The sequence below is a fragment of the Sphaerotilus sulfidivorans genome, assembly GCF_013426975.1.
GTDB lineage: Bacteria > Pseudomonadota > Gammaproteobacteria > Burkholderiales > Burkholderiaceae_C > Sphaerotilus > Sphaerotilus sulfidivorans.
Map to the genome: position 1 here is coordinate 55,463 of NZ_JACCPY010000013.1, position 45,584 is coordinate 101,046.

The 45,584-nt window shown below is 70.4% G+C and carries 47 protein-coding genes and 1 tRNA gene (1 of these 48 cut by a window edge); 14 read left to right on the plus strand and 34 right to left on the minus strand.

Going from position 1 to position 45,584, the window contains the following annotated elements; genetic code table 11:
• Together HZU84_RS10130 and HZU84_RS10135 are read right to left on the minus strand one after the other, a co-directional pair.
• Window positions 1-853, minus strand: partial view of an O-linked N-acetylglucosamine transferase family protein gene (locus tag HZU84_RS10130; RefSeq protein WP_180692885.1) — the start only. The gene continues 1,406 nt to the left of window position 1, outside the view; only the first 853 of its 2,259 coding nucleotides appear in the window; the start codon lies at window positions 851-853; its stop codon lies beyond the left edge, outside the window.
• A 45-nt stretch (window positions 854-898) separates the two neighbouring features.
• A complete protein-coding gene (locus tag HZU84_RS10135) occupies window positions 899-1,294 on the minus strand; it encodes a DUF2917 domain-containing protein (protein WP_149504509.1) in 396 nt (131 codons plus the stop codon).
• A gap of 92 nt (window positions 1,295-1,386) precedes the next feature.
• Between HZU84_RS10135 and HZU84_RS10140 the strand changes: the two genes are divergently transcribed.
• Together HZU84_RS10140 and HZU84_RS10145 are read left to right on the plus strand one after the other, a co-directional pair.
• A complete protein-coding gene (locus tag HZU84_RS10140; RefSeq protein WP_149504508.1) occupies window positions 1,387-2,379 on the plus strand; it encodes a LysR family transcriptional regulator in 993 nt (330 codons plus the stop codon).
• A 110-nt stretch (window positions 2,380-2,489) separates the two neighbouring features.
• The gene (locus HZU84_RS10145; protein WP_149504507.1) at window positions 2,490-3,176 is read left to right on the plus strand and encodes a glutathione S-transferase family protein; all 687 of its coding nucleotides are present in this window, start codon (window positions 2,490-2,492) and stop codon (window positions 3,174-3,176) included.
• Between the two features lie 9 nt (window positions 3,177-3,185).
• On the opposite strand, the gene HZU84_RS20950 is transcribed toward HZU84_RS10145, so the two are convergent.
• Together HZU84_RS20950 and HZU84_RS10155 are read right to left on the minus strand one after the other, a co-directional pair.
• Window positions 3,186-4,613 (minus strand): methyl-accepting chemotaxis protein, encoded by a 1,428-nt coding sequence (locus tag HZU84_RS20950; protein ID WP_149504506.1) that lies wholly within the window; start codon window positions 4,611-4,613, stop codon window positions 3,186-3,188.
• A 141-nt stretch (window positions 4,614-4,754) separates the two neighbouring features.
• Window positions 4,755-4,831: transfer RNA gene (locus HZU84_RS10155), tRNA-Met, on the minus strand.
• A gap of 177 nt (window positions 4,832-5,008) precedes the next feature.
• Between HZU84_RS10155 and ureG the strand changes: the two genes are divergently transcribed.
• Entirely contained in the window at window positions 5,009-5,656 is a 648-nt protein-coding gene (gene ureG, locus HZU84_RS10160) for an urease accessory protein UreG (protein ID WP_149504505.1), read from the plus strand.
• Here the strand turns inward: ureG and HZU84_RS10165 are convergent.
• The 3 genes from HZU84_RS10165 to HZU84_RS10175 form a co-directional block, all read right to left on the minus strand.
• Window positions 5,625-5,855, minus strand: coding sequence for a (2Fe-2S)-binding protein (locus HZU84_RS10165; RefSeq protein WP_149504504.1), 231 nt, complete (start codon window positions 5,853-5,855; stop codon window positions 5,625-5,627). The genes ureG and HZU84_RS10165 overlap by 32 nt on opposite strands.
• 92 nt (window positions 5,856-5,947) lie before the next feature.
• Window positions 5,948-6,430, minus strand: coding sequence for a bacterioferritin (gene bfr / locus HZU84_RS10170; RefSeq protein ID WP_149504503.1), 483 nt, complete (start codon window positions 6,428-6,430; stop codon window positions 5,948-5,950).
• A gap of 104 nt (window positions 6,431-6,534) precedes the next feature.
• Window positions 6,535-7,476: a LysR family transcriptional regulator gene (locus tag HZU84_RS10175; RefSeq protein WP_149504502.1), complete on the minus strand. Its 942-nt coding sequence runs from the start codon at window positions 7,474-7,476 to the stop codon at window positions 6,535-6,537.
• A gap of 135 nt (window positions 7,477-7,611) precedes the next feature.
• Between HZU84_RS10175 and lysA the strand changes: the two genes are divergently transcribed.
• Window positions 7,612-8,856 carry a diaminopimelate decarboxylase gene (lysA, locus tag HZU84_RS10180; RefSeq protein ID WP_149504501.1) on the plus strand — a complete coding sequence of 415 codons (1,245 nt, stop codon included), beginning with the start codon at window positions 7,612-7,614 and terminating at the stop codon, window positions 8,854-8,856.
• A 1-nt stretch (window position 8,857) separates the two neighbouring features.
• Here lysA and HZU84_RS10185 read toward each other — a convergent pair whose 3' ends face one another.
• The 4 genes from HZU84_RS10185 to HZU84_RS10200 are packed head-to-tail and all read right to left on the minus strand — an operon-like array spanning window position 8,858 to window position 11,928.
• Window positions 8,858-9,898 (minus strand): S49 family peptidase, encoded by a 1,041-nt coding sequence (locus tag HZU84_RS10185; protein ID WP_149504500.1) that lies wholly within the window; start codon window positions 9,896-9,898, stop codon window positions 8,858-8,860.
• Complete coding sequence (locus HZU84_RS10190) at window positions 9,895-10,278, minus strand: Rieske (2Fe-2S) protein (RefSeq protein WP_149504499.1); 384 nt, start codon at window positions 10,276-10,278, stop codon at window positions 9,895-9,897. The genes HZU84_RS10185 and HZU84_RS10190 overlap by 4 nt, the downstream gene beginning before the upstream one ends.
• On the minus strand, window positions 10,271-10,945 hold the full coding sequence (locus HZU84_RS10195) for an HAD family hydrolase (RefSeq protein ID WP_149504498.1): 675 nt from the start codon (window positions 10,943-10,945) through the stop codon (window positions 10,271-10,273). Before HZU84_RS10195 ends, HZU84_RS10190 begins: the two co-directional genes overlap by 8 nt.
• Entirely contained in the window at window positions 10,942-11,928 is a 987-nt protein-coding gene (locus tag HZU84_RS10200; protein WP_149505334.1) for an RluA family pseudouridine synthase, read from the minus strand. The genes HZU84_RS10195 and HZU84_RS10200 overlap by 4 nt, the downstream gene beginning before the upstream one ends.
• Window positions 11,929-12,696: 768 nt before the next feature.
• On the opposite strand from HZU84_RS10200, the gene HZU84_RS10205 reads away from it, so the two are divergent.
• From HZU84_RS10205 to HZU84_RS10215, 3 genes are all read left to right on the plus strand, one after another.
• Window positions 12,697-15,555, plus strand: coding sequence for an Rne/Rng family ribonuclease (locus HZU84_RS10205; protein ID WP_219340915.1), 2,859 nt, complete (start codon window positions 12,697-12,699; stop codon window positions 15,553-15,555).
• Between the two features lie 174 nt (window positions 15,556-15,729).
• On the plus strand, window positions 15,730-17,652 hold the full coding sequence (locus tag HZU84_RS10210; protein ID WP_244954320.1) for a bifunctional chorismate-binding protein/class IV aminotransferase: 1,923 nt from the start codon (window positions 15,730-15,732) through the stop codon (window positions 17,650-17,652).
• Between the two features lie 84 nt (window positions 17,653-17,736).
• Window positions 17,737-18,354, plus strand: a complete 618-nt coding sequence (locus tag HZU84_RS10215) for a hypothetical protein (RefSeq protein ID WP_149504496.1) — start codon at window positions 17,737-17,739, stop codon at window positions 18,352-18,354.
• A gap of 25 nt (window positions 18,355-18,379) precedes the next feature.
• Here the strand turns inward: HZU84_RS10215 and nagZ are convergent, their stop codons facing one another.
• From nagZ to HZU84_RS10325, 22 genes are all read right to left on the minus strand, one after another.
• On the minus strand, window positions 18,380-19,555 hold the full coding sequence (gene nagZ, locus HZU84_RS10220; protein WP_149504495.1) for a beta-N-acetylhexosaminidase: 1,176 nt from the start codon (window positions 19,553-19,555) through the stop codon (window positions 18,380-18,382).
• 9 nt (window positions 19,556-19,564) lie between these two features.
• Window positions 19,565-19,963 carry a holo-ACP synthase gene (acpS, locus tag HZU84_RS10225; RefSeq protein WP_149504494.1) on the minus strand — a complete coding sequence of 133 codons (399 nt, stop codon included), beginning with the start codon at window positions 19,961-19,963 and terminating at the stop codon, window positions 19,565-19,567.
• 2 nt (window positions 19,964-19,965) lie between these two features.
• The gene (locus HZU84_RS10230; RefSeq protein WP_149504493.1) at window positions 19,966-20,754 is read right to left on the minus strand and encodes a pyridoxine 5'-phosphate synthase; all 789 of its coding nucleotides are present in this window, start codon (window positions 20,752-20,754) and stop codon (window positions 19,966-19,968) included.
• Window positions 20,751-21,569, minus strand: coding sequence for a DNA repair protein RecO (gene recO, locus HZU84_RS10235; protein ID WP_149504492.1), 819 nt, complete (start codon window positions 21,567-21,569; stop codon window positions 20,751-20,753). The genes HZU84_RS10230 and recO overlap by 4 nt, the downstream gene beginning before the upstream one ends.
• A 4-nt stretch (window positions 21,570-21,573) precedes the next feature.
• Window positions 21,574-22,509, minus strand: a complete 936-nt coding sequence (gene era / locus HZU84_RS10240) for a GTPase Era (RefSeq protein WP_149505332.1) — start codon at window positions 22,507-22,509, stop codon at window positions 21,574-21,576.
• A gap of 89 nt (window positions 22,510-22,598) precedes the next feature.
• Window positions 22,599-23,282 carry a ribonuclease III gene (gene rnc, locus HZU84_RS10245; protein ID WP_149504491.1) on the minus strand — a complete coding sequence of 228 codons (684 nt, stop codon included), beginning with the start codon at window positions 23,280-23,282 and terminating at the stop codon, window positions 22,599-22,601.
• 13 nt (window positions 23,283-23,295) lie between these two features.
• Window positions 23,296-23,664, minus strand: a complete 369-nt coding sequence (locus tag HZU84_RS10250; protein WP_149504490.1) for a DUF4845 domain-containing protein — start codon at window positions 23,662-23,664, stop codon at window positions 23,296-23,298.
• An 88-nt stretch (window positions 23,665-23,752) separates the two neighbouring features.
• On the minus strand, window positions 23,753-24,721 hold the full coding sequence (lepB, locus tag HZU84_RS10255) for a signal peptidase I (RefSeq protein ID WP_149504489.1): 969 nt from the start codon (window positions 24,719-24,721) through the stop codon (window positions 23,753-23,755).
• A 48-nt stretch (window positions 24,722-24,769) separates the two neighbouring features.
• Complete coding sequence (gene lepA / locus HZU84_RS10260; protein ID WP_149504488.1) at window positions 24,770-26,578, minus strand: translation elongation factor 4; 1,809 nt, start codon at window positions 26,576-26,578, stop codon at window positions 24,770-24,772.
• Between the two features lie 199 nt (window positions 26,579-26,777).
• Entirely contained in the window at window positions 26,778-28,331 is a 1,554-nt protein-coding gene (locus HZU84_RS10265) for a DegQ family serine endoprotease (protein WP_375139032.1), read from the minus strand.
• Window positions 28,332-28,354: 23 nt separating this feature from the next.
• Window positions 28,355-29,446 carry a MucB/RseB C-terminal domain-containing protein gene (locus HZU84_RS10270; protein WP_180692886.1) on the minus strand — a complete coding sequence of 364 codons (1,092 nt, stop codon included), beginning with the start codon at window positions 29,444-29,446 and terminating at the stop codon, window positions 28,355-28,357.
• Window positions 29,447-29,468: 22 nt separating this feature from the next.
• Window positions 29,469-30,134 carry a sigma-E factor negative regulatory protein gene (locus HZU84_RS10275; protein WP_149504486.1) on the minus strand — a complete coding sequence of 222 codons (666 nt, stop codon included), beginning with the start codon at window positions 30,132-30,134 and terminating at the stop codon, window positions 29,469-29,471.
• Window positions 30,135-30,161: 27 nt separating this feature from the next.
• The gene (rpoE, locus tag HZU84_RS10280) at window positions 30,162-30,770 is read right to left on the minus strand and encodes an RNA polymerase sigma factor RpoE (RefSeq protein WP_037481758.1); all 609 of its coding nucleotides are present in this window, start codon (window positions 30,768-30,770) and stop codon (window positions 30,162-30,164) included.
• Window positions 30,767-31,279, minus strand: coding sequence for a hypothetical protein (locus HZU84_RS10285; protein WP_149504485.1), 513 nt, complete (start codon window positions 31,277-31,279; stop codon window positions 30,767-30,769). Before HZU84_RS10285 ends, rpoE begins: the two co-directional genes overlap by 4 nt.
• A gap of 33 nt (window positions 31,280-31,312) precedes the next feature.
• Entirely contained in the window at window positions 31,313-32,557 is a 1,245-nt protein-coding gene (fabF, locus tag HZU84_RS10290; RefSeq protein WP_149504484.1) for a beta-ketoacyl-ACP synthase II, read from the minus strand.
• Window positions 32,558-32,600: 43 nt separating this feature from the next.
• Window positions 32,601-32,837, minus strand: a complete 237-nt coding sequence (gene acpP / locus HZU84_RS10295; RefSeq protein ID WP_037481750.1) for an acyl carrier protein — start codon at window positions 32,835-32,837, stop codon at window positions 32,601-32,603.
• Window positions 32,838-32,953: 116 nt separating this feature from the next.
• Window positions 32,954-33,700, minus strand: coding sequence for a 3-oxoacyl-ACP reductase FabG (gene fabG / locus HZU84_RS10300; RefSeq protein WP_149504483.1), 747 nt, complete (start codon window positions 33,698-33,700; stop codon window positions 32,954-32,956).
• Complete coding sequence (gene fabD, locus HZU84_RS10305) at window positions 33,697-34,635, minus strand: ACP S-malonyltransferase (protein WP_149504482.1); 939 nt, start codon at window positions 34,633-34,635, stop codon at window positions 33,697-33,699. Before fabD ends, fabG begins: the two co-directional genes overlap by 4 nt.
• 52 nt (window positions 34,636-34,687) lie before the next feature.
• Window positions 34,688-35,680 (minus strand): beta-ketoacyl-ACP synthase III, encoded by a 993-nt coding sequence (locus HZU84_RS10310; RefSeq protein ID WP_149504481.1) that lies wholly within the window; start codon window positions 35,678-35,680, stop codon window positions 34,688-34,690.
• Window positions 35,677-36,771 carry a phosphate acyltransferase PlsX gene (gene plsX / locus HZU84_RS10315; RefSeq protein ID WP_256365855.1) on the minus strand — a complete coding sequence of 365 codons (1,095 nt, stop codon included), beginning with the start codon at window positions 36,769-36,771 and terminating at the stop codon, window positions 35,677-35,679. Before plsX ends, HZU84_RS10310 begins: the two co-directional genes overlap by 4 nt.
• A gap of 53 nt (window positions 36,772-36,824) precedes the next feature.
• A complete protein-coding gene (gene rpmF, locus HZU84_RS10320; protein WP_149504480.1) occupies window positions 36,825-37,007 on the minus strand; it encodes a 50S ribosomal protein L32 in 183 nt (60 codons plus the stop codon).
• 128 nt (window positions 37,008-37,135) lie between these two features.
• Entirely contained in the window at window positions 37,136-37,762 is a 627-nt protein-coding gene (locus HZU84_RS10325) for a YceD family protein (protein WP_149504479.1), read from the minus strand.
• A gap of 58 nt (window positions 37,763-37,820) precedes the next feature.
• Here HZU84_RS10325 and HZU84_RS10330 point away from each other — a divergent pair, with 58 nt between their 5' ends.
• Window positions 37,821-38,465 carry a Maf family nucleotide pyrophosphatase gene (locus HZU84_RS10330; protein WP_244954319.1) on the plus strand — a complete coding sequence of 215 codons (645 nt, stop codon included), beginning with the start codon at window positions 37,821-37,823 and terminating at the stop codon, window positions 38,463-38,465.
• A complete protein-coding gene (locus HZU84_RS10335) occupies window positions 38,462-39,256 on the plus strand; it encodes an SAM-dependent methyltransferase (protein ID WP_149504478.1) in 795 nt (264 codons plus the stop codon). The genes HZU84_RS10330 and HZU84_RS10335 overlap by 4 nt, the downstream gene beginning before the upstream one ends.
• Window positions 39,257-39,273: 17 nt before the next feature.
• Here the strand turns inward: HZU84_RS10335 and HZU84_RS10340 are convergent, their stop codons facing one another.
• Complete coding sequence (locus HZU84_RS10340) at window positions 39,274-40,782, minus strand: DEAD/DEAH box helicase (RefSeq protein WP_149504477.1); 1,509 nt, start codon at window positions 40,780-40,782, stop codon at window positions 39,274-39,276.
• A gap of 311 nt (window positions 40,783-41,093) precedes the next feature.
• Between HZU84_RS10340 and HZU84_RS10345 the strand changes: the two genes are divergently transcribed.
• The 5 genes from HZU84_RS10345 to HZU84_RS10365 all read left to right on the plus strand — a co-directional run.
• Entirely contained in the window at window positions 41,094-42,551 is a 1,458-nt protein-coding gene (locus HZU84_RS10345; RefSeq protein ID WP_244954317.1) for a mannose-1-phosphate guanylyltransferase/mannose-6-phosphate isomerase, read from the plus strand.
• A 12-nt stretch (window positions 42,552-42,563) separates the two neighbouring features.
• A complete protein-coding gene (gene rfbB / locus HZU84_RS10350; protein WP_149504476.1) occupies window positions 42,564-43,628 on the plus strand; it encodes a dTDP-glucose 4,6-dehydratase in 1,065 nt (354 codons plus the stop codon).
• 17 nt (window positions 43,629-43,645) lie between these two features.
• Window positions 43,646-44,557: a dTDP-4-dehydrorhamnose reductase gene (gene rfbD, locus HZU84_RS10355; RefSeq protein ID WP_149504475.1), complete on the plus strand. Its 912-nt coding sequence runs from the start codon at window positions 43,646-43,648 to the stop codon at window positions 44,555-44,557.
• Between the two features lies 1 nt (window position 44,558).
• Window positions 44,559-45,446 carry a glucose-1-phosphate thymidylyltransferase RfbA gene (gene rfbA, locus HZU84_RS10360; protein WP_149504474.1) on the plus strand — a complete coding sequence of 296 codons (888 nt, stop codon included), beginning with the start codon at window positions 44,559-44,561 and terminating at the stop codon, window positions 45,444-45,446.
• A gap of 22 nt (window positions 45,447-45,468) precedes the next feature.
• Window positions 45,469-45,584 (plus strand): dTDP-4-dehydrorhamnose 3,5-epimerase family protein (locus HZU84_RS10365; RefSeq protein ID WP_180692887.1); only part of this gene is annotated, 116 nt, incomplete at its 3' end.

A 45,584-nucleotide genomic window follows, 5' to 3' on the forward strand; every position in this document is an offset into this window, starting at 1 on the left:
CGGTGGCGGCGGCGCTGGCCGCCTGCAGCGCGGCGCCGCTGTCGCGGGGATGTTCGGCCAGCCGGGTGCGGTGGCACCAGGCGGCCTCGGCGGTATCGCCCTGCAGGGTCAGCGCCTGCCCGAGCTGCTGCAGCGCCGCATGGCGGGTCGGCGCGTCGACGCCGGTCCTGGCCAGCGCGGCCGAGGCTTCGCGTGCCGCTTCCTGGGGGCGCTGCAGCTGCTGCCAGGCCGCAGCCCGCGCCAGATGCCAGTGGGCGGTGCGGGGCTGAGGTGCCGGGTCGAGCTGATCGAGCAGGTCGAGCGCCTCGGCCGGACGGCCTGCTTCGATCAGCTGGCGTGCCCGGGTCAGGCCGGTGCCGGTGCCGGGGCCGGGGTTGGGGCTTGCCTCGCGTGTCTTCGACAGCAGCTCCGCGCGGGGTGTGCTGCGGGGCGTCTGCGCTGCCAGCTCGCCGAGCAGCTGCGGCAGGGGTTCATGCCGGTTGACCGCGATCTGCGTTGCCGGTGCTGTCCGGCCAGGAGTCGGTCGCTCGTAGATCAGGAGCGTCGGGTCCGGCCGGGTGCGCAGCAGCGCGGCGGCGCGGTCGAGCGGGGCGGGCGAAGGCGAGGGGGTCGGGACGGAGGCAGCCGGCGCGGCAGGGCGCTGCGGCGACTCCGCACGCCGGGCGGCCGGCTCGGCGGGCAGGCGCGAGGCCAGGGCGTCGAGCAGGGCCTGCTGCGGCAGGGTGCGGCGCGGCAGCGGTTCGAGCACGGATCCGGGCAGCGTGCCCGGCCGATGGCGTTCGTCCGGAGCGTGATCCGACGACGGGGTGCGCCGGACGGGCGGCAGCGCGGGCAGGGGACCGAGAGCATCCATGGACCGGGCCGCGCGGGCGGCGCGGGATGGGGGATGCGCTCGAGTCTAGGGAGCCCGTCCGTGACGCATCACCGGATAAGGCCGGGCCCGGTCCGCCATCTTGCGCGCGCCGCGCGCCGCCTGCTCCAGCAGCAGCGCGAAGGTCTCGGCCAGCAGCGCCAGGGCCTGCAGCGGATCGAGCGGGCTTTCCGCGCGGCTGGCGACGAAGGTCAGGCGTGCTGCCTGGCCGGCCTGCCAGGGCTCGACCACCAGCCGGTCGCCTTCATGCAGCGGCAGCAGCTCGCCCGGCATCAGCACATGGTCGTGCGGGTCGCCGTCGCGGGTGATCCAGACCGGTGCATCGGCGGCGGCCAGCCAGCCGTCGCGGCTCACGCGGGCGCGGCAGGCGGTGGCGACATGCTCGATTTCCATTTCTTCCTCCCAGGTGGCCGGTCCCTGCATCAGGACCTTCTCGGGTTGACATTGACGACAGTGTCCTGCTTGCACGGCCGGAGCTGGATGAAATCGGAGGCGTCGATTGATAACATGGCGTCATGAATCGAATGCCTCGTCGCCCGCTGCCGCTCGACTGCCTGCGCACCTTCGAGGCGGTGGCGCGCCTGCTGAGCTTCAGCGCCGCGGCCGAGGAGCTCAACCTGACGCAGCCGGCGATCAGCCGTCAGATCAAGGGTCTGGAAGAGGAGCTGGGCGCGCCGCTGTTCACCCGCGCGACTCGCCGCGTCGAGCTGACCGGAGCCGGCCAGATGCTGCTGCGTGCGGTCGAGCCGGCGCTGGTGCGCATCGATGCCAGCGTGCGCCAGATCCGGCTGAGCCGCAGCCGCGCGATGGTGAGCGTCACCACCTTTCCGTCCTTCGCCTCGCTGTGGCTGATGCCGCGGCTGCCCGACTTCGAGCGCGATCATCCGCTGGCCGACATCCGCATCGCCGCGACCGACCGGATGATCGAGACGGATGACGCCGAACTCGATGTCGCGCTGCGTCACTGCGATGCCAGCAAGGCGCCCGACGGCGCGATCCGGCTGTTCGGCGAGCTGCTGACGCCGGTGATCGGCGCGCGCCTGGCCGACGCGATCGAGCGCGGCAGCGCGCCGCCGCTGCGCCGCCCCGCCGATCTGGTCGATCACACCCTGCTCGAGATGGATGACGGCCTGCCGGGCTCGCTGGCGACCTGCTGGCCGGTGTGGCTGTCCGCACAGGGCCTGGGGCAGCTGGCGCCGCGGCGCTGGATCAGCGTCAACTACACGCATCAGCAGGTGCAGGCGGCGCTGGCGGGCCAGGGCGTGGCGCTGGCGCGGCTGGCGATGGTGCATGACGTGGTCGAGCGGGGCGATCTGGTCGAGCCCTTCGGCCAGACCGGGCGGCTGTGGGCCTCGCCCGGCTACTGGCTGGTGCGGCTGGGCGGGCCCGATGCCCGCCAGCGACCCGAGGTGCAGTCCTTCAGCGACTGGGTGCTGGCACAGGCGGCGCTGACGCGCCAGGCCATCGGCGATGTGGCCGATCCCGAGGCGGAGACGCTGCCCGACTGATGTCGGGCAGGCATCGCCTCGATGCGCCTTCCTCATGCCACGCCCGGCGCCGCGCCGCTAGCATGGGCGACCCGGGCGCCGCAGGGTGCGCTTCGGACCTGGAGATCAACATGAAGCTCTACATCGGCAACAAGAACTATTCGTCCTGGTCGATGCGCCCGTGGGTGCTGATGAAGCAGTGCGGCATCGACTTCGAGGAAGTGATGGTGCGCTTCGACAGCTTCGACGCCGGCTCGGCCTTCAAGACCGCGCTGCAGGGCGTCTCGCCCACCGGCAAGGTGCCGGTGCTGGTCGACGATGACGGCCTGGCGATCTGGGACACGCTGGCGATCGCCGAATTCCTGGCCGAGCGCCATCCGGAGAAGGCCCTGTGGCCGCGCAATGCCCGCCGGCGCGCGCTGGCCCGCTCGATGTGTGCCGAGATGCATTCGGGCTTCGGCGCGCTGCGTTCGCACTGTCCGCAGAACATCGAGGCGCATCTGCCGGAGGTCGGTGCGCGCCTGATGGCCGAGCGGGCGGATGTGTGCGCCGATCTGGCCCGTCTGATCGCGCTGTGGGAACAGGCGCTGGAGCTGAGCGGCGGCCCCTTCCTGTTCGGCGCCTTCTCGATTCCGGATGCCTATTTCGCGCCGGTGGCGGGACGCATCCGCACCTATGGCCTGTCGGTCAGCGCGCCGGTGGCGGCCTGGATCGAGCGGCTGTGGGCCGCGCCCGGCGTGGCCGCCTGGGTGGCCGACGCGCTGGCCGAGCAGGACTTTCTCGACTTCGAGGAGCCCTACCGCAGCGGGCGCGGCTGAGGTCGAAGGTCAGGCTGCCATCATCCGGCCGCCGCGCGCCTCGTCGCCGAGGCGGAAGACCTCGACCGCATCGAGCAGCTGGCGCGCCTCCTGGCTCAGGCTGGTGGCGGCCGCCGCGCTTTCCTCGACCAGCGCGGCGTTCTGCTGCGTCATGCTGTCGAGCTCGTGCACCGCGCCATGCATCATGCCGATGCCGCTGCTCTGCTCGTCGGATGCGGCGCTGATCTGCTCGATCATCTGGCTGACGCGCTGCACGCTGGCGACGATCTCGTCCATCGTGCGGCCGGCCTGGCTGACCAGTCGGGTGCCGTCGCCGACCTTGTCGACGCTGCTGCCGATGAGCTGGCGGATCTCGGTGGCCGCGGTGGCGCTGCGCTGCGCCAGGCTGCGCACCTCGCCGGCGACCACCGCGAAGCCGCGGCCCTGCTCGCCGGCCCGCGCGGCCTCGACCGCCGCATTCAGCGCCAGGATGTTGGTTTGGAAGGCAATGCCGTTGATGACGCCGATGATGTCGGCGATCTTGCGCGAGCTGGCCTCGATCTCCTGCATCGTCGACACCACCTCGGTGACGACCTGGCCCCCGCGCGAGGCGACCTCGGCGGCGGAGCGCGCCAGCGTGCTGGCCTCGCGTGCGGCGGTTGCGGTGTGCTGCACCGTGCCGGTGAGCTGCTCCATGGAGCTGGCGGTGTTCTGCAGGTGGCTAGCGGTCTTCTCGGTGCGCATCGACAGGTCGGTGTTGCCGCTGGCGATCTCGCGCGAGGCCGAGTCGACCTGGACCGCGCTGCTGCGCACCTGGCGGATCGACTGCGCGATGCGCTGCAGGGCCTCGATCAGCCGGGCGGTCGTCGGGTCGCTGGCTGGGGCGCGATGGGCCACCGCCAGATCGATGTGGCCGCTCTGGTCGAGCAGCATCTCGGTGATCTCGACCAGACGCTCGGCGGTCCGGAAGTCGGCGCGTGCACGCTGTGCCAGCAGGATCAGGATGCCGGTCTCGGCCACCACGAACAGCGCATGCTCGATCACCGTGCCCAGGCTGGGCTCGGTGAAGCACACCGGTCCCCAGCCCCACTGCTGCATGTAGTTGAAGCTCAGGTGATGCACCGCAATGGCGGCGGCGCCGACCACGATCGGCAGCCAGTGCCGGTAGACCATCGTGACGGCCAGGAAGGCAAAGACGGCGAAGTGCGCTTCGGTCTGCCCACGTGCCGCATGGATCAGCAGCGCGACCATCGCCATGCCCAGCGTCGGCAGCGCGACCCGGCTGCCCAGCCGGCCCTGCGAGGCCAGCGCTGTGCCGACGGCCAGCGCCATCAGCACGCCGCCGATGCCCAGCACCAGCAGCAGCGAGTCATGGATCGTGGCGTAGATCAGGGCTCCGGCCATCACGACGGCGGTCGCGATCAGCATCGGGCGGTCATTCGGGTGCAGCGTGGGCATGGACGGACAGGGCAGGTGGGAGGATGCTGCACTGTAGAAAAGACCGCACGCGGCCGATCCCGTCAACAGCAGCCTGCGCTCCGGTCTTCTGCGTCGACAATGAAAAAACCCCTGATGCACGGGCATCAGGGGCTTCTTGTTTGGTGGCGCTTCACGGACTCGAACCGCGGACCTGTGGATTATGATTCCATCGCTCTAACCGACTGAGCTAAAGCGCCGACAGACTTGAATTATGACGAGGACTTGCACGTCGCGCAAGTGTTTCGGGAGAATTTTTTTCATCAGGCAGCCCCGGCTGGCTGACAGGGCCCGTGTCTTGCATGAGGCTGCCCGTCCGGCGACAGCCGGATCGGCCTGATCCCAGACTTCCCAAGATCTTCATTGTCATCCCCACCATGAGCAGTTCCCTCCATTCCATTCCCGGTCGCACCAAGAAGCTCCCGCCGCTGCGGGTCGGCGTCGGCGGGCCGGTCGGCTCCGGCAAGACCACGCTGGTCGAGATGCTGTGCAAGACGATGCGCGAGCGCTGGGACCTCGTCGTCGTCACCAACGACATCTACACCAAGGAAGACCAGCGCCTGCTGACGGTGGCGGGGGCGCTGGATCCGGAGCGCATCATGGGCGTCGAGACCGGGGGCTGTCCGCACACCGCGATCCGCGAGGACGCCTCGATCAACCTCGAGGCGGTGGACCGGATGCTGGAGAAGTTCCCGGATGCCGACATCGTCTTCATCGAGTCCGGTGGCGACAACCTGGCCGCGACCTTCAGCCCCGAACTGTCGGACCTGACGATCTATGTGATCGATGTGGCCGCAGGCGAGAAAATTCCGCGCAAGGGCGGACCGGGCATCACCAAGAGCGATCTGTTCGTGATCAACAAGACCGATCTGGCGCCCCATGTTGGAGCGAATCTGGAGATCATGCGCACCGATACGGTGTGCATGCGGCCGACGAAGCCGTTTGTCATGACCAACCTCAAGACCCGAGAGGGTCTGGCGGAGGTCATCGGCTTCATCGAGCGGAAAGGCCTGCTGGCGCCATGAGCGCCGTCAGCGCGGCGGTGGAGCAGCCGCCGCGCGCCGTCACGGCGCCGTCGAACACCTCGCGAGCGCAGTCGTGGCAGCGTCCGCACCCGGTCGAGACGCCGGTCTCGTCCTGCAGCAGATCGAAGCTGAGGGTTCCCGACTGGACCGCGGTGCGGATGTCGCGGTCGGACACACGGTGGCAGAGGCAGATGATCATGCCTCCATGCTACTGACAATGAGAATGTTTCTCAATATTTGTCGCGATACCCCCGCCAAGTCCGGGGGTGTCGGCGGCAATCCGTGATCGGATCAGCTGCCGGATCCGGTGCCGGCCTGGGTCTGCAGCCAGTTCTGCTCGCCCATCTGCTGGATCAGGCCCTGTTCGGTCTCGATGTGGTCGATGTGCTCTTCGGTGTCGTCGAGGATCTCGAGCAGCACGTCGCGCGACACATAGTCGCGCACGCTCTCGCAGTGGGCGATGGCTTCCTTCAGCAGCGGGTGCGAGCCCATCTCGATCTTCAGGTCGCACTCCAGCACCTCGGCGGCGGTCTCGCCGATGTAGAGCTTGCCCAGATCCTGCAGGTTCGGCAGGCCCTCGAGCATCAGGATGCGCTCGATCAGCTTGTCGGCGTGCTTCATCTCCTCGATCGACTCCTCGTACTCATGCTTGGCCATCCTGGCCAGGCCCCAGTTCTTCAGCATGCGGGCATGCAGGAAGTACTGGTTGATCGCGGTCAGCTCGTTGCGCAGCTGGGCGTTGAGATACTCGATGACCTTGGCGTCGCCCTTCATGGCTCTCTCCTTGTTCCAAAGTCGGCGATTCTGGCGACATTCGCCGAGGCTGTCCCGCGTGAATGAGGGTAGCCCCGCCGGTCTGTTCTGACCGGAAATGAGGATCAGTCCCGATCCTCCGTCTGATCCGCGGCCGGGTCGAGGCGACCGAGCAGCTCGCGGGCAGCCGTGTGCAGCGCCTGCCGGCAGTCCTCGAGCAGCGGATGCAGGCCGCGCAGCGCCGGCAGCACCAGACCGACATGGAAGGGCACCGACACGGTCAGTGCGCGCACATGCAGGTCCGGCCCGGCCCGGTCGAGTGCGCTCAAGGGATTGACGATCGCCACGCCCAGCCCCTGGCGCACCAGCGCGCAGACCGCCGCGGCGCTGCCGGTGTCGAGCGCCAGCAGCCGCTGCACGCCCTGCGCGGCGAACAGCGCATCGACCTGCTGCCGGTAGGGATCGGTCGGCGCGAAGCTGATGAAGGTCTCTCCGGCCAGATCGGCAGGCGCGATGCGCCGTCGCTCCAGCAGGCGGTGGCCGGCGGGCAGCACCACCACCTCGTCGGCGCTCAGCAGCGGTTCGAGCAGGGTCTGCGCCGGGGCATCGCGGCGCTCGACCAGCCCGAGGTCATGGCGCTGGTCCGACAGCGCCTGCTCGAGCTGCGGCGACTCCAGCGGCGTGACCGACAGCCCGGCCAGCGGCTGCCGGGCCAGGAAATGGCGGGTCGCCGCCGGCAGCAGTGCCTCGGCCAGCGCGGGCAGGCAGGCCAGCTCCAGCCGCCCCTCGGCGAAGTCGCGCAGCGACAGCGCACGGGCCTGGATGCGCTCCAGGCCGATGAAGGAGCGCGCCACCTCCTGCTGCAGCGCCAGCGCGCGCGGTGTCGGTCGCAGCCGCCCGCGCACCCGCTCGAACAGCACCATGCCCAGCACCTGCTCGAGCCGCGCGATGTCGCGGCTGACGGTGGGCTGCGAGGTGTGCAGGCGCTCGGCCGCGCGGGTCAGATGGCCGGTGCGCATCACGGCGTCGAAGACTTCGATCAGGCGGTGGCTGAGCGGTGCAGGCATGTCGTCCAGCATAGCGTCGTGGCCGCTTCATATCCGAAGTGAATGGCCAACCGACAAGAAAGCACTGGATTGAATCGGTCGGCCGCCTCAGCATCGCGCGTTCCGATGCCTTTGTGCGCCTGGCGCCTGATTCCGATGAGCTTTGACCTGCCCCTGTCCTCGGCGCTGCTGCGCCAGATCGCCGATGAGCATGGCACCCCGGTGTGGGTCTACGACGCGGCGATGATCCGCCGCCGCATCGACGACCTGCGCGCCTTCGACACCGTGCGCTTCGCGCAGAAGGCCAATTCCAACACCCATGTGCTGCGCCTGATGCGCGAGCAGGGCGTGATGGTGGACGCGGTCTCGCTGGGCGAGATCGAGCGCGCGCTGCGCGCCGGCTTCCAGCCGGGCTGCACGCCGGGGAGACCGTCGGAGATCGTCTTCACCGCCGACCTGTTCGACCGCGCGACGCTGGCGCGGGTGGTGGAGCTGGGCGTGCCGGTCAACGCCGGCTCGGTCGACATGCTGCGCCAGCTCGGCGCGGTGGCCGCGGGCCACCCGGTCTGGCTGCGCATCAATCCCGGCTTCGGCCACGGCCACAGCAACAAGACCAACACCGGCGGCGAGCACAGCAAGCACGGCATCTGGCATGCCGACCTGCCGCTGGCGCTGGAGGCGATCCGCACGCACGGCCTGCGCCTGGTGGGCCTGCACATGCACATCGGCTCGGGCGTCGACTACGGCCATCTCGAGCAGGTCTGCGAGGCGATGGTCGATCTGGTGGTGCGCAGCGGCGCGGACCTGGAGGCGATCTCGGCCGGCGGCGGCCTGTCGGTGCCCTACCGCGACGGCGAGCCGCGCATCGACACCGCGCACTACTTCGGCCTGTGGGACGCGGCGCGTCAGCGCATCGCCGCGCACCTGGGCCACGCGGTCCACCTCGAGCTGGAGCCGGGCCGCTACCTGGTGGCCGAATCCGGCCTGCTGCTGGCCGAGGTGCGCGCGACCAAGGCGATGGGCGCGAACCGCTTCGTGCTGGTGGACGCCGGCTTCAACGACCTGATGCGGCCGTCGATGTACGGCAGCCATCACGCGATCAGCGTGCTGGACGCGCCGGCGGACGCGCCCCGCCTGCCCTGCGTCGTCGCCGGTCCGCTGTGCGAATCGGGCGACGTCTTCACGCAGGGCGAGGGCGGCGTGGTGCTGACCCGCGCTCTGCCGGCGGTGCAGGTCGGCGACCTGATGGTGTTCCACAACGGCGGCGCCTACGGCGCGTCGATGTCGAGCAACTACAACAGCCGCCCGCTGATTCCCGAGGTGCTGGTCGACGCCGGCCAGGCCCGGCTGATCCGCCGCCGCCAGACGGTGGCCGAGCTGCTGGCGCTGGAAGACTGCTGAGTCAGCGCAGGGCCGGCAGCCCGCCCAGGGCGCGCACCGCGCCCTCGCCGATGGCCGCGCCGAAGCGCTTGGCCAGCCGCTCGGCGACGTTCTCCTTGGGCGTGTAGTCGATGATTGCCTCGGCCTTGATGACATCGCGGGCCACATGGTCGAGATTGCCCAGGCCGTCGGCCAGGCCCATCTTCACTGCCTCCTCGCCGTTCCAGAACAGGCCGGAGAAGGTCTCGGGCGTTTCCTTCAGGCGCTCGCCCCGGCCCTCGCGCACCGTGTCGATGAACTGGCGGTGGATCTGGTCGAGCATGGCCTGCGCGTAGCCGCGCTGCTTCTCGCTCAGCGGCGAGTAGGGATCGAGCATGCCCTTGTTCTCGCCGGCGGTCAGCAGCCGGCGCTCGACGCCGACCTTCTCCAGCACCTTGTCGAAGCCGAAGCCGTCCATCAGCACGCCGATCGAGCCGACGATCGAGGCCTTGTCGACATAGATCTCGTCGGCCGCGACCGCGATGTAGTAGGCGCCGGAGGCGGCGCTTTCCTCGACCACCGCATAGACCTTCTTGTTGTGCAGCGCCTTCAGGCGCTTGACCTCGTCGTAGACGATGCCGGCCTGCACCGGGCTGCCGCCGGGCGAGTTGATGCGGATGATGACGCCCTGCGCGCCGGCATCCTCGAAGGCGCTCTTCAGGCCGGACAGCAGCACCTCGGCGCTGGCCTCGCCCCCGGCGGCGATCTCGCCGCGCAGCTCCACCAGCGCGCTGTGCGGCCCGGACGGCGCGCTGCTGGTGGTGGTGTCCTGGTGAATGGTCCAGGCGGCGAAGACGCCCAGCGCCAGCCAGCCGAAGCGGAAGAACAGGTTCCAGCGCCGGCTGCTGCGGCGGTCGCGCACATAGTCGCGCGCGAACTGCTCCATCACATGGTCGAAGCTGCCCCGCCCGATCGGCATCGGTGGTGGTGCGGCCGGCGTGTCGGCTGCCTGTGCGACAGGGTCGGGGAGGGGGGCTGCGTTCGGGGCGGGCGCGGGGGCGGAGGCGTCGTCTTGCGGGCTCATGGACAGGCGGGCTTCAGTGTGTCCGAAGGATACCAATACACCTGACCGTCGCGCTCCTCGACGCGGATGGCCTTGAGGCGGCGGCCTCGGCAGGGTCCGCCCACGCACAGGCCGCTGGTCGGCTCGTAGGCCGCGCCATGGATCGAGCACAGGATCCAGCGGCCCTCGTCATCGAGGAAACGGCCGGGCTGCCAGTCCATCTCGGCCGGCACATGCGCGCACTGGTTCAGGTAGGCCACCGGCTGGCCGTCGAAGCGCAGCACGAAGCCGCGCGCCGGCCGGCCGTATTCCAGCAGATCGAAGACATGGGCCAGGCCGCGCTCGATCAGCGCGTCGGAGGCGCACAGCGGCAGCGGCAGCTCAGCAGTGGCATCAGCCATGGCGGGCCAGCCAGTCCTGCAGCTCAAGCACCGAGTGCGCGATCGTCAGCGGCCGCAGGTCGCCGAGCTGCTCGGGCGGATGCGCGCCGTAGGCCACCGCCACCGCGTCGGTGCCGGCATTGGCGGCGAGCTGCAGGTCGTGCGTGGTGTCGCCGATCATCAGCGTGCGCTCCGGATCGGTGCCGAACTCGCGCATCAGCTCCTGCAGCATCTGCGGATGCGGCTTGGAGCGGGTCTCGTCGGCGGTGCGGGTGGCGTCGAAGAGGCCGCCCAGCGCGCTGATGCGCAGCGCCTCGTCCAGGCCGTGGCGGCTCTTGCCGGTGGCCACCGCCAGCCAGTGGTTGCGCTCGCGCAGGCCAGCCAGCAGCTCCGGCACGCCCGCGAACAGCGTGACCTGGTCGTGGCTGGCGAAATAGTGCTGGCGGTAGCGCCGGCCCAGCTCCGGGTAGAGGTCGACCGGCAGGTCCGGCACCGCGTGCTGCAGCGCGTCCTGCAGGCCCAGGCCGATCACATGGGCGGCGGCCTCGTCGCTGGGCACCGGCGCGCCCAGGTCGCGGCAGGCGGCCTGGATCGCGCGCACGATCAGCGCGGTCGAGTCGAACAGCGTGCCGTCCCAGTCGAAGACGATCAGGTCGTAGCGGCGGGGGCGCAGGGAGGATGAGCTCATGGCGTGGCAGGGGTGTCGGTGGAAGGAGCTGCGGCGGGCAGCGGCGGCAGCCGATTCAGCAGCGTGACACAGTCCGGGGGCAGCGGTGCGGCCAGCTCGATGCGCTCGCCGCTGGCCGGGTGATCGAAGGCGAGCCGGCGCGCGTGCAGGAACATGCGCTCGAAGCGCAGGCCTGGCACCGCCTCGCCGCGCGCCAGCGCCTTGTTCAGCGCGAAGTCGCCGTACTTGTCGTCGCCGACGATCGGGTGGCCCTCGTTCTGCAGATGCACGCGGATCTGGTGGGTGCGGCCGGTCTTGATCGTCACGTCCAGCAGCGTGTAGCCGGCCCAGGACTTCACGATGCGCACCAGCGAGATCGAGCGCCGCCCGTCGGCATGATCGGCGCCGACCGCGCGCACCCGGCGCTCGCCGGCGGCGTCGAGGTATTTGTGCAGCGCGACATCGACCACCTTGCGCGCCGCCGGCCAGGCGCCGATGACCAGCGCCGAGTAGGTCTTGCCGGTCTCGCGCTGGCGGAACTGGTCCTGCAGCGTGGTCAGCGCGCTGCGCTTCTTGGCGATCAGCAGCAGGCCGGAGGTCTCCTTGTCGAGCCGGTGCACGAGTTCAAGGAACCTGGCTTCGGGCCGCGCGCGGCGCAGCTGCTCGATGACGCCGAAGCTCACGCCCGAGCCGCCGTGCACCGCCACGCCCGCCGGCTTGTCGACCACCAGCAGATGCTCGTCCTCGAACAGCACCGGGAACTCGCGCGCCGGCACCGCCGCCGCGGCCTGCGCGTCGGGCTCGCTCAGCCGCAGCGGCGGCACCCGCACCTGGTCGCCGACCTGCAGCCGCGACTCCGCGCTGGCGCGGCCCTTGTTGATGCGCACCTCGCCGCTGCGGATGATGCGGTAGACCAGGGTCTTGGGCGCGCCCTTGAGCTCGCGCAGCAGGAAGTTGTCGAGCCGCTGGCCGGCGCTGCCTTCGTCGACGACGAGATGGCGCACCAGCGCGGTGCTCGGGCTGGAGGCGGTTCCAGTCAAGGGCCGGGCCGGCTCCTTTCGGGGGTCTTTTCCAGAATCGGGCCGGCCGGGCTTTGCCCCTATAATGCGTTGGACCACGTTGGCGCTGTAAGTGTTTGATTTGCCTGAGTTTAGCGGGCACTGAGAAGCAGCCTCCGGCGCAAGGTGGTCGCGGTCGTCTCGCGGCATGCTGCATGCCCGGGATGACTGCAACGCTGATGCAGCGCGCGTTCTGCCGGTGGTGTGCATTCCCAAGGTGAGTGCGCGGGCTGTCAGGACGGGCGCCAGAGACCACGCTGAAAGAGCCCTGACACAAGGTTTTTCCGGCTGCAGCAGCGATGGCCGGCGCGGGTCGTGAGAAATCTCGCATGACGACGCGTCCTCCGGCCTGTCGCTGCTGTGGCCTGCGTCCGACGAACGGACGCCGCCGTCGCATGAAGCAGAAGTGCCTTTTGCCGTTTCCCGACCCGACCGCCGGCGCGCAGCGCCCCTGGCCGGAGCCGTCCGCTGCCGCGGATGCGTCGGATGGCGGACCCGTGCCCTGCCGGTCTGTCCGGCATCACGCGGCCGGCCTGCTGCGATCCGACCCGGCATCCCTCCTGTCCACGCACGCGCCAACGCCGCGCAGCTGATCCACCCGTCGCGAGACCGGTGCCTGCCGCGCAGTCCAGGGCGATTCCTTCCCGGCTCCTTCCGTGCGGCCTCGCGCATCTCTTGATGATGAAGCGAGCATGAGGAGAAAACGTGAAACGCATGCTGATCAACGCCACGCAGCCGGAAGAGCGGCGCCTGGCGATCGTTGATGGCCAGAAGCTGATCGACTTCGAGACCGAGATCGAAGGGCGCGAGCAGCGCAAGGGCAACATCTACAAGGCCGTCGTCACCCGTGTCGAGCCCTCGCTGGAGGCCTGCTTCGTCGACTACGGCGAAGACCGACACGGCTTCCTGCCGTTCAAGGAAATCTCGCGCCAGTACTTCAGGGACGGCGTCGAGGTCCGCTCGGCGCGCATCCAGGACGTGATCAAGGAAGGGCAGGAACTGCTCGTCCAGGTCGAGAAGGAAGAGCGCGGCAACAAGGGCGCGGCGCTGACCACCTTCGTGAGCCTGGCCGGCCGCTATCTGGTGCTGATGCCCAACAACCCGCGCGGCGGCGGCGTCAGCCGCCGCATCGAGGGCGAGGACCGCGAGGAGCTGAAGGAGAACCTCGAGCAGCTCGAGTACCCGAAGGGCATGTCGCTCATCGCCCGCACCGCCGGCATCGGCCGCACCGCGCCCGAGCTGCAGTGGGACCTGAACTACATGCTCAAGCTGTGGTCGGCGATCGACGACGCGGCCAAGGGCGGCAAGGGCGCCTTCCTGATCTATCAGGAGTCGTCGCTGGTGATCCGCGCCATCCGCGACTACTTCACCGCCGACATCGGCGAGATCCTGATCGACACCGACGACATCTACGAGCAGGCGCGGCAGTTCATGCTGCACGTCATGCCCGAGACGGCCAACCGCGTGAAGCGCTACCGCGACGACGCGCCGCTGTTCAGCCGCTTCCAGATCGAGCACCAGATCGAGACGGCCTTCAGCCGCACGGTGCATCTGCCCTCGGGCGGTGCGATCGTGATCGACCACACCGAAGCGCTGGTGTCGATCGACGTCAACTCGGCGCGTGCCACCCGTGGCGGCGACATCGAGGAGACCGCGACCCGCACCAACCTCGAAGCCGCCGACGAGATCGCCCGCCAGGCGCGCCTGCGCGACCTGGGCGGCCTGCTGGTGGTCGACTTCATCGACATGGAGGAGTCGAAGAACCGCCGCGAGGTCGAGCAGCGCCTGCGCGATGCGCTGCGCCATGACCGCGCCCGCGTGCAGTTCTCGTCGATCTCGAAGTTCGGCCTGCTGGAGATGAGCCGCCAGCGCCTGCGCCCGGCGCTGAGCGAGGGCAGCCACATCACCTGCCCGCGCTGCAACGGCACCGGCCACATCCGCGACACCGAGTCCTCCGCGCTGCAGACGCTGCGCATCATCCAGGAGGAGTCGATGAAGGAGGGCACGGCCGCCGTCCACGTCCAGGTGCCGGTCGAGGTCGCCAGCTTCCTGCTCAACGAGAAGCGCACCGAGATCACCAAGATCGAGCTCAAGCAGCGCGTCACCGTGCTGCTGGTGCCCAACAAGCACCTCGACACGCCGAACTACAAGCTCGAGCGCCTGCGCCATGACGATGCGCGCCTGGAGAACCTGAAGGCCAGCTACTCGATGATCGAGGAGCCGCCCGAGGACGTCGGCCTGCCCCGCCGCGAGAAGCAGCAGGCCAAGGCCAAGCAGGAGCCGGTGATCAAGGGCGTGCTGCCCGACCAGCCCGCGCCGGTCGCCGCGCCGAAGCCCGAGCCGGTCGCGGCGGCCCCGGTCGCCGCCGCACCGGCTCCGGTGGCGGCGCCTGTGCCGGCCCCGGCTCCGGTGGCCCCGGCGCCTGCGCCGGCCACCGGCTTCTTCGGCTGGATGAAGCGCCTGTTCGGCATCGCGCCGGCGCCCGCGCCGGTGCAGGCCGCGGTTCAGCCGGTGGCCTCGGCCGCTCAGTCGGTCGACGCCGACCCGGCGGTCGCCCAGCCCGCAGCGGCCCCGGCCGGCGAGCTGCGCGGTGAGCGTGGCGAGCGCGGCGATCGTCGCGGCGGCCGCAACGGCGAGCGCCGTGGTGGACGCAACGGCGAGCGCGGCGAACGTGGAGAGCGCGCCGAGCGTGGCGAGCGCGGCGAACAGCGCGGCGACCGTCCGCCGCGTGGCGAACGGGGCGAGCGCGGTGAGCGTCCGCAGCGCGAGCGTCGCCCGGCCCCCGAGGTCGCGGTGCCGGCCGACGAAGCCGCGCTGCAGGCGCCGGCCTTTGCCGACACCCAGCCTCAGGCCTTCGATGGTGAGGATGCCAGCGCCGAGCGTGATGGCCGCCGCCGCCGCCGTGGCGGTCGCAACCGCCGTGATCGTGACGAGCGCGGTGCCGAGGGCGTGGTGACCGAGGACGGCCAGGCCGTCGAGGTCGTGCCGACCGAGGTGTCCGAGCCGGCCGAGCCCGCACCGGTGGCCGCCGACGAGGTCCGCGAGGACGGCGCCGCCCGCGAGGAAGGCCGCCGTCGCCGCCGCCGTGGCGGTCGCCGCGACGAGGCGGCTGGCGAGGGCGCGCCCGACGGCGTGTCCGAAGGCCAGGACGCCGAGCCGGCGGCCGTGGCCGCGCTGGCTCCGGTCGAGCAGGCTGTCGAGCCGGTGGTCGCTGCCGCTGCCGTGGCGGCGGTCGCCGAACCGGTGCTGCAGGCCGTGGCCGAGCCGACCGCCGAGCCGGTTGCCGAGCCTGTCGCCGAGCCCGTGGCGGTCGCGCAGCCCTATGTGCTGCAGATCGAGGCGCTGGCCGAAGTGGCCCGCGAGGCCGGTCTGGAGTGGATCAACTCCGACCCGGACAAGGTCCGCGCGGTCCAGGAGGCCATCGCCGCCGAGCCCAAGCCGGTCCATGTGCCGCGCGAGCCGCGTCCGGTGGTGCTGGTCGACGAGGGTCCGCTGATCCTGGTCGAGACCCGCCGCGATCTGGCCTCGCTGCAGCTGCCTTTCGAGGTCGAGGCCCAGGCGGCGCGCGGCTGATGACGTGAGTCCGGTGGTGATGCCCTGCGCCAGCAGGGCGTCTCCGACATGACGCCGCCCGGCTTGCGCCCGGCGGCGTTTTTCTTGGCCGGGCATGATGCGTGCTGAGTCCGTGGCGTGCCCGTGCCGCCGCACCTGTCTGTCCGTTGCCTGTCCCGTTTCCAGTACACGACCGTGTTCCTGCCTGCCGATCCTGTCCCGTCTTCCGACCATTCCGCCGTCTTCGCGCTGCTCGACGAGGCTGATGCGCCTGCAGGCGCGCCGCGCAGCCGGCTGCTGAGCGGCTGGCTCGGCGAGTGGCGCTGCGACGATCCGGCCACGCTCGAGGCGGTCTGGAGCGGTGCGCAGGCGCAGATCGCCGCCGGGGCGCATGCGCTGCTGCTGGCCGACTATGAATGGGGCGTGCGCCTGGCCGGCGCCGGCACGCCCGGCGGCTGGAGCGATCAGGCGCCGGGCGCGCTGCGGCTGCTGATGTTCGCACGGCTGCAGCGGCTCGACGCCGAGGGCGTGGCCGCCTGGCTGGCCGAGGCCGAGGGCCGCGCCGAGCCTGCGCCGGCCGCGGTGCTGGCGCCGCAGCCCGACGACGATGCGGATGCCTACGCCGCCGCGATCGCGCGCATCCACGCGCTGATCCGCGCCGGCGAGACCTACCAGGTCAACCACACGCTGCGCCTGCGCGGCCAGGCCGTCGGCACGCCGCTGGCGCTGTACCGGCGGCTGCGCGCGCTGCAGCCGGTGCCCTTCGGCGCGCTGCTGGCGCTGCCCGGCGATCGCTGGGTGCTGTCGTGCTCGCCGGAGCTCTTCGTGCGCCATGAGGCGGGTCGGCTGGAGGCGCGGCCGATGAAGGGCACGGCCGCGCGCCGCCCCGACGATGCGCAGGCCGATGCCGCCGCCGCTGCCTGGCTGGCCGCCGACATCAAGAACCGCGCCGAGAACCTGATGATCGTGGACCTGCTGCGCAACGATCTCGGCCGCATCGCCCGCACCGGCAGCGTGAAGGTGCCGGCGCTGTTCCGGGTCGAGCCCTACCGCACCGTCTTCCAGATGACCTCCACCGTCGAGGCCGAGCCCGCGCCCGGCGTCGATCTGCCGGCGGTGCTGCGCGCGCTCTTTCCCTGCGGCTCGATCACCGGCGCGCCCAAGCACCGCACGATGCAGCTGATCGAGTCGCTCGAGTCCTCGCCGCGCGGGCTCTACACCGGCGCGATCGGCTGGGTGGAGGCGCCCGCGCCGGGCAGCGACCGGCGGCTGGGCGACTTCGCGCTGTCGGTGGCGATCCGCACGCTGGAGCTGGGCGCGCCGTCCGGTCCGGCGCCGGGGCAGGGCGGCCTGCGCCCGGTCCGGCTGGGCGTGGGCGGCGGCATCGTGCTCGATTCGGTGGCCGAGGACGAGGCGGCCGAGTGGCGGCTGAAGTCGCGCTTCGCCACCCGGCCCGATCCGGGCTTCACGCTGTTCGAGACGATCCGCGTCGAGGCGGGCCGGCCGCTGCGGCTGCCGGCGCATCTGGCACGGCTGGGCGCCAGCGCCCAGGCGCTGGGCTTCGCCTTCGACCGGGAGGCGCTGCAGGCGGCGGTGCTCGCGCAGGCCCGGGCGCTGGCGGGCGAGGGGGCGCATCGGCTGCGGCTGGATCTGGCGCGCGACGGCGGCTGGCAGATCCGCCACGGCGTGCTCGCGCCGCTGCCCGACGGGCCGCTCGGCCTGCTGCCGCCGGGCCCGGCGCTGCCGGCGGCCGAGGCGGCGCTGCTGGCGCACAAGACCTCGCTGCGCGCCACCTACGACGCGGCGATCCGCGAGGCCGAGGCGCTGGGCGCCTTCGACCGCGCCTTCGTCAATGCGCGCGGCGAACTGACCGAGGGCGCGCGCAGCACGCTGCTGCTGCGCCTCGACGGCCGCTGGTGGACGCCGCCGGTGGCCGCCGGCGCGCTGCCCGGCGTGATGCGCGCGGCGCTGATGGCCGATCCGGCCTGGGCGCTGCAGGAACGGGTGCTGCACCCCGCCGATCTCGAGCGCGCCGAGGCGCTGGCGCTGTGCAACGCGCTGCGCGGTGTCTGCTCGGCCCGGCTGCATGGCTGTGCCAGCCTGGAGCAGCGCGGCTGAGCGAGGCCGGGTCTGTGCGGGTGGGCGGTCTTCCGGGGCATCACTACAGTACCCCGCCATGAGGAAGAAAGAGGAGATCCGCTTGTGACCAGCCTGTTGTTCTTGCTGCTGGCGGCTGCCGTCGGCTTCTGGATCGGCCGTGGCCAAGGCCGTGGCGAGGCGGCCCGCCAGGTGGCGGCGCTGCAGTCCGAGGTCGATGCGCGCGAGACCCGCGACCGTGCCGCCCAGGCGGCCGCGCTGAGCGAAGCCCAGTCGGCGCTGACCCGCGCCCAGGCGGCCGGCCGGGCCGAGGTCGAGGCGCTGAACCATCGCCTGGCCGAGACCCGGCGCCAGTCGGAGGCGGCGGTGGCGGCGCTGCGCGAGGAGCAGGCCCGCGCCGCCAGCGAGCGCCAGTCGCTGCAGCAGCGCGCCGAGGCGCTGTCGGCGCAGGTCGATGCGGAAGCGGCCCGGGGCGCCGCGCTCTCGAGCCAGCTCGAGACGGCGCAGGCGGCCCGTCAGGCCGACGAGCGTCGGCTGCAGGCGCTGCAGCAGTCCGGCGAGGCGGCCGCCCGGGCGTCGACGGCGCTGGCCCGCGAGGCCTACCAGGCGGTGAAGTCGCTGCGCGACGAGCTGGCGGCCGAACGCGCCGCCCATGCGCAGACGCGCGAGCAGCACGGCGCGCTGGCGCGCGAGGCCTACACCGCGCTGCGCCGCGCGGCCTGAGCCGGGCGGGTCCGTCCGTTCAGGTTCAGAGCAGCGGCTCGAGCCGCTGCAGCGCGCGCCGGTAGGGCGCGTCGTGCATCAGCTCGTCCCAGGTCAGCGGCGGGGTCTGCGGCAGCAGCGCCAGGCGGCGCGCCTCGCTGTCGGGGCTCTGGCGCCAGTCGCCGCGCTCCAGCGCCGCCTGCAGGCCGTCGAGCAGCTCGTCGACCGCGTGGCCACCGTCGAGCGACTGGTTGCACAGCAGCACCATGTCGCAGCCGGCGCTCAGCGCCAGCGTCGCGGCCTCGGTGTAGCTCAGCACCGCGCCGTCCTTCACGCCGGGCACGCGGCGTGCGCCTTCCATGCTCAGGTCGTCGCTGAAGATCACGCCGGTGAAGCCGAGCTGCTCGCGCAGCACCGTGTTCAGCCAGCGCGACGAGTAGCCCGCCGGCCGCGCGTCGACCTGCGGATAGATCACATGCGCCGGCATCACGCTGGTCAGGCTGGTCGAGAGCCACTCGTAGGGGCGGGCGTCGTCGGTCAGGATTGTCTCGAGCGTGCGCTCGTCGGTCGGCACCGCGACATGGCTGTCGGCCTCGGCCCAGCCGTGGCCGGGAAAGTGCTTGCCGCAGTTGGCCATGCCGGCCTGCAGCAGGCCCTGCATCAGGCTGCGCGCCAGCGTCGCGGCCACCCGCGGGTCGCGGTGGAAGGCGCGGTTGCCGATGACGCCGCTGCGGCCGTGGTCCAGGTCGAGTACCGGCGTGAAGCTCAGGTCGACGCCGCAGGCGCGCAGCTCGGCCGCCAGCACCCGGCCGGCGGCGCAGACCATGTCGCAGGCGGTCAGCGCGCCGTGGCCTTCGCCCTGGGCGTCGTCGTTCATCCAGCGCTCGCCGAAGGCGCGCATCGGCGGCAGGTGGGTGAAGCCGTCGGTGCGGAAGCGCTGCACCCGGCCGCCTTCGTGGTCGACGCAGACCACCACGTCGGGCCGGATCGACTTGATCTCGGCCACCAGCCGGGTCAGCTGCGTGCGGTCCTGCCAGTTGCGGCCGAACAGGATCAGGCCGCCGGTGAGCGGATGCGCCAGGCGGCGGCGGTCGTCGTCGTTCAGCGTCAGGCCGGCGACATCGAGCACGACCGGTGCCTGCGCCGGGACGATGGGCTCGAACTCGGGCTGAGCGGCCTTTTCGGCCTTCTTGGGCTTGTCGGACTTCTTGCGGGTGGGCATGGGCGGGCCTCAGGGTTGGCGGGTCTCGACGACGACGAAGCTGGTGGCGTAGTCGCTCTCGTCGGTCAGGCTGACATGGGCGACGAGGCCCTGCTGGTCGAACCAGGCGGCCAGCGCGCCGTGCAGGCGGATCTCGGGCTGGCCGCTGGCGCGGTTGAGCGTCTCGCAGTCGCGCCAGCGCATCGGCGAGCGCAGGCCCAGGCCGATCGCCTTCGAGAAGGCTTCCTTGGCCGAGAAGCGGGTGGCGAGGTAGGCCACGCCGCGGGCCTCGACCCGCGCGCGGCGGGCGCGGAAGACCTCGATCTCGTTCGGGCCGAGCACCTTCTCGGCGAAGCGCTCGCCGTGGCGCTGCAGCGCCGCACGGATGCGGCGGATGTCGCAGATGTCGGTGCCGATGCCGTGGACCATGCTCAGCGCGGCGCGAAGGCGCGCTGGATGCAGCGCTGGTAGTCGCGGATCGTCTCCGTGTAGCCCAGCTCCAGCGCGTCGGCCACCAGCGCGTGGCCGATCGACACCTCCTGCACGCCCGGCACCTCGCGCAGGAAGTCGGAGAGGTTGTCGCGGTTCAGGTCATGGCCGGCGTTGATCTCCAGGCCGGCGGCCAGCGCGGCCTCGGCGGCGGCGCGGTAGCGCGCCAGTTCCTCGGCCTGGCGCGGCGTGCCCCAGGCGCTGGCGTAGGCCTCGGTGTAGAGCTCGACCCGGTCGGCGCCGACCTCGCGCGCGGCCCGCATCATCTCGGGGATCGGGTCCATGAAGAGGCTGACGCGCACGCCCAGCGCCTTCGTCTCGGCCACCACCGGCGCCAGCCGCTCGAGGTCGGCGGGAAAGGTCCAGCCGTGGTCGGAGGTGAACTGGCCGACCGTGTCGGGCACGAAGGTGGCCTGGTGCGGGCGGATCTCGCGGATCACGTCCATCAGGTTGTGGAAGGGATTGCCCTCGATGTTGTATTCGACCTGCGGCCAGTCCTTCAGCAGCTCGGCCAGATCGCGCACGTCGTGGGCGCGGATGTGGCGCTCGTCCGGACGCGGGTGCACGGTGATGCCCTGCGCGCCGGCCTCCAGCACGAGGCGCGCCGCCTTCGTGACGCTCGGAATGCCGAGATGGCGGGTGTTGCGCAGCAGCGCGACCTTGTTCAGGTTGACCGACAGCGCGGTGCGGCTGCCACGGTGGCCGGCCTCGGGAGCGACGAGAGGGTTCATGGTGGGGTGGAAGGTTCGGTCAGCTTCTGGATCTCGACCATCAGCGCGCGGGTGCGCAGCATCGAGGTGTCCAGATGATAGTGAAGCAGGCCGCGCAGCAGCGTGCGCAGCGCCGGCAGCGCGCCGCGGCAGGCCTGGCGCAGGGCGGCCAGATCGCCGGCGGCCAGCGCTGCCTCCAGCGCATGCAGCGTCGCGCCGGACAGGCCGCCGGCACCGTCGATCGGCGTCACGCCCCGCTCGGCATGCAGGCCGTGGCGGGCCTGGGGCTCGACCGGCTGCTGCGTCTGCGTGACCCGGCCCAGTTCGGGCAGCACGCCCGATTCGCGCAGCAGGAACAGCTCGAAGGCGCGCAGGGCCGCGGCGGTGGCGGCCTCGTCGTCGCGGTCGAGCGCCGGCAGCGTCAGCGCGTAGGCATCGAACAGGCGCGGATGCGGATCGTGGCGCTGCAGCGCGCGCATCAGCAGCTCGTTGAGGTGGAATGCCGCCAGCAGCGCCGCGCCCGAGGGCATCGCCGCCACGCCGCTGCCGTCGGGCAGGGCGCCGGCCCATTCGGCGCTGCGCAGCAGGTGGATCTCGGGCGGTGCGGCCTCGTCGCGGCGCTCGGCGCGTCCGCCCAGCATGATCTGCAGGCGCTGGAAGGGCAGCAGCACGCTGCGCAGCTGCGAGTGCGGCCGCTTGGCGCCCTTGGCGACCGCGGCGATGCGGCCGCGGTCGCGGGTCCACAGCTCCAGGATCAGGCTGGACTCGCTCCAGTCATGGCGGTGCAGCACATAGGCGGCCAGCGGGGCCGGCGCGGCGCGTCGGCTGGTGGCCACCGGATCACTCGTAGCCGTAGCTCTTCAGGCGCTGCTCGTCGTCGGCCCAGCCGGAGCGGACCTTGACCCACACTTCCAGGAAGACCTTCTTGCCGGTCAGGCGCTCCATCTCGGTGCGGGCCTCGGTGCTGATGCGCTTGAGGCGCTCGCCGCCTTCGCCGATCACCATGCCCTTGTGCGCATCGCGCTCGACGATGATGGTCGCGGCGATGCGGTTCAGGCGACCGCCCTCGACCTCCTCGTACTTGTCGATCTGCACTGTCGAGGTGTAGGGCAGCTCGTCGCCGGTCAGGCGGAACAGCTTCTCGCGGATCAGCTCGGCGGCGAGGAACTTGTCGCTGCGGTCGGTGAGCGCGTCGGCGTCGTAGAACCAGGGCTGCTCGGGCAGGTAGGGGCGGATGATGCCCAGCAGCCGCTCGGTGTCGGCCGGCCTGGTGGCCTGCAGCGGCACGAACTCGGTGAACGGATGGCGCTCCTGCATCTGCTTGAGCCAGGGCAGCAGGTCGGCGCGGCGGTGGATCAGGTCGAGCTTGTTGGCGATCAGGAAGACCGGCTTGCCCTTCGGGATCATCGACAGCACCTTGGCGTCGTCCAGGCCGAAGCGGCCGGCATCGACCAGGAACAGCACCACATCCACATCGCCCAGCACCGACTGCACCGTCTTGTTCAGGTTGCGGTTCAGCGCCGCGGTGCCCTTGACGGTGTGACGGGTCTGGAAGCCGGGCGTGTCGACGAAGACGAACTGGGTGTCGACGTCGGTGGCGATGCCGGTGATGCGGTGGCGCGTCGTCTGCGCCTTGCGCGAGGTGATGCTGACCTTCTGGCCGATCAGCGAGTTCATCAGTGTCGACTTGCCGACATTGGGGCGGCCGACGATGGCGATCAGGCCGCAGCGGGTCGGGCCCTCGGGCTGGCCGCCCGGGCGGGCGGCGGCGAGCATGGCCTCCAGATCGGGCTGGAGCGACGGGGCGCCGTCGGCGGTCTCGTTCTCGGATTCGGAATCGGGAAGGTTCGGTTCGTTCGGAAGGGTCATTCGTGTTCGGCGCTGAGCCGCTCCAGGGCGATGCGGGCGGCTTCCTGCTCGGCGGCGCGGCGCGAGCGGCCTTCGCCGCGGGCCTCGACGCCATGGCTGGCGACCGCGCAGACGACGACGAAGGTCTGGTCATGCGCGCGGCCGCGGGTGGTCTCGATGCGGTATTCGGGCACGCTGTGGCGGCGCGCCTGCAGCCATTCCTGCAGCTGGGTCTTGGCGTCCTTGGCCCAGGCCTGGGTCGCGGTCTCGGAGATCAGCGGCGAGAACAGCCGGCGCACCAGCGCCTGGGCCGCGTCGAAGCCGGCATCGCGGTAGACCGCGCCGATGATGGCCTCCATCGCGTCGGCGAGGATGGACGGGCGCTGGGCACCGCCGCCACGGGCCTCGCCCTCCGACAGGCGCAGCATCGCCGGAATGCCCAGCGACAGCGCGATGCGGTGCAGCATGTCCTGGCGCACCAGATGCGCGCGGATGCGGGTCAGATCGCCCTCGGGCGAGTCGTCGTACTGATCGAACAGCAGGTCCGAGACGGCCAGGTTCAGCACCGCGTCGCCGAGAAACTCGAGACGTTCGTTGTGATCGGCGCCGTAGCTGCGGTGCGTGAGCGCCAGCACCAGCAGCTCCCGCTGGCGGAAGCTGTGACCGAGACGCTGGGAGAAGGCTTCGAGGGACGGATTCAAGGTCAGGACCTTTTTACTTCGATCGACCGCTGTACTTGATCAGCAGGGCCACCGGACCGAAGAGTTCGATCTCCTTGGCATAGGCGAAGCTGATGACGATGCGGTCATTGTCCTTCGTCACGTCCAGATCCTCGCCACTGATCGTGCTGATGGCGTACTCGACGGACTTGATCTTGTCAAATTCCGCGCGGATGCCCGGTACGGTGCTGGCACCGCTGTCGGCGATGCGGCTGACCACCCGCTTGATCGTCAGGTATTCGTTGACGGTCGGGATCACGCGCATGGCCAGCAGTGCGGCCGAAGAGATCAGCACGGCCCAGAAGACCAGGCCGATCAGGGTGATGCCGCGCTGGCTGCGGGCGTGCGGGAGACGGGCGTTCATCGGATGGCGTCCTCGATGGCGGCGGGTCGCCGCGGCCGCAGAGCCGGCCGCCGTCCCGCGGGATGGCTGATAGGGCGGATGGGCGGGGTCAGTGGAAGGGGCCGATGCGCTTGACGTTGCCGAAGTTCATCCACACGAAGAAGGCCCGGCCGACGATGTTCTCGTCCGGCACGAAGCCCCAGAAGCGGGAGTCCTCGGAGTTGTCGCGGTTGTCGCCCATCATGAAATAGTGTCCGGCCGGAACCTTGCAGGTCACACCTTCTGCGGTATAGGTGCAGTTCTCCGAGCCGGGAAACTGGCGCGCACGCATGCCGTAGCTCGACGGCAGCGAGGGATCGACCAGGATGCGGTGGCTGTCCTCGCCGACCTGCTCGCGGAACTGGCGCGAGTAGGTGCGGCGGTCCTCGTCGTAGTAGTCCTCGAGCTGCTCGAGCGGCACCAGCTTGCCGTTCAGGTAGAGCTTCTGGTTGATGTAGGCGACCTCGTCGCCGGGAATCGCCACCACCCGCTTGATGAAGTCGATCGCCGGATCGACCGGATAGCGGAACACCATCACGTCGCCGCGGCGTACCGGCTCGTTGTCGATGATCTTCTTGTTGATCACCGGCAGGCGCACGCCGTAGTGGAACTTGTTCACCAGGATCAGGTCGCCGATCTCCAGCGTCGGGATCATCGAGCCCGACGGGATCTTGAACGGCTCGAACAGGAAGGAGCGCAGCACGAACACCATCAGGATCACCGGGAACAGCCCGGCGGTCCAGTCCAGCCACCAGGGCTGGGCCAGGATCTTCTGGCGCGCGCTCTCGACCTGGCTGTCGACCTGCTCGATGCCCTGGCGGGCAAGCTGGGCGCGGCGTTCGCCGTCCTCGCGGGTCAGCGCCGCGGCCGCGGCCAGCCGGCGCGGCAGGAAGACGAAGCGCTCGGCCAGCCAGTAGGCCATCGTCACGACGGTCAGCGTGAACAGCAGCAGCGAGAAGTTGCCGCTCCACTTGCCCAGATACCAGCCCGCGCCGTAGAGCGCAAGCAGGCCGTAGAGAATGCCGGTGAGGGGTCCCATCGATCGTCCGGTTCGGGTTGTTCGGGCGCGAGGCGGCGGGCCGGGCGCTCAGTCGTCCACCTGAAGGATCGCCAGGAAGGCCTCCTGCGGCACCTCCACCGAGCCGATCTGCTTCATGCGCTTCTTGCCCGCCTTCTGCTTCTCGAGCAGCTTGCGCTTGCGGGTGATGTCGCCGCCATAGCATTTTGCCAGCACGTTCTTGCGCAGCGCCTTGACGTCCTCGCGGGCGATGATGTTGGCGCCGATCGAGGCCTGGATGGCCACGTCGTACATCTGGCGCGGGATCAGCGTGCGCATCTTGGCCGCCACCGCGCGGCCGCGGAACTGGCTCTGCGAGCGGTGCACGATCATCGCCAGCGGATCGACCCGGTCGCCGTTGATCAGGATGTCGACCTTGACCACGTCGGCGGCGCGGTACTCCTTGAACTCGTAGTCCATCGAAGCGTAGCCGCGGCTGACGGACTTCAGCTTGTCGAAGAAGTCCAGCACGATCTCGGCCAGCGGCAGCTCATAGGTGAGCATGACCTGCTTGCCGTGGTAGGCCATGTTCATCTGCACGCCGCGCTTCTGGTTGGCCAGCGTCATCACCGGACCGACATAGTCCTGCGGCATGTACAGGTGCACCGTGACGATCGGCTCGCGGATCTCCTTGATGCGGCCGACCTCGGGCATCTTGCTGGGGTTCTCGACCTCCAGCACCGTGCCGTCGTTCAGCTCGACCTCGTAGACCACGCTGGGCGCGGTGGTGACCAGATCCTGGTCGAACTCGCGCTCCAGACGCTCCTGCACGATCTCCATGTGCAGCAGGCCCAGGAAGCCGCAGCGGAAGCCGAAGCCCAGCGCTTGGCTGACCTCGGGCTCGAAGCGCAGCGAGCTGTCGTTGAGCTTGAGCTTTTCCAGCGCATCGCGCAGCTGCTCGTACTCGCTCGACTCCGACGGGTAGAGGCCGGCGAAGACCTGCGGCTGGATCTCCTTGAAGCCGGGCAGGGCCTCGCTGGCGGGGCCGGCGTTGTTGGGCAGCTTCTTGTCCAGCGTCACCGTGTCGCCGACCTTGGCCGAGGCCAGCTCCTTGATGCCGCAGATCAGGAAGCCCACCTCGCCGGCGCGCAGGCAGTCGCGGTTCTCGCTCTTGGGGGTGAAGACGCCCAGGTGGTCGATCGGATAGACGGTGTTGGTCGCCATCAGGCGGATGCGCTCGTTCTTGTGCAGCGCGCCGTCGACCACGCGCACCAGCATCACCACGCCGACATAGTTGTCGAACCAGGCGTCGATGATCATCGCGCGCGGCGGGCCGTCCGGATCGCCCTTGGGCGGCGGCATGCGGGTGATGACCGCTTCGAGGATCTCGTCGATGCCCATGCCGGTCTTGGCCGAGCACGGGATGCCGTCGGTCGCGTCGATGCCGATCACGTCCTCGATCTCGGCCTTGGCGTTGTCCGGGTCGGCGCTGGGCAGGTCCATCTTGTTCAGGACCGGCACCACCTCGACGCCGAGGTCGAGCGCGGTGTAGCAGTTGGCCACCGTCTGCGCTTCCACGCCCTGGCTGGCGTCGACCACCAGCAGCGCGCCTTCGCAGGCCGACAGCGAGCGGCTGACCTCGTAGGAGAAGTCGACGTGCCCGGGCGTGTCGATCAGGTTCAGGTTGTAGACCTTGCCGTCCTTGGCCGTGTACTGCAGCGCGGCGGTCTGCGCCTTGATGGTGATGCCGCGCTCGCGCTCGATGTCCATCGAGTCGAGCACCTGGGCTTCCATCTCGCGGTCGCTCAGGCCGCCGCAGCGGTGGATCAGTCGGTCCGCCAGCGTGCTCTTGCCGTGGTCGATGTGGGCGATGATGGAGAAGTTTCTGATGTGATCCATGGCGTGCAGGTGCAGTGCGCTTCTTCGACGCTGGCCGGCAGCGGCAGGTGTGGCGGAAACATGTCGCGCGGACCGACAGGCTTCGGCGCAACGAAAAAAGGCGCGTCGTCCGAGCGATGACGCGCCTTCCGGCAGGCATTCAAGGGGCGGTCAGCCCGGTCAGCCCAGCATTGTAGCCAAAACCCCTCTGGCTGGCGGTTCAGCGGGCGGGGTTGGGGCGGATCAGCACGAACTGGGCCTCGCTGCCGCGCCGCACCAGCAGGCTGGCCGGGCGGCTGCGGTCGAGGCGGGCCACCAGCGCATCGAACTGGCGCGCGTCGGTCACTTCCGCCTGACCCAGGCCCAGGATCAGGTCGCCCTCGCGCAGGCCGGCCCGTGCGGCCGGGCCGTCGACCGCCTCGACCCGCACGCCGGCCTTCACGCGGGCCTCGCGGCGCTGTTCTGCGCTCAGGTCGCTCACCGTCAGGCCCAGCACGCTGGCGGCGACACCGGCGGCCGGTGCCTTGGGCTCGGCCTTGCCGCTGCGCGCGGCGGCCGGCTTCGTTTCCGGCTCGAGCTCGGCCACCGTCACGCCCAGATCGCGGGTGGTGCCGCGGCGCCAGACCTGCAGCGTCGACTTGGTGCCCGGCTTCGTGTTGCCGACCAGACGCGGCAGGTCGTTCCACTTCTCGACCGCCTTGCCGTCGAAGCGGGTGACGATGTCGCCGGCCTCCAGACCGGCCTTCTCGGCCGGGCTGCCGGGCTCGACCGAGCGCACCAGCGCGCCGGCCGCCTTGGCCAGGCCGAGCGATTCGGCCACGTCCTTGGTGACCTCGCCGATCTGCACGCCGATGCGCCCGCGCACCACCCGACCGCCGGCCTTGAGCTGGTCGGCGACGCGGTTGGCCTCGTCGATCGGGATCGCGAACGAGATGCCCATGTAGCCGCCCGAGCGGCTGTAGATCTGCGAGTTGATGCCCACCACCTCGCCGCGCAGGTTGATCAGCGGGCCGCCCGAGTTGCCGGGATTGATCGCGACATCGGTCTGGATGAAGGGCAGCATCTCGCCGGTGTCGCGTGCCTTGGCGCTGACGATGCCGGCGGTGACGGTGTTGTCGAGATCGAAGGGCGAGCCGATCGCGATCACCCATTCGCCCACGCGCAGCCGGTTCACGTCGCCGAAGCGCACGGCGGGCAGGCCGCTGGCCTCGATCTTCAGCACCGCCACGTCGGTGCGCTTGTCGGCGCCGACGACACGCGCCTTGAACTCGCGCTTGTCGGTCAGGCGCACGATCACCTCGTCGGCGCCGTCGATCACATGCGCGTTGGTCATCACCAGGCCGTCGGCCGAGACGATGAAGCCCGAGCCGACACCGCGCGGCGTGCTGCCGCCGCTGTCCTCGTCGTCGGGCTGGGGCTGACCGCGGCGCGGCATCGGCACGCCGAAGAAGCGGCGGAAGAACTCCTGCATCTCCTCGTCGGGGCCGGCCTGTCCGCGCGCGGCGGTCGCCACCTTCGCGGTGGTGCGGATGTTGACCACCGCCGGGCCGACCTGCTCGACCAGATCGGCGAAGTCGGGCAGGCCGCGGGCCAGTGCCGCGCTGCCCGACTGGGCGGCGGTCGCGGTCACGCTGGTCGGCGCGCCTTGTGCGGTGGCGTCATGGGACGAGGTCAGCGCCGCGACGAGCGCGGTCGCGCCCAGCAGCGCGGAGCCGGCCATCAGCCAGCGTCGCGACGGGCGGGTGATCGGGTGCGGTGCGGAAGTGTCGGACATCGTGGATCGCTGTGAAGGAAGGATCAGGGCTTGCGCTTGCGCTCGAGGCTGCCGGTGAACTGCTGCAGCGTGGCCGGCGGCACGGCGCCGACCGCGGTCACCCACCAGTCGCCCAGCCGCCTGCTCAGCGCACTGGTGCTGCCGACGGTGGCGGGTGTCTCGCGGCGGCTCACGCCGGCGACATGGGGCTCGATGAAGAGGGAGACATTGGCCAGGCCGTCGCTGTAGACCGCCTGCAGCACGCTGGCGCCCGCGCCCGGGGGCTGCGAGACCGGCTGGGGCTCGGCCGTGGAACGTGGCGTCGGCCAGGGCGTGATCGGTCGGCGCAGCACCCGCTGGGCGACGAAGCCCGACACCGGCGCGCGCAGGCTCCAGCCTTCCGCGCCCAGGTCGGTCGGCTGGTAGCTGGGCCGGCTGATCTGGTAGCCCTCGAGCTGGTTCATCTCCTGCAGCAGCTGCTGGGGCTGCAGCTTGCCGCCGATCTGGAGCTCGCTGAAGGCGGTCGACTCGAGCACCTCGCCCTGCGGGCCCAGCAGGTCGGAGCGCAGCAGCAGGCCGGTGCGGCGCTCCAGCCAGAGGCGCCGGGCATAGCGCATCGTGTCGCGCGGCCGCAGCGTCACGACCTGGGCCTCGAGTCCGGCCACCCGGTCGTCCGCTTCCAGCATCAGCTCGTAGGAGTCGGCCAGCCGGCCGGAGTCGCCGGGCGGCAGTGGCTGCGGGAAGCGACCGAGCAGGTCGCGCTGCTCGATCAGCGCGCTGCGACGGGCGGGCCAGAGCACATGGATGGTGTCGTTGTGGCGGAACACCCGGCGCATCTGGCCGTCGAGGGCCTCGATGCGCTCGATCTGCTCGCGGCCGTCGCAGTAGTGGGTGATGCGCGAGCTGCTGATCTGGCCGCCGCTGCTGGTCACATAGGTGCCGACATAGCTCTGCTGCAGGCCGGCATCCTGGATGCGGCGCAGCAGCGTGCCGAGATCGGCGGTGGCGGTGCTGCCGATGGTGGGGCTCGCCGAGTGACCGGGGGTCGCCGCATGCGCCCCAGGCATCAGCAGCGCGCCACCGAGCAGGGTGGCCGCCGCGGCGCGGGACAGGCCCGCCTGAAGGTGGATCCTCATGGATGCGTGCCGACGGGGGCGCTCAGCGTGCAGGTACCGTCTCGAAGGGGGTGCTGCGCAGATAGCCTGGGGCCGGGCCGAGGCTGGCGCCGTCATGGAGATGCTGGTGGTGGGCATTGACATAGCGGATCAGGTCGGCTGCATCGCCCTCGGGGCCGGTCGGGGTCTGCACCCGCACGGCCTGCACTTCCGGCGCCGTCGGTGCGGGCGTGCTGACCGCCAGCTGGCCTGCGCCGCTGGTCAGTGCATCGGGCCGGGTCACCAGCACGGCACCGGCCACCAGCGCCACGCCGGCCGCCATGCCGACCGGCGCGACCCAGCGGCGCATGCGCATGCCCAGACTGCGCTGCACCGGCAGGCCGACGACCTGGGCGCTGTGCTCGACCTGTTCGCGGGCCTGCTCCGGCTGGAGCATCGGCTGGGGCGCCAGCACGACCGGCTCGCGGGCCAGCCGCTCGCGCACGCCGGCCAGGAAGGCCGCGTCGCTGGCGCTGCGCTGTCCGAGATCCTCCGAGCGCAGCACGTCCCCGATCAGATGGTAGGCATGCCACTGGGCACGGTCGTCCTCGTCCTGGCGCCACTGGCGGCAGACCGCCTGGACCAGGTCGCGGTCGGCCTCGCCGTCCATCAGGGCTGACAGTCTCTCGCGCGAGCGGACACGCTCCGCAGGCAGATCAGATTCGCTCATCACTCGCTCCAGGCCGGGCTGCAGGATTCACCAGCGCCGGCCCTGTTGGGTATCCAGAAGAGGGCGCAGCCGAGTGGCAATCGCCTCCCGCGCACGAAAGATGCGCGAGCGCACGGTGCCGATCGGACACGCCATCACCACGGCGATCTCGTCGTACGAGAGCCCTTCGATCTCGCGCAGCAGGATGGCCTGGCGCAGGTCGTCGGGCAGGGCCGCGATCGCGGCGTTGACCGTGTCCGCGATCTCGCGGCTGGCCATCAGCGCTTCCGGCGTCTCGTCATGGCTTAGTTCATGTTCACGCCGTTCGGTTCCCTCGTCATCCTGGCTGGCGGAGGCCAGCGCGCTCTCGGTCATGACCGGATCGCGCTTCAGGTCGGCCAGCGCCTTCTTGGCGGTGTTGACCGCGATGCGATAGAGCCAGGTGTAGAAGGCGCTTTCCCCCCGGAACTGGGGGATGGCCCGGTAGGCGCGGATGAAGGTTTCCTGCGCGATGTCGGGCACCAGGTCGACATCGCGGACGAATCGGCCGATCAGGCGCTCGATCCGGCGCTGGTACTTGACCACCAGCATCTCGAAGGCCTGCATGTCGCCCTGGCGGACCCGTTCGACCAGTTGTTGATCGGCGTCGTCGCTCATCGCTCAGCAGGGGGCAAGGGGGTGGGGGAGGACGGCAGCGGCGCCGTGGCCGCCGGCCGGGCCTGCAGTGCGCAGCGCAGCCGGTGCCACTCGTCGGGCTGATCGCGGCGAGCCAGCGCGAGCCAGCGTGGCCGCTCGGTCCGGAGCCTGATGCGCAGCAGCAGCCAGTCTCCGGCATCGATGTGGCAGACCGGCTCGCCGGGCCGGCCGTCGAGATGCCAGTCGGGATGGCTGTCCGTCGGCGGCTGCAGCTGGACGATCTGGCCTGACGGCAGCTCGTGCAGCATCCGGCGCACCAGAAAGAGCTGCCCGGCCAGGGCCGACAGCGCGGTCAGCAGCGGCAGAACGGGGAGCGCCGGCGGCACGGTGCCGACCGCGAGTCCGTGATGCCAGAGCAGCCAGCCCGCCACCAGCAGTGGCGGCGGCAGCAGACTGGCACGCAGCAGGCCGGACCAGCGCGGGTCCGGGCGCAGCATGAAGGTTGCCGGCTCCAGCAGGGTCCGGGCCATCGCCGCCTGACGTCTTCGGCAACGGGGTGCGGCTCAGACGCGGCGGATGACCAGGGTGCCGTTGGTGCCGCCGAAACCGAAGTTGTTCTTCACGGCGACATCGATGCGCATCTCGCGCGCGGTGTTCGCGCAGTAGTCGAGATCGCACTCCGGATCCTGGTTGAAGAGGTTGATCGTCGGCGGCGAGATCTGGTGATGCAGACCGAGCACGGTGAACACCGACTCGATGCCGCCGGCACCGCCCAGCAGATGGCCGGTCATCGACTTGGTCGAGTTGACCACCAGCTTCTTCGCGTGATCGCCGAAGGCCAGCTTGATCGCGTTGGTCTCGTTGACGTCGCCCAGCGGCGTCGAGGTGCCGTGCGCGTTGACGAACTGGACCTCGTCGGCATTGATGCCGGCATTGCGCAGCGCCATCTGCATCGAGCGGCGCGGGCCGTCGACGTTCGGGGCGGTCATGTGATAGGCGTCGCCGCTCATGCCGAAGCCGGCGATCTCGGCGTAGATCTTCGCGCCGCGCTTCTTGGCGTGCTCGTACTCCTCGAGCACCATCACGCCGGCACCTTCGCCGAGCACGAAGCCGTCGCGGTCCTTGTCCCACGGGCGCGACGCGGTCTTTGGATCGTCGTTGCGGGTGGACAGTGCACGCGCCGCGGCAAAGCCGCCCATGCCCAGCGGCGAGACGGTGGACTCGGCGCCGCCGGCCACCACCACGTCGGCATCGCCGTACTCGATCATGCGAGCGGCCATGCCGATGCTGTGCAGGCCGGTCGTGCAGGCCGTCACCAGCGCCAGATTCGGGCCCTTGAAGCCGCACTGGATGGAGACATGGCCGGAAATCATGTTGATGATCGAGGCCGGGACGAAGAACGGCGAGATGCGGCGCGGGCCACGTTCGCGGTATTCGTCGTGGGTGTTCTCGATCATCGGCAGGCCACCGATTCCCGAACCGACCATCACCGCGATGCGCTCGGCGAATTCCTCGCTCAGCGCATCGCCGGTGGGCAGGCCGGCATCCTTCACGGCCTGCAGCGAGGCCGCGATGCCGTAGTGGATGAAGGCGTCCATGTGACGCGCTTCCTTGGCCGGGATGTAGTCCTCGATCCGGAAGCCCTTGACCTCACCCGCGAAGCGCACCGACAGGTTCGATGCGTCGAAATGGGTGACATGGTCGATGCCGGACTTTCCGGCGACGATGCTGGCCCAGGACTCGTCCACGGTGTTGCCCACCGGGGTGACGAGGCCCAGACCGGTCACGACAATGCGGCGACGGGTCATGCGGATGCGGAGTGCGGTCGGTTGGGAATGGTGCGCGTCAGGCTCAGGCCTGGTTGGCCTTGGCGTAGTCGATCGCGGCCTGGACGGTGGTGATCTTCTCGGCTTCCTCGTCCGGGATCTCGATGCCGAACTCGTCTTCCAGGGCCATGACCAGCTCGACGGTGTCCAGCGAGTCGGCGCCCAGATCGGCGACAAAGGCCTTCTCGGCCGTCACTTCTTCCTCGGCCACACCGAGTTGTTCGGCAATGATCTTCTTGACGCGTGCTTCGATGTCGCTCATTTCTCTCCTCCGAGAGGGTTGGTGCAAAAACAGCCTGCGATTCTAAGGGCTTCGTGAGGCAATTCACTGAAAGCCCGTCCCGATGATCCGCGCAGGGCAGACGGATCACCCGGACATCAGTTCATGTACATGCCGCCGTTGACATGCAGCTCGGTGCCGGTGATGTAGCCGGCCGCAGGCGAGGCCAGGAAGGCCACCGCCTCGGCGATGTCCTGCGGCGAGCCCAGGCGGCCCAGCGGGATCTTGGCCAGCAGCGCGTTCCTCTGCGCTTCCGGCAGCACTTCGGTCATGTCGGTGGCGATGAAGCCGGGGGCCACGCAGTTGACGGTGATGTTGCGGCTGCCCAGCTCCTGGGCCAGCGAGCGGGTCATGCCCGCCACGCCGGCCTTGGAGGCGCAGTAGTTGGCCTGGCCGGGGTTGCCCGCGGCGCCCACCACCGAGGTGATGTTGACGATGCGGCCGAAGCGCTGCTTCATCATCGGCTTAATCGCGGCGCGGCAGGCGCGGAAGACCGACTTCAGGTTGGTGTCGATCACCGCGTCCCAGTCGTCGTCCTTCAGGCGCATCGCCAGCGTGTCGCGGGTGATGCCGGCGTTGTTGACCAGCACATGCAGGCCGCCATGCTGCTTGACGATGCCGTCGATGGCGGCGTCCAGCGCAGCTGCATCGGTGACGTTCAGCGTCAGGCCCAGGCCGCCGAAGGGGGCCAGTGCCTCGCCGATCGCGGCCGAGCCGCTGTCGCTGGTGGCGGTGCCGATGACCTTGAAGCCCCGTTCGGCCAGCAGCAGCGCGATCGCGCGGCCGATGCCGCGGCTGGCGCCGGTGACGAGAGCAACCTGTTGAGCTTGGGCGGGAGCGTTCATGCGAGCAGGGTCTTGACTTCGGCCAGGGTGACCGGATCGAGGATCGTGGCGGAGGCGAGTTCGGCGTCGATGCGCTTGACCATGCCGGCGAGCACCTTGCCGGGGCCGCATTCGACCACATGGGTCATGCCGCGCGCCTTCAGCGCGCCCACCAGCTCGACCCAGCGCACCGGGCCGAAGGCCTGGCGGTAGAGCGCGTCGCGGATCGCGTCCGCGTCGGTCGGCGTGGCGACGTCGATGTTGTTCAGCACCGGGATCTGCGGCGCCTGGATCGTGATCGAGGCCAGACGCTCGCGCAGCCGCTCGGCGGCCGGCTTCATCAGGCTGGAGTGGAAGGGCGCGGACACCGGCAGCGGCAGCACGCGCTTGGCGCCCAGGCCTTTCAGCACCGCGCAGCCCGCTTCGACGCCGGCCTTGGAGCCGGCGATGACGGTCTGCTTCGGATCGTTGAAGTTGACGGCCTCGACCACTTCGCCCGACTCGGCTGCTGCCTTGGCGCAGCCTTCGCGCACCGTGGCGGCGTCCAGACCCAGGATCGCGGCCATGCCGCCGGTGCCGACCGGCACCGCGTCCTGCATCGCCTGGGCACGCAGGCGCACCAGCGGCAGCGCATCCATCAGCGTCAGGCTGCCGGCCGCGACCAGCGCGGTGTACTCGCCCAGCGAGTGGCCGGCGACGATCGCCGGTGCGGCGCCGCCCTCGGCCAGCCACGCGCGGTAGTTGGCGATGCCGGCGGTCAGCATGACCGGCTGGGTGTTGGTGGTCAGGTCCAGCGCCTCCTTCGGGCCCTCGCCGATCAGGCGGGCGACGTCCTCGCCGAGGGCGGCACTGGCTTCTTCGAGGGTGGCGCGCACGGCGGGGTGGTCGCCCCAGGCCGAGAGCATGCCCACCGACTGCGACCCCTGGCCGGGGAACACGAAGGCGAACGCGGTCATGTGAGATCCGTGAGTTGTCGTGGAGGGAGCGGGGTGGTGCCGGGCAGCGGACTCAGAAGTCCAGCAGCACCGAGCCCCAGGTGAAGCCGCCGCCGACGCCCTCGAGCAGCAGCGTCTCGCCACGGCGGATGCGGCCGTCGCGCACGCCGGCGTCCAGCGCCAGCGGGATCGACGCCGCCGAAGTGTTGCCGTGCTGGTCGACGGTGACGATCACCTTCTCCAGCGGCAGCTTCAGCTTGCGGGCGGTGCCCTGCATGATGCGGATGTTGGCCTGGTGCGGGATCAGCCAGTCGATGTCGGCCTCGGTGCGGCCGGCCTTCTCGAGGCTGGTGCGCGCGGTCTTCTCCAGCACGCCCACGGCGAGCTTGAAGACGGCCTGGCCGTCCATGCGCAGCAGCGGTACGCCGCTGATCCGGCCGCCCGAGACGGTGCCGGGAACGCACAGGATGTCCAGATGGCGGCCATCGGCATGCAGGTCGGTGGCCAGGATGCCGGGCGTGTCGGAGGCCGACAGCACCACCGCGCCGGCGCCGTCGCCGAACAGCACGCAGGTGGTGCGGTCCTTGAAGTCGAGAATGCGCGAGAACACTTCCGCACCGATCACCAGCGCATGGCGGGCGCTGCCGGCGCGCACCATCGCGTCGGCGACGGTCAGCGCGTAGACGAAGCCCGAGCACACCGCCTGCACATCGAAGGCCGGGCAGCCGTGCAGGATGCCGAGCTTGCGCTGCACGATGGTCGCAGTCGACGGGAAGACCATGTCCGGCGTCGAGGTCGCGACGATGATCAGGTCGATGTCGGCGCCGGTGAGCTGCGCGGCCTCGAGCGCGCGCCGTGCCGCCTCCACCGCCAGATCGCTGGCGTTCTGGGTGTCGTCGACAAAGTGGCGGGCGCGGATGCCGGTGCGCTCGACGATCCAGTCGTCCGAGCTCTCGATGCCGTCGGCCGCCAGGCGGGCGACCAGATCGGCGTTGCTCAGGCGTTGCGGGGGCAGCGCACTGCCGGTGCCGGAAATGCGCGAATGGCGGGGTGTGGGGGTGGTCATGCAGCGTGACGGGCTGCCGGGGGCTCGTTCGCCGCCGCCGCGCCGGCACCGGGCAGGGCCTGCAGCGTGGCGAGGATCCGATCATGCACCCGGTCGAGCAGGCGGTTCCGGGCGGCATCATACGCCCGATTCAGCGCGTTCTCGAAGGCGAGCGCATCGGCCGAGCCGTGGCTCTTGAACACCAGGCCGCGCAGGCCCAGCAGCGCCGCGCCGTTGAAGCGGCGGTGATCGAGCCGCCGCGAGAAGCGCTTGAGCATCGGCATCGCCAGCATCGCCACCATCTTGGTCAGCGGCGTGCGGGTGAACTCCTGCTTCAGGAAGCTGGTGATCATGCCGGCCAGGCCTTCGGCAGTCTTCAGCGCGACATTGCCGACGAAGCCGTCGCAGACGACGAGGTCGGTCGTGCCCTTGAAGATGTCGTTGCCCTCGACATTGCCGTGGAAGTTGATGTGGCCGGCCGCGGAGACGGCGCGCAGCAGTTCGCCCGCACGCTTGATCGTCTCGTTGCCCTTGATCACTTCCTCGCCGATGTTGAGCAGGCCCACGGTCGGGGCCTCCTTGCCGTCGACGGCCGAGACCAGCGCGCTGCCCATGACCGCGAACTGCAGCAGATGTTCTGCGCTGCAGTCCACGTTTGCCCCGAGGTCGAGCATGGTCGTGAAGCCGTCGTGCTGGTTGGGCATGACGCTGGCGATGGCCGGCCGATCGATGCCGTCCAGGGTCTTCAGCAGATAGCGGGCCACCGCCATCAGTGCGCCGGTATTGCCTGCGGAGACGCAGGCGTCGGCCATTGTCACGCCATGGCCGTCAGGCTTGACCTGCTGGATGGCCACACGCATCGACGAGTCGCGCTTCTTGCGCAGGGCGACTTCCACCGGGTCGTCCATCTCGACGACTTCGGAGGCGATCACCATGCGGCAGCGCGCCCAGCCGGCGGCGGGCGCGAGCGCCTGTTCGGTGCCCACGAGCACCAGCTCGGCATCGGGATGCCGGTCAAGAAAGGAGCGGCATGCGGGCAGCGTCACGGAAGGGCCGTGATCGCCCCCCATGCAGTCCACCGACAGCCGGACCGTGCGGGTCGTGTCGTTCAAGGCAGGGCAGATTGGGTGTCAGTGCCGGCGGGCATGCCGGCAACCGGCAAGACTCAGGCGTCGGCCTTGGTCTTCAGGACCTTGCGGCCACGGTAGAAGCCGGTCGGGCTGATGTGGTGACGCAGATGGATTTCGCCGGTGGTCGACTCGACCGCGGTGCCCGGGGTGGTCAGGGCATTGTGCGAACGGTGCATGCCACGCTTGGACGGCGACTTCTTGTTTTGCTGGACGGCCATGTTGAGACTCCTGAATCCTGGTTTTCCGATTGGAAAAGCTTTCGATTGTAGCACGACCTCCCGCCGGGTTCCGAATGCTCCCGGACTCGAGGGGCATCGGGGTGGCCGGATGTTGCTGTCGCGCCGCGTCAGTCGGTGCTGCCGCCGTCGTCCGTGCCTGGATCTCGGCGCAGCCGGGCCAGCACCGCGAACGGGTTCGGGCGCCCTGAGGCGCTTTCCTCCGCTGCGGCATCACCTGCCGGCGCGGGCGCCGCGGGCTGACCGTCAGGCAGGGCTTCACCCCGGTCGAGCCGGACCTCGACCGGGCAGGTCTCATGGCGAGCCACCGGGGGCAGTTCCATCAGCAGTTCGTCCTCGACCAGCTCGAGCAGATCGAAGGTGCGGCTCAGCGCCAGCACATCGTCCTCGCTGTCGGCGTCGAGTTCGGCTGCCTGGGTCTCGTTGGCGACGAACAGGAAGCTGCGCTCGAAGGCCAGTGCGGTGGCCACCGGCTCGAGACAGCGCTGGCAGGGCAGGTCCAGCTCGGCCGAGCCGCTCAGGTGCAGCCACAGTTCGGGCTCGGCGCCGCGGCGCGGGCGCAGTTCGGGCTCGGCATGCCAGCGCACTGCCGGCTGGTGCGCCGCATCGGCGTTCTCGTGCAGGCACTCGACCAGGCGCTCGAAGCCGGCCAGCGGCTCGTCGCCGCCCAGCGTCTCGCCCGACTCGATGAAGGCCCGCACGTCGAGGCGGCGGGGCTTGAATTCGCGTGCTTTCATGACGCGAAGTATGACGCGAAGTGTCGGGGGCGGCCTTCGGCGCGGCCACAATCCGGCCATGTCCGACACTGTCCTTCATCCCCCCCGCATGGCACGGCCGCCGCTGGTGCTGGCCTCGACCTCGCGCTATCGGCGCGAGCTGCTGGCTCGGCTGCGCCTGCCTTTCGAGGTCCGCGCGCCCGAGGTCGACGAGACGCCGCAGCCCGGCGAGACGCCCGCCGCCCTGAGCGAGCGGCTTGCGCTGGCCAAGGCGCGTGCGGTCGCCGCTGCGCATCCGCAGGCCATCGTCATCGGCTCCGACCAGGTCGCCGAGCTCGACGGCCAGCCGATCGGCAAGCCCGGTCGCCATGAGGCCGCCGTCGCGCAGCTGCGTGCGATGCGCGGGCGCAGCGTGGTCTTCCACACCGCGGTGGCGGTGCTGCGCCATGACACCGGCTTCGAGGCGGTGCGCCGCGTGCCGGTCACGGTGCGGGTGCGTTCGCTCAGCGAGGTCGAGATCGAGACCTACCTGCGGCTGGAGCAGCCCTACGACTGCGCCGGCAGCGCCAAGTGCGAGACGCTGGGCATCACGCTGCTCGACGCGATCGAGTCGGATGATCCGACCGCGCTGGTCGGGCTGCCGCTGATCGTGACCTCCGCGCTGCTGCGTGCGGCCGGGCTCGATGCGCTGGCGGTGCTGGCCGGCCATGGAGGTGGCGCATGAGCACGACGACGAAGAGCGGGCCGAAGGGCCGTCTCTGGCTGGTGCCCAACACGCTGGACCTGGGCACGCTGCGCGAGGGCCAGCCGGTGCCCGACCTGCAGCAGGTGCTGCCGCTGGGCGCGATCCGCGTCGCCGCAGGCCTGTCGCACTGGGTGGCGGAGAACGCGCGCAGTGCGCGGGCGCTGCTCAAGCGGGTCGATGCGGTGGTGCCGCTGGCGCAGCCGCTGCAGGCGCTCTCGATCCGCGAGCTGCCGCGCCCGCCCAAGGGGCGTGCCGATCCGAAAGCCCCGGCGCCCGACTGGGCCGGGCTGCTGGCGCCGGCGCTGGCCGGGCACGATGTCGGTCTGGTGTCGGAGGCGGGCCTGCCGGCGGTGGCCGATCCCGGCGCCGAGCTGGTGCGGGTCGCGCATGCGCAGGGCATCACGGTGATGCCGCTGTCGGGGCCCAGCTCGCTGATCCTGGCGGTGGCCGCCAGCGGCCTCAACGGCCAGAGCTTCGCCTTCGTCGGCTACCTGCCGACCGACGCGGCCGAGCGCACCCGGCGCCTGCGCGACCTGGAGGCGCACTCCAGGCGCTGGCAGCAGACGCAGCTGCTGATCGAGACGCCCTACCGCAACGCCGCGATGGCGCAGGCGCTGCTGGCCGCGCTCAACCCGCAGACCTGGCTGAGCATCAGCTGCGGGCTGACGCTGGAGGGTGGGTCGACCCGCACGCTGCGGGTCGCGCAGTGGCGTGCGTCGCCGCCGGAGCTGCCCGGCGACGTGCCGGCGGTGTTCGCCTTCCTGGCCTGAACCGGCCGTTCAGGCCCTCAGGTCGGCACCTTGCCGCCGAGCAGCGCGGCGACCTTGCGCCGCGGCTTGATGAAGCGCGAGATCGAGCTGCGCGAGCCCGGCGCGGCCGGCACCGCGGCCTGCTTCTCCCACACCGGCGAGGCGTTCGGATCGGCCTCGTAGGGCTGGTCGAAGAAGGGATCCTTCGGCGCCTGGCGGGGCGCACGCACGGGCGGCGCCGACGGCACGAAGGCCGGGCGGCTGCCGTCCTCGGCGAACTCGCTGCGGGGGGCGGTGCGGCGAGGTGCGCGTTCCTCGTCGTCATCGCGGTGGCGACGGCGCGGCCGGTCGTCCTCGATGACGAAGGGCTCCAGATCGATCTTGCGCTTGATCAGCTTCTCGATGTCGCCCACCAGGCGCGCGTCGTCGCGGGTGGCCAGCGTGATCGCGATGCCCGAGGCGCCGGCGCGGCCGGTGCGGCCGATGCGGTGCACATAGTCCTCGGCGTTGAAGGGCACGTCGAAGTTGAAGACCGCGGGCAGGTCGGCGATGTCGATGCCGCGCGCGGCGACGTCGGTGGCCACCAGCAGGTCGACCTCGCCGGCCTTGAAGGCGGCCAGCGACTTCAGCCGCTCGTCCTGCGACTTGTCGCCGTGCAGCGCCGCGGTGCGCAGGCCGTCGCGCTCGAAGGAGCGGGCCAGCCGGGCCGCGCCGAGCTTGGAGTTGACGAAGACGATGGCCTGGCGGATCTCGCGCTGGCGCAGGATCTGCACGATGGTGCGGCGCTTGTCCTCGTCGGCGACTTCGTAGAAGCGCTGCTCCACCGTCGAGGCGGTGGCGTTCGGGCGCGCCACCTCGACCAGGATCGGATCCTGCAGATAGCTCTGCGCCAGCTTCTTGATCTCGGGCGAGAAGGTGGCCGAGAACAGCAGCGTCTGACGGCTCTTGGGCAGATAGCTCAGGATGCGCTGCAGGTCAGGCAGGAAGCCGATGTCGAGCATGCGGTCGGCCTCGTCGAGCACGACGTACTCGACCTGGCCGAGGTTGCAGTTCTTCAGCTGGATGTGGTCGAGCAGCCGGCCCGGCGTGGCGATCAGCACCTCGACGCCGCGCTTGAGCTCGGCCGTCTGCGGGTTGATGTCGACGCCGCCGAAGACGCAGGCCACGCGCAGCTGGCTGTGCCTGGCGTAGGTCTTGACGTTGACCGCGACCTGGTCGGCCAGCTCGCGCGTCGGGGCCAGCACCAGCGCGCGCACCGGGTGGCGTGCGGGCGAGGCGCTGGCGTTCTCGTGGCGCATCATCTTCTGCAGCAGCGGCAGCGAGAAGGCGGCCGTCTTGCCGGTGCCGGTCTGCGCCGCGCCCATCACGTCGCGGTTCTCCAGCACGATCGGGATCGCCTTGGCCTGGATCGGGGTCATCGTCTCGTAGCCGGCGTCGACGATGGCCCGCAGCAGCTTGGCGTCCAGCGGCAGGGTGTCGAAACGGGCGGGTGCGGCGACGGCCTCGGGGGGCGGGGCGGTCACGGCGTCTTCGGGTTGGTGCGTCATCACCTCGCGATTATCCTGCGGTTGAGGGACCTGCCGGCACCGGCGACGTGAATTGCCCACGACCGGGCTCTGCCGCTGGCCGTCGGCCGCGCGCGGAATCGGCAAATTGACACGCGATGCCCGCTCCGGCGCGGGGCCGGCCGCCCTGGGCACGATGCGTCACGGAAAACCCTAAGCACAATCCGGGAGAATCGACCGTGCAGGGCCGATGGGGCGGTGCCGCCGCCCGCTCGATGCCTTGCTCGATTGCTTTCTTGCGCGTTCTGAACCTTCTTCAACTTCCTTCTGATCCTTCGCGAGATCCTTCACCCATGAGCCAGACCTCTTCTTCTCCCATCGTCGTGCAGCCGGTGATCATGGCCGGCGGCAGCGGCACGCGGCTGTGGCCGCTGTCGCGCGCGGGCTATCCGAAGCAGTTCCTGGTGCTGGGCGACAGCAACCGCAGCCTGTTCCAGGAAGCGGCGTTGCGCCTGGCGGGGCTGGCGGCGGCGGACATCGCGCCGGCTGCGCCGCTGGTGGTGGGCAACGAGGAGCACCGCTTCCTGGCGCTGGACCAGCTGCGCGAGGTGCGCCAGATGCCCTCGGCGGTGGTGCTGGAGCCGGCCGGGCGCAACACCGCGCCGGCGCTGACGCTGGCGGCGCTGCAGGCGCTCGAGGGCGGTCAGGATCCGGTGCTGGTGGTGACGCCGGCAGACCAGACGGTGACCGACGAGGCGGCGTATGCGGAGGCGCTGCGCCAGGCGGTGCGGCTGGCGGCCGACGGTCTGGTGGTGATCCTGGGCATCACGCCCGACGCGCCGGAGACCGGCTACGGCTACATCCGCACGCTGCCGGAGCTGGGCGCGGCGCGGGTGGCGCAGTTCGTCGAGAAGCCGGACCTGGCGACCGCCGAGCGCTATCTGTCCGAGGGCGGCTACTTCTGGAACAGCGGCATGTTCGTGCTGCGCGCCTCGGTGTGGATGAAGGCGCTGCAGACCTTCCGCCCCGACATCGCCGAGGCGGTGAAGGCGGCCTGGGCGCCGCGCCAGTGCGATGCGCAGTTCGTGCGGCCGGGCAAGGCGGAGTTCGCGGCGGTGCCGTCGGAATCGGTGGACTACGCGGTGATGGAACGCTGCCCGGGCAGCGAGTTCGACATCCGCATGGTGCCGCTGAGCGCGGGCTGGAACGACCTGGGCGCCTGGGAGGCGGTCTGGCAGGTGTCGGGCAAGGACGAGAACGGCAACGCCTGCGTCGGCGACGTGATCGCCAAGGACAGCCGCGACACGCTGGTGCACTCGAGCGGCCGGCTGGTGAGCGTGGTGGGCGTCGAGAACCTGGTGGTGGTGGAAACGGCCGATGCGGTGATGGTGGCCGACCGCAGCCGCAGCCAGGAGGTCAAGCAGATCGTCGCGCAGCTGGGCAAGAGCGGACGCACCGAGCACACGCTGCACCGCAAGGTGCATCGGCCCTGGGGCTGGTACGACTCGATCGACGCCGGCCCGCGCTTCCAGGTCAAGCGCATCATGGTCAAGCCGGGCGCCTCGCTGAGCCTGCAGATGCATCACCACCGTGCCGAGCACTGGATCGTCGTGACCGGCACCGCCGAGATCACCAACGGCGACAAGGTGCTGATGCTGAGCGAGAATCAGTCGACCTACATCCCGCTGGGGCAGGTGCATCGCCTGGCCAACCCGGGCAAGGTGCCGCTGGAGATCATCGAGGTGCAGTCCGGCTCCTACCTGGGCGAAGACGACATCGTTCGCTATGAGGACACTTACGGCCGCAACTGACCTCCTTCATCCATGATCCTCATCACCGGCGCCGCCGGCTTCATCGGCGGCAATTTCGTTCATCACTGGTTCGAGCGCAGCGAAGAGCCGGTGGTGGTTCTGGACAAGCTGACGTACGCGGGCAACCCGGCGACCATCCAGTCGCATCTGGACGCCGGCCGCTGCACGCTGGTGCAGGGTGACATCGGCGACCGCGCGCTGGTCTCGCGGGTGCTGGCCGAGCACCGCCCGCGCGCGGTGCTGCACTTCGCGGCCGAGAGCCATGTCGACCGCAGCATCCACGGCCCCGGCGAGTTCATCCAGACCAACATGGTGGGCACCTTCGAGCTGCTGGAAGCCGTGCGGGCCTACTGGAGCGCGCTGGAGGCCGAGCCCAAGGCGGCGTTCCGCTTCCTGCATGTCTCGACCGACGAGGTCTACGGCTCGCTCTCCGAGACCGACCCGGCCTTCAGCGAGACCACGCCGTACGCGCCCAACAGCCCGTACTCGGCCAGCAAGGCCGGCAGCGACCACCTGGTGCGCGCCTACCACCACACCTACGGCCTGCCGACGCTGACGACCAACTGCTCGAACAACTACGGGCCCTATCACTTCCCCGAGAAGCTGATCCCGCTGATGATCCTGAACGCCCTGGAGGGCAAGCCGCTGCCGGTCTACGGCGACGGTCAGAACATCCGCGACTGGCTCTATGTGCGCGATCACTGCGAGGCGATCCGCCAGGTGCTGGCCAAGGGTCGGCTGGGCGAGACCTACAACGTCGGCGGCAAGAACGAGATCAGGAACCTCGACGTGGTGCAGGTGATCTGCGCCAAGCTCGACGCGCTGCGCCCGAAGGCGGACGGCACGAGCTACGCCAGCCAGATCACGTTCGTGGCCGACCGCCCGGGCCATGACCGCCGCTACGCGATCGACCCGACCAAGATCGAGGCCGAGATCGGCTGGACGCCTGCCGAATCCTTCGAGACCGGCATCGACAAGACGGTGACCTGGTACCTGGAGAACACCGCGTGGATCGACTCGGTGCGCACCGGCGCCTACCGCGAGTGGGTGTCGAAGAACTACAGCGCACGCGACTGACGCCGGGGGCCGCAGACATGAAGATCCTTCTTCTGGGCCAGGGCGGCCAGGTCGGGTGGGAGCTGCAGCGCGCGCTGGCGCCGCTGGGCGAGGTGGTCGGGCTCGACCATGACAGCGCCGCCAACCCCGGCGGACTGCACGGCGACTTCAGCCGGCCCGAGGCGCTGGCGGCCACGGTCGCGGCGGTCAAGCCGGACCTGATCGTCAACGCCGCGGCGCACACTGCGGTCGACAAGGCCGAGAGCGAGCCCGAGCTGGCGCGTGCGATCAACGCGACCGCCCCGGGCGTGCTGGCGCGCTGCGCGGCCGAGACCGGCGCCTGGCTGGTGCACTACAGCACCGACTATGTCTTCGACGGCTCGGGCGATGCTGCCCGCGACGAGGAGGCCGCCACCGGCCCCTTGAGCGTCTACGGCCAGACCAAGCTGGAGGGCGAGCAGCTCATCCGCGCCAGCGGCTGCCGGCACCTGATCCTGCGCACCAGCTGGGTCTACGCCGCGCGTGGCGGCAACTTCGCCAAGACCATGCTGCGCCTGGCGGCCGAGCGCGAACGCCTGACCGTCATCGACGACCAGATCGGCGCACCCACCGGCGCGGACCTGCTGGCCGACCTGACCGCGCAGATGGTGCGTACCGCCATGAGCACCCCGGCAGGCAGCGAGATCGACCTCTCCGGCGTCTACCACGCGGTGGCCGCCGGCGAGACCAGCTGGCACGGCTACGCGAGCTTCGTCATCGAGCAGGCCCGCCAGAGGGGCCGCGAACTCAAGGTCCAGGCCATCGACCCGGTGCCGACCAGCGCCTTCCCGACGCCGGCCAGGCGCCCGCACAACTCGCGCCTGTCGACGCAGAAACTCCAGCAGGTCTTCGGCCTGCGGCTGCCGCCGTGGCAGCAGGGCGTCGAGCGCATGCTCACCGAGATCCTCTGACATGAACACTCCTCGCAAGGGCATCATCCTGGCCGGCGGCTCCGGCACCCGGCTGCACCCGGCCACGCTGGCCATCAGCAAGCAACTGCTGCCGGTGTACGACAAGCCGATGATCTACTACCCGCTGACCACGCTGATGCTGGCCGGGATCCGCGACATCCTGATCATCTCGACGCCGCAGGACACGCCGCGCTTCGAGGCGCTGCTGGGCGACGGCAGCCGCTGGGGCCTGAACCTGCAGTACTGCGTGCAGCCCAGCCCGGACGGTCTGGCGCAGGCCTTCATCCTGGGCCGGGACTTCGTGGGCGGCGCGCCCAGCGCCTTGGTGCTGGGCGACAACATCTTCCACGGGCACGACCTGCAGCAGCTGCTCAACAGCGCGACCAGCCGCGAGACGGGCGCAAGCGTCTTCGCCTACCACGTGCATGACCCGGAGCGCTACGGCGTGGTGGCGTTCGACGACCACAAGCGTGCGCTGAGCATCGAGGAAAAGCCCAAGGCGCCCAAGAGCAACTACGCGGTGACCGGCCTGTACTTCTACGACGAACAGGTCTGCGACATTGCCGCGAACATCGCGCCCAGCCCACGCGGCGAGCTGGAGATCACGGACGTCAACGCCGAGTACCTGCGCCAGGGCCGCCTGAGCGTGGAGATCATGGGCCGGGGCTACGCGTGGCTGGACACCGGCACGCACGACAGCCTGATGGAGGCGGGGCAGTTCATCGCCACGCTGGAGAAGCGCCAGGGCCTGAAGGTGGCGTGCCCGGAGGAGATCGCCTGGCGCCGCGGCTGGATCGACGACGCGCAGCTGGACAAGCTGGCCGCCCCGATGCTGAAGAACGGCTATGGGCAGTACCTGAAGAAGGTGCTCGCCGAGCAGGTCTTCTGACCCGCGCAGAAAGGACCAGGACATGAACATCATCCGCACCGCCATTCCCGACGTGCTGATCCTCGAGCCGAAGGTGTTCGGCGACGCGCGCGGCTTCTTCATGGAGAGCTGGAACCAGAAGGTCTTCGACGAGGCGGT

Excerpts from the sequence above, each read along its gene's own strand:
- HZU84_RS10135 (WP_149504509.1), bottom strand. The coding sequence starts at position 1,294 with ATGCAGGGACCGGCCACCTGGGAGGAAGAAATGGAAATCGAGCATGTC.
- HZU84_RS10140 (WP_149504508.1), top strand. The coding sequence starts at position 1,387 with ATGAATCGAATGCCTCGTCGCCCGCTGCCGCTCGACTGCCTGCGCACC.
- HZU84_RS10145 (WP_149504507.1), top strand. The coding sequence starts at position 2,490 with ATGAAGCTCTACATCGGCAACAAGAACTATTCGTCCTGGTCGATGCGC.
- HZU84_RS20950 (WP_149504506.1), bottom strand. The coding sequence starts at position 4,613 with ATGCCCACGCTGCACCCGAATGACCGCCCGATGCTGATCGCGACCGCC.
- ureG (WP_149504505.1), top strand. The coding sequence starts at position 5,009 with ATGAGCAGTTCCCTCCATTCCATTCCCGGTCGCACCAAGAAGCTCCCG.
- HZU84_RS10165 (WP_149504504.1), bottom strand. The coding sequence starts at position 5,855 with ATGATCATCTGCCTCTGCCACCGTGTGTCCGACCGCGACATCCGCACC.
- bfr (WP_149504503.1), bottom strand. The coding sequence starts at position 6,430 with ATGAAGGGCGACGCCAAGGTCATCGAGTATCTCAACGCCCAGCTGCGC.
- HZU84_RS10175 (WP_149504502.1), bottom strand. The coding sequence starts at position 7,476 with ATGCCTGCACCGCTCAGCCACCGCCTGATCGAAGTCTTCGACGCCGTG.
- lysA (WP_149504501.1), top strand. The coding sequence starts at position 7,612 with ATGAGCTTTGACCTGCCCCTGTCCTCGGCGCTGCTGCGCCAGATCGCC.
- HZU84_RS10185 (WP_149504500.1), bottom strand. The coding sequence starts at position 9,898 with ATGAGCCCGCAAGACGACGCCTCCGCCCCCGCGCCCGCCCCGAACGCA.
- HZU84_RS10190 (WP_149504499.1), bottom strand. The coding sequence starts at position 10,278 with ATGGCTGATGCCACTGCTGAGCTGCCGCTGCCGCTGTGCGCCTCCGAC.
- HZU84_RS10195 (WP_149504498.1), bottom strand. The coding sequence starts at position 10,945 with ATGAGCTCATCCTCCCTGCGCCCCCGCCGCTACGACCTGATCGTCTTC.
- HZU84_RS10205 (WP_219340915.1), top strand. The coding sequence starts at position 12,697 with ATGCTGATCAACGCCACGCAGCCGGAAGAGCGGCGCCTGGCGATCGTT.
- nagZ (WP_149504495.1), bottom strand. The coding sequence starts at position 19,555 with ATGCCCACCCGCAAGAAGTCCGACAAGCCCAAGAAGGCCGAAAAGGCC.
- acpS (WP_149504494.1), bottom strand. The coding sequence starts at position 19,963 with ATGGTCCACGGCATCGGCACCGACATCTGCGACATCCGCCGCATCCGT.
- HZU84_RS10230 (WP_149504493.1), bottom strand. The coding sequence starts at position 20,754 with ATGAACCCTCTCGTCGCTCCCGAGGCCGGCCACCGTGGCAGCCGCACC.
- era (WP_149505332.1), bottom strand. The coding sequence starts at position 22,509 with ATGCTCGCCGCCGCCCGCCCGGGCGGCCAGCCCGAGGGCCCGACCCGC.
- HZU84_RS10250 (WP_149504490.1), bottom strand. The coding sequence starts at position 23,664 with ATGAACGCCCGTCTCCCGCACGCCCGCAGCCAGCGCGGCATCACCCTG.
- lepB (WP_149504489.1), bottom strand. The coding sequence starts at position 24,721 with ATGGGACCCCTCACCGGCATTCTCTACGGCCTGCTTGCGCTCTACGGC.
- lepA (WP_149504488.1), bottom strand. The coding sequence starts at position 26,578 with ATGGATCACATCAGAAACTTCTCCATCATCGCCCACATCGACCACGGC.
- HZU84_RS10265 (WP_375139032.1), bottom strand. The coding sequence starts at position 28,331 with ATGTCCGACACTTCCGCACCGCACCCGATCACCCGCCCGTCGCGACGC.
- HZU84_RS10270 (WP_180692886.1), bottom strand. The coding sequence starts at position 29,446 with ATGAGGATCCACCTTCAGGCGGGCCTGTCCCGCGCCGCGGCGGCCACC.
- HZU84_RS10275 (WP_149504486.1), bottom strand. The coding sequence starts at position 30,134 with ATGAGCGAATCTGATCTGCCTGCGGAGCGTGTCCGCTCGCGCGAGAGA.
- rpoE (WP_037481758.1), bottom strand. The coding sequence starts at position 30,770 with ATGAGCGACGACGCCGATCAACAACTGGTCGAACGGGTCCGCCAGGGC.
- HZU84_RS10285 (WP_149504485.1), bottom strand. The coding sequence starts at position 31,279 with ATGGCCCGGACCCTGCTGGAGCCGGCAACCTTCATGCTGCGCCCGGAC.
- fabF (WP_149504484.1), bottom strand. The coding sequence starts at position 32,557 with ATGACCCGTCGCCGCATTGTCGTGACCGGTCTGGGCCTCGTCACCCCG.
- acpP (WP_037481750.1), bottom strand. The coding sequence starts at position 32,837 with ATGAGCGACATCGAAGCACGCGTCAAGAAGATCATTGCCGAACAACTC.
- fabG (WP_149504483.1), bottom strand. The coding sequence starts at position 33,700 with ATGAACGCTCCCGCCCAAGCTCAACAGGTTGCTCTCGTCACCGGCGCC.
- fabD (WP_149504482.1), bottom strand. The coding sequence starts at position 34,635 with ATGACCGCGTTCGCCTTCGTGTTCCCCGGCCAGGGGTCGCAGTCGGTG.
- HZU84_RS10310 (WP_149504481.1), bottom strand. The coding sequence starts at position 35,680 with ATGACCACCCCCACACCCCGCCATTCGCGCATTTCCGGCACCGGCAGT.
- rpmF (WP_149504480.1), bottom strand. The coding sequence starts at position 37,007 with ATGGCCGTCCAGCAAAACAAGAAGTCGCCGTCCAAGCGTGGCATGCAC.
- HZU84_RS10325 (WP_149504479.1), bottom strand. The coding sequence starts at position 37,762 with ATGAAAGCACGCGAATTCAAGCCCCGCCGCCTCGACGTGCGGGCCTTC.
- HZU84_RS10330 (WP_244954319.1), top strand. The coding sequence starts at position 37,821 with ATGTCCGACACTGTCCTTCATCCCCCCCGCATGGCACGGCCGCCGCTG.
- HZU84_RS10335 (WP_149504478.1), top strand. The coding sequence starts at position 38,462 with ATGAGCACGACGACGAAGAGCGGGCCGAAGGGCCGTCTCTGGCTGGTG.
- HZU84_RS10340 (WP_149504477.1), bottom strand. The coding sequence starts at position 40,782 with ATGACGCACCAACCCGAAGACGCCGTGACCGCCCCGCCCCCCGAGGCC.
- HZU84_RS10345 (WP_244954317.1), top strand. The coding sequence starts at position 41,094 with ATGAGCCAGACCTCTTCTTCTCCCATCGTCGTGCAGCCGGTGATCATG.
- rfbB (WP_149504476.1), top strand. The coding sequence starts at position 42,564 with ATGATCCTCATCACCGGCGCCGCCGGCTTCATCGGCGGCAATTTCGTT.
- rfbD (WP_149504475.1), top strand. The coding sequence starts at position 43,646 with ATGAAGATCCTTCTTCTGGGCCAGGGCGGCCAGGTCGGGTGGGAGCTG.
- rfbA (WP_149504474.1), top strand. The coding sequence starts at position 44,559 with ATGAACACTCCTCGCAAGGGCATCATCCTGGCCGGCGGCTCCGGCACC.